Origin of the sequence: Rhodospirillum rubrum ATCC 11170 (assembly GCF_000013085.1) — a bacterium.
Lineage (GTDB): Bacteria > Pseudomonadota > Alphaproteobacteria > Rhodospirillales > Rhodospirillaceae > Rhodospirillum > Rhodospirillum rubrum.
This window is the reverse complement of record NC_007643.1, coordinates 252,672-310,136: the sequence shown is the minus strand read 5'-3', so window position 1 is coordinate 310,136 and position 57,465 is coordinate 252,672. Positions and strand designations below refer to the sequence as shown.

At 65.9% G+C, this 57,465-nt stretch carries 49 protein-coding genes, 1 tRNA gene and 1 riboswitch (2 of these 51 running past the window's edge); of the genes, 31 read left to right on the top strand and 19 right to left on the bottom strand.

The annotated features are described in order from the left end of the window. The 3 genes in view from RRU_RS01310 to RRU_RS01300 are tightly spaced (at most 59 nt apart) and all read left to right on the top strand, a layout consistent with a single transcriptional unit that may run on beyond the window. Positions 1 to 686: the 3' end of a sugar ABC transporter ATP-binding protein gene (locus RRU_RS01310; RefSeq protein ID WP_011388002.1), read on the top strand. The gene continues 796 nt to the left of window position 1, outside the view; the window shows 686 of its 1,482 coding nt (coding positions 797-1,482); its start codon lies beyond the left edge, outside the window; its stop codon occupies positions 684 to 686. A gap of 59 nt (positions 687 to 745) precedes the next feature. Beyond that, on the top strand, positions 746 to 1,777 hold the full coding sequence (locus RRU_RS01305) for an ABC transporter permease (RefSeq protein WP_237703817.1): 1,032 nt from the start codon (positions 746 to 748) through the stop codon (positions 1,775 to 1,777). A gap of 56 nt (positions 1,778 to 1,833) precedes the next feature. Further along, the gene (locus tag RRU_RS01300; protein WP_011388000.1) at positions 1,834 to 2,838 is read left to right on the top strand and encodes a substrate-binding domain-containing protein; all 1,005 of its coding nucleotides are present in this window, start codon (positions 1,834 to 1,836) and stop codon (positions 2,836 to 2,838) included. A gap of 319 nt (positions 2,839 to 3,157) precedes the next feature. Here RRU_RS01300 and RRU_RS01295 read toward each other — a convergent pair. Beyond that, positions 3,158 to 3,231: transfer RNA gene (locus tag RRU_RS01295), tRNA-Gln, on the bottom strand. Between the two features lie 257 nt (positions 3,232 to 3,488). On the opposite strand from RRU_RS01295, the gene RRU_RS01290 reads away from it, so the two are divergent. From RRU_RS01290 to RRU_RS01265, 6 genes are all read left to right on the top strand, one after another. Further along, the gene (locus RRU_RS01290) at positions 3,489 to 4,688 is read left to right on the top strand and encodes a Ppx/GppA phosphatase family protein (protein ID WP_011387999.1); all 1,200 of its coding nucleotides are present in this window, start codon (positions 3,489 to 3,491) and stop codon (positions 4,686 to 4,688) included. After that, entirely contained in the window at positions 4,685 to 5,476 is a 792-nt protein-coding gene (locus tag RRU_RS01285) for an RlmE family RNA methyltransferase (protein WP_011387998.1), read from the top strand. The genes RRU_RS01290 and RRU_RS01285 overlap by 4 nt, the downstream gene beginning before the upstream one ends. Before the next feature lie 166 nt (positions 5,477 to 5,642). Beyond that, positions 5,643 to 7,106, top strand: coding sequence for an IMP dehydrogenase (gene guaB / locus RRU_RS01280; protein ID WP_011387997.1), 1,464 nt, complete (start codon positions 5,643 to 5,645; stop codon positions 7,104 to 7,106). A 191-nt stretch (positions 7,107 to 7,297) separates the two neighbouring features. After that, positions 7,298 to 8,662, top strand: coding sequence for an RsmB/NOP family class I SAM-dependent RNA methyltransferase (locus tag RRU_RS01275; RefSeq protein ID WP_011387996.1), 1,365 nt, complete (start codon positions 7,298 to 7,300; stop codon positions 8,660 to 8,662). 375 nt (positions 8,663 to 9,037) lie between these two features. Further along, on the top strand, positions 9,038 to 12,082 hold the full coding sequence (locus tag RRU_RS01270) for a BPTD_3080 family restriction endonuclease (RefSeq protein WP_011387995.1): 3,045 nt from the start codon (positions 9,038 to 9,040) through the stop codon (positions 12,080 to 12,082). Between the two features lie 14 nt (positions 12,083 to 12,096). Continuing rightward, complete coding sequence (locus tag RRU_RS01265) at positions 12,097 to 14,916, top strand: site-specific DNA-methyltransferase (protein WP_011387994.1); 2,820 nt, start codon at positions 12,097 to 12,099, stop codon at positions 14,914 to 14,916. Between the two features lie 93 nt (positions 14,917 to 15,009). Here RRU_RS01265 and RRU_RS01260 read toward each other — a convergent pair whose 3' ends face one another. From RRU_RS01260 to secA, 6 genes are all read right to left on the bottom strand, one after another. Continuing rightward, entirely contained in the window at positions 15,010 to 15,561 is a 552-nt protein-coding gene (locus RRU_RS01260; RefSeq protein WP_011387993.1) for an NUDIX hydrolase, read from the bottom strand. Between the two features lie 12 nt (positions 15,562 to 15,573). Continuing rightward, positions 15,574 to 15,849: a hypothetical protein gene (locus RRU_RS01255; RefSeq protein ID WP_207187340.1), complete on the bottom strand. Its 276-nt coding sequence runs from the start codon at positions 15,847 to 15,849 to the stop codon at positions 15,574 to 15,576. A 10-nt stretch (positions 15,850 to 15,859) separates the two neighbouring features. Continuing rightward, positions 15,860 to 16,045 (bottom strand): hypothetical protein, encoded by a 186-nt coding sequence (locus RRU_RS01250; RefSeq protein WP_011387991.1) that lies wholly within the window; start codon positions 16,043 to 16,045, stop codon positions 15,860 to 15,862. A gap of 99 nt (positions 16,046 to 16,144) precedes the next feature. Continuing rightward, positions 16,145 to 16,501, bottom strand: coding sequence for a DUF190 domain-containing protein (locus RRU_RS01245; protein WP_011387990.1), 357 nt, complete (start codon positions 16,499 to 16,501; stop codon positions 16,145 to 16,147). A gap of 1 nt (position 16,502) precedes the next feature. Further along, on the bottom strand, positions 16,503 to 16,892 hold the full coding sequence (gene crcB, locus RRU_RS01240; RefSeq protein ID WP_011387989.1) for a fluoride efflux transporter CrcB: 390 nt from the start codon (positions 16,890 to 16,892) through the stop codon (positions 16,503 to 16,505). Positions 16,893 to 17,002: 110 nt separating this feature from the next. Further along, positions 17,003 to 17,062, bottom strand: a riboswitch (Fluoride riboswitch). A gap of 123 nt (positions 17,063 to 17,185) precedes the next feature. Continuing rightward, positions 17,186 to 19,876 carry a preprotein translocase subunit SecA gene (gene secA, locus RRU_RS01235; protein WP_011387988.1) on the bottom strand — a complete coding sequence of 897 codons (2,691 nt, stop codon included), beginning with the start codon at positions 19,874 to 19,876 and terminating at the stop codon, positions 17,186 to 17,188. Between the two features lie 254 nt (positions 19,877 to 20,130). On the opposite strand from secA, the gene RRU_RS01230 reads away from it, so the two are divergent. Further along, entirely contained in the window at positions 20,131 to 20,655 is a 525-nt protein-coding gene (locus RRU_RS01230; RefSeq protein ID WP_011387987.1) for a hypothetical protein, read from the top strand. Here RRU_RS01230 and RRU_RS19880 read toward each other — a convergent pair. Next, complete coding sequence (locus RRU_RS19880) at positions 20,646 to 20,915, bottom strand: hypothetical protein (protein ID WP_201215722.1); 270 nt, start codon at positions 20,913 to 20,915, stop codon at positions 20,646 to 20,648. The genes RRU_RS01230 and RRU_RS19880 overlap by 10 nt on opposite strands. 39 nt (positions 20,916 to 20,954) lie before the next feature. On the opposite strand from RRU_RS19880, the gene RRU_RS01225 reads away from it, so the two are divergent. The 3 genes from RRU_RS01225 (at position 20,955) to RRU_RS01215 (ending at position 25,565) form a co-directional block, all read left to right on the top strand. Further along, a complete protein-coding gene (locus tag RRU_RS01225; protein ID WP_014625898.1) occupies positions 20,955 to 21,971 on the top strand; it encodes a hypothetical protein in 1,017 nt (338 codons plus the stop codon). Positions 21,972 to 22,184: 213 nt separating this feature from the next. Continuing rightward, on the top strand, positions 22,185 to 24,830 hold the full coding sequence (locus tag RRU_RS01220) for a DUF4175 domain-containing protein (RefSeq protein WP_162470595.1): 2,646 nt from the start codon (positions 22,185 to 22,187) through the stop codon (positions 24,828 to 24,830). Between the two features lie 126 nt (positions 24,831 to 24,956). Continuing rightward, positions 24,957 to 25,565 carry a hypothetical protein gene (locus RRU_RS01215; RefSeq protein WP_011387984.1) on the top strand — a complete coding sequence of 203 codons (609 nt, stop codon included), beginning with the start codon at positions 24,957 to 24,959 and terminating at the stop codon, positions 25,563 to 25,565. A gap of 15 nt (positions 25,566 to 25,580) precedes the next feature. Here RRU_RS01215 and asnB read toward each other — a convergent pair whose 3' ends face one another. Continuing rightward, entirely contained in the window at positions 25,581 to 27,557 is a 1,977-nt protein-coding gene (gene asnB, locus RRU_RS01210; protein WP_011387983.1) for an asparagine synthase (glutamine-hydrolyzing), read from the bottom strand. A 363-nt stretch (positions 27,558 to 27,920) separates the two neighbouring features. Between asnB and RRU_RS01205 the strand changes: the two genes are divergently transcribed. From RRU_RS01205 to RRU_RS01180, 6 genes are all read left to right on the top strand, one after another. Next, a complete protein-coding gene (locus tag RRU_RS01205; protein WP_014625896.1) occupies positions 27,921 to 29,093 on the top strand; it encodes a glycosyltransferase family 4 protein in 1,173 nt (390 codons plus the stop codon). Positions 29,094 to 29,152: 59 nt separating this feature from the next. After that, positions 29,153 to 30,055, top strand: coding sequence for a class A beta-lactamase (bla, locus tag RRU_RS01200; RefSeq protein ID WP_011387981.1), 903 nt, complete (start codon positions 29,153 to 29,155; stop codon positions 30,053 to 30,055). Beyond that, positions 30,052 to 30,390 (top strand): DUF1491 family protein, encoded by a 339-nt coding sequence (locus RRU_RS01195; RefSeq protein ID WP_011387980.1) that lies wholly within the window; start codon positions 30,052 to 30,054, stop codon positions 30,388 to 30,390. The genes bla and RRU_RS01195 overlap by 4 nt, the downstream gene beginning before the upstream one ends. A gap of 116 nt (positions 30,391 to 30,506) precedes the next feature. Beyond that, positions 30,507 to 31,847: an MFS transporter gene (locus tag RRU_RS01190; RefSeq protein WP_011387979.1), complete on the top strand. Its 1,341-nt coding sequence runs from the start codon at positions 30,507 to 30,509 to the stop codon at positions 31,845 to 31,847. 23 nt (positions 31,848 to 31,870) lie between these two features. Beyond that, positions 31,871 to 32,545 (top strand): YfbR-like 5'-deoxynucleotidase, encoded by a 675-nt coding sequence (locus RRU_RS01185; RefSeq protein ID WP_011387978.1) that lies wholly within the window; start codon positions 31,871 to 31,873, stop codon positions 32,543 to 32,545. Continuing rightward, positions 32,542 to 33,516: a lysine-2,3-aminomutase-like protein gene (locus RRU_RS01180; RefSeq protein WP_011387977.1), complete on the top strand. Its 975-nt coding sequence runs from the start codon at positions 32,542 to 32,544 to the stop codon at positions 33,514 to 33,516. The genes RRU_RS01185 and RRU_RS01180 overlap by 4 nt, the downstream gene beginning before the upstream one ends. A 17-nt stretch (positions 33,517 to 33,533) precedes the next feature. On the opposite strand, the gene RRU_RS01175 is transcribed toward RRU_RS01180, so the two are convergent. Continuing rightward, positions 33,534 to 35,138, bottom strand: a complete 1,605-nt coding sequence (locus RRU_RS01175; RefSeq protein WP_011387976.1) for a polyphosphate--AMP phosphotransferase — start codon at positions 35,136 to 35,138, stop codon at positions 33,534 to 33,536. 446 nt (positions 35,139 to 35,584) lie between these two features. On the opposite strand from RRU_RS01175, the gene gap reads away from it, so the two are divergent. The 3 genes from gap (at position 35,585) to RRU_RS01160 (ending at position 38,554) form a co-directional block, all read left to right on the top strand. Next, entirely contained in the window at positions 35,585 to 36,592 is a 1,008-nt protein-coding gene (gene gap, locus RRU_RS01170) for a type I glyceraldehyde-3-phosphate dehydrogenase (protein WP_011387975.1), read from the top strand. Positions 36,593 to 36,686: 94 nt separating this feature from the next. Continuing rightward, the gene (locus RRU_RS01165) at positions 36,687 to 37,880 is read left to right on the top strand and encodes a phosphoglycerate kinase (protein ID WP_011387974.1); all 1,194 of its coding nucleotides are present in this window, start codon (positions 36,687 to 36,689) and stop codon (positions 37,878 to 37,880) included. Between the two features lie 197 nt (positions 37,881 to 38,077). After that, positions 38,078 to 38,554 carry a hypothetical protein gene (locus RRU_RS01160; RefSeq protein WP_011387973.1) on the top strand — a complete coding sequence of 159 codons (477 nt, stop codon included), beginning with the start codon at positions 38,078 to 38,080 and terminating at the stop codon, positions 38,552 to 38,554. Between the two features lie 65 nt (positions 38,555 to 38,619). Here RRU_RS01160 and RRU_RS01155 read toward each other — a convergent pair whose 3' ends face one another. From RRU_RS01155 to RRU_RS01140, 4 genes are all read right to left on the bottom strand, one after another. Then, on the bottom strand, positions 38,620 to 38,868 hold the full coding sequence (locus RRU_RS01155; RefSeq protein WP_011387972.1) for a YgaP family membrane protein: 249 nt from the start codon (positions 38,866 to 38,868) through the stop codon (positions 38,620 to 38,622). Between the two features lie 234 nt (positions 38,869 to 39,102). Next, positions 39,103 to 40,056 (bottom strand): acetyl-CoA carboxylase carboxyltransferase subunit alpha, encoded by a 954-nt coding sequence (locus RRU_RS01150; protein WP_014625895.1) that lies wholly within the window; start codon positions 40,054 to 40,056, stop codon positions 39,103 to 39,105. Positions 40,057 to 40,286: 230 nt separating this feature from the next. Next, positions 40,287 to 41,264, bottom strand: coding sequence for an HpcH/HpaI aldolase/citrate lyase family protein (locus tag RRU_RS01145; RefSeq protein ID WP_011387970.1), 978 nt, complete (start codon positions 41,262 to 41,264; stop codon positions 40,287 to 40,289). A gap of 189 nt (positions 41,265 to 41,453) precedes the next feature. Beyond that, positions 41,454 to 41,948, bottom strand: coding sequence for an Lrp/AsnC family transcriptional regulator (locus tag RRU_RS01140; protein WP_011387969.1), 495 nt, complete (start codon positions 41,946 to 41,948; stop codon positions 41,454 to 41,456). Positions 41,949 to 42,084: 136 nt separating this feature from the next. Here RRU_RS01140 and RRU_RS01135 point away from each other — a divergent pair, with 136 nt between their 5' ends. After that, positions 42,085 to 43,089 (top strand): DMT family transporter, encoded by a 1,005-nt coding sequence (locus RRU_RS01135; protein WP_011387968.1) that lies wholly within the window; start codon positions 42,085 to 42,087, stop codon positions 43,087 to 43,089. A 30-nt stretch (positions 43,090 to 43,119) separates the two neighbouring features. Here RRU_RS01135 and RRU_RS01130 read toward each other — a convergent pair whose 3' ends face one another. Continuing rightward, a complete protein-coding gene (locus RRU_RS01130; RefSeq protein ID WP_011387967.1) occupies positions 43,120 to 43,998 on the bottom strand; it encodes a DUF4743 domain-containing protein in 879 nt (292 codons plus the stop codon). A gap of 447 nt (positions 43,999 to 44,445) precedes the next feature. Here RRU_RS01130 and RRU_RS01125 point away from each other — a divergent pair, with 447 nt between their 5' ends. From RRU_RS01125 to RRU_RS01105, 5 genes are all read left to right on the top strand, one after another. Then, entirely contained in the window at positions 44,446 to 45,741 is a 1,296-nt protein-coding gene (locus RRU_RS01125; protein ID WP_014625894.1) for a hypothetical protein, read from the top strand. Positions 45,742 to 45,744: 3 nt separating this feature from the next. Beyond that, positions 45,745 to 46,131 carry a hypothetical protein gene (locus RRU_RS01120; RefSeq protein ID WP_011387965.1) on the top strand — a complete coding sequence of 129 codons (387 nt, stop codon included), beginning with the start codon at positions 45,745 to 45,747 and terminating at the stop codon, positions 46,129 to 46,131. Between the two features lie 93 nt (positions 46,132 to 46,224). Beyond that, entirely contained in the window at positions 46,225 to 46,986 is a 762-nt protein-coding gene (locus tag RRU_RS01115) for a protein phosphatase CheZ (protein WP_011387964.1), read from the top strand. Positions 46,987 to 47,133: 147 nt separating this feature from the next. Further along, positions 47,134 to 47,433, top strand: a complete 300-nt coding sequence (rpmB, locus tag RRU_RS01110; RefSeq protein ID WP_011387963.1) for a 50S ribosomal protein L28 — start codon at positions 47,134 to 47,136, stop codon at positions 47,431 to 47,433. Between the two features lie 217 nt (positions 47,434 to 47,650). Then, the gene (locus RRU_RS01105; protein ID WP_011387962.1) at positions 47,651 to 48,490 is read left to right on the top strand and encodes a DODA-type extradiol aromatic ring-opening family dioxygenase; all 840 of its coding nucleotides are present in this window, start codon (positions 47,651 to 47,653) and stop codon (positions 48,488 to 48,490) included. Here RRU_RS01105 and RRU_RS01100 read toward each other — a convergent pair. From RRU_RS01100 to RRU_RS01085, 4 genes are all read right to left on the bottom strand, one after another. Further along, positions 48,474 to 52,103: a DEAD/DEAH box helicase gene (locus RRU_RS01100; protein WP_011387961.1), complete on the bottom strand. Its 3,630-nt coding sequence runs from the start codon at positions 52,101 to 52,103 to the stop codon at positions 48,474 to 48,476. The two genes, RRU_RS01105 and RRU_RS01100, sit on opposite strands and share 17 nt — an antisense overlap. Before the next feature lie 25 nt (positions 52,104 to 52,128). Continuing rightward, a complete protein-coding gene (locus RRU_RS01095; RefSeq protein ID WP_011387960.1) occupies positions 52,129 to 54,030 on the bottom strand; it encodes a cobaltochelatase CobT-related protein in 1,902 nt (633 codons plus the stop codon). Positions 54,031 to 54,073: 43 nt separating this feature from the next. Continuing rightward, positions 54,074 to 55,063, bottom strand: a complete 990-nt coding sequence (cobS, locus tag RRU_RS01090) for a cobaltochelatase subunit CobS (RefSeq protein ID WP_011387959.1) — start codon at positions 55,061 to 55,063, stop codon at positions 54,074 to 54,076. A gap of 72 nt (positions 55,064 to 55,135) precedes the next feature. Beyond that, positions 55,136 to 55,747, bottom strand: coding sequence for a J domain-containing protein (locus tag RRU_RS01085; protein ID WP_011387958.1), 612 nt, complete (start codon positions 55,745 to 55,747; stop codon positions 55,136 to 55,138). Between the two features lie 188 nt (positions 55,748 to 55,935). On the opposite strand from RRU_RS01085, the gene RRU_RS01080 reads away from it, so the two are divergent. The 3 genes from RRU_RS01080 to RRU_RS01070 form a co-directional block, all read left to right on the top strand. After that, a complete protein-coding gene (locus tag RRU_RS01080) occupies positions 55,936 to 56,280 on the top strand; it encodes a BolA family protein (RefSeq protein WP_011387957.1) in 345 nt (114 codons plus the stop codon). Positions 56,281 to 56,529: 249 nt separating this feature from the next. After that, positions 56,530 to 56,838 carry a hypothetical protein gene (locus tag RRU_RS01075; protein WP_011387956.1) on the top strand — a complete coding sequence of 103 codons (309 nt, stop codon included), beginning with the start codon at positions 56,530 to 56,532 and terminating at the stop codon, positions 56,836 to 56,838. Between the two features lie 239 nt (positions 56,839 to 57,077). Further along, positions 57,078 to 57,465, top strand: partial view of a VTT domain-containing protein gene (locus RRU_RS01070; RefSeq protein WP_011387955.1) — the beginning only. It continues 2,024 nt past the right edge of the window; the window shows 388 of its 2,412 coding nt (coding positions 1-388); the start codon lies at positions 57,078 to 57,080; the stop codon falls past the right edge of the window.

Here is a 57,465-nt window from a genome sequence, read left to right as displayed (position 1 = left end):
GGGCGCCGTGGTTCGATCGGGTGAGTTTCACCCTGCATGCCGGCGAGATCCTCGGCATCTATGGTCTGGTCGGCTCGGGCCGCAGCCAGCTTCTTGATACCATCTACGGCCTTTATCCCGCCGATGCGGGAACGGTGTGGGTGGAGGGGCGCGAGATCCGCCCGGGACGGGTGCGCGCGGCCCTGGGCGCGGGGATCTCCTATGTCACCGAGGACCGCAAGCATAGCGGTCTGGTGCTCTGCGCTTCGGTCGGCGACAATCTTTCGCTGTCGCAACTGCCCCATATCCAGCGCTTCGGCTTCATCCGCACCGCCCTGGAACGGGCGGGCATCGACGATTCGATCGCCAAGATGCGGATCAAAACGCCGGGGCCCGAGCAGATCGTGCGCAACCTCAGCGGCGGCAATCAGCAAAAGGTCGTCTTCGGCCGCTGCACCTCGATCGGCCCCAAGGTTCTGCTGCTTGATGAACCGACGCGCGGCGTCGATGTCGGCGCCAAAAAGGAAATCTACCGCTTCGTCTCCGATTTCACCAAAGCCGGCGGCGCGGTTCTGATGGTGTCTTCGGAACTCGACGAGATCACCGGCATGAGCGATCGCATCATCGTCATCAAAAAGGGCGCCCATGTCGCCGAATTCCCCCGGGAAGAGACGACGCAGAAGGCCCTGATGATGGCCGCCGTCTAAAGAAGGCTCCGCCCCTCCCCGCCACCCTTCCAAACAATAATAAGAACACGAAAAACCAAATGGGACACCCCTTGATGCACATCACCCAGCCGGCCGCCAAGGCCCCGATCTCCTTGCGAAAGTACGGAATCGTCTTCGCATTTCTCGGGCTCTGCGTGTTGGTCAGCGCGCTCTGCCAGCTCAAGGTGGTCCAGGGCGCCTGGCCCGAGAACACCTTCCTGACCGTCAATAATCTGATGCTGATCTTGCATCAGATATCGGTGAACGGCGTCCTTGCCGTCGGCATGACCTTCGTCGTCATCTCGGCCGGCATCGATTTGTCGGTGGGCTCGGTCCTGGCCTTTTCCGGGATGATGGCCGCCTCGATGGCCACCCGCTCGGTCGGGGTGACGCCATGGAGCGACACCTATCCGGTGATCTTCCCGATCATCGCCGCCCTGGGCGTCGGCGCGCTGTGCGGCGGCTTAAGCGGCTGGATCATCGCCCGTTTCCGCATCCAGGCCTTCATCGCCACCCTGGGCATGCTGCTGGCGGCGCGCGGCTTCACCATGTCGGTCACCGGCGGCAATCCGATTTCGGGCCTAAGCCCGGATTTCCGCTGGTTCGGCACGGGCAAGCTGTTCGAGGTGATCCCGGTGCCGGTGGTCATCCTCGCCCTGGTCTTCCTTCTGGCCTGGGTGATCCTCAATAAAACGGTCTTTGGCCGCTACGTCTATGCCGTTGGCGGCAACGAGAAGAGCGCGCGCACCTCGGGCATCAACACCGGGGCGATCCTCATCTGGGTCTATGTGGTCGCCGGCTTCCTGGCCGGCGTGGCCGGGGTGATCCTGACCGCCAAGACCGGGTCGGCCCAGACCAGCGCCGGCAGTTCCTATGAACTTGACGCCATCGCCGCCGTGGTCATCGGCGGCGCCAGCCTGGCCGGCGGCGTCGGCCGGCTGACGGGTACGTTTTTCGGGGCCCTGATCATCGGCGTGATGAACAACGGCCTCGATATCCTGGGGGTCCAGAGCTTCTACCAGCTCATCATCAAAGGCGGACTGATCGTTGTCGCCGTGATCCTCGACCCCTCAAGAAAACAGGCTGGTTGAAACCGGCCGTCCTTCCCGTGACGCCTATCACCAAAACCGATAACGAGGATTGGTCCATGAAGAAGCTTCTTCTTACCGCCTGCGCCGCCGCCGCCCTGCTCTCGGCCTCGGCCGCGATGGCCGCCGACGCCCCCAAGGCGCGCATCGCCGTGCTGATGTATGGCAATAAGGCCGAATTCGTCCAGTTGATGGAGCGCTATGGCAAGGAGCATCCCGCCGTGAAGGCCGGGATCGCCGAGGTGACGTTCTATGACGGACGCTATGACGCCGCCGTCCAGAACGATCAGGCGCAGATGGCGATCAACACCAAGCAGGACGCCATCGTCGTCAACCCGATGGACTATGAAGCCAACATCGATATCGCCACCAACGCCAAGATGGCCGGGATCCCGGTGGTGGTGACCAACGCCCGCCTCAACACCGACGAGATGACCGCCGAAGTGGTCTCCGACGACGTGCTCGGCGGCTATCTGGAAGCCAAGGACGTGCTGACCAAGCTTGGCTGCAAGGGCAACGTCGTGATCATCGAGGGGCCGAAGGGCGGCTCGGGCGAGATCCAGCGTGGTCAGGGCAACGAAAAGGCCCTGGCCGAATGCCCGGCCGGCGCGGTGAAGGTGCTCGAGCGCAAGACCGCCAATTGGTCGCGCGCCGAGGCCCTTGATCTGATGCAGAACTGGCTGAGCAAGCACCCGGGCAAGATCAACGGCGTCATCGGCCAGAACGATGAAATGGCGCTCGGCGCCATCGAGGCGATCAAGGCCGCCGACCTCAACGTCAAGGATTTCGCCATCGCCGGCATCGACGGCGTGACCGATGCCCTGCACGCGGTCAAGGCCGGCGAGATGACCTCGATCCTTCAGGACGCCCGTGGCCAGATCCAGGGCAGCATCGACGTCGCCCTGCGCGCCGTGAAGGGCCCCGACTACAAGCCGATGTCGCCGATCTGGGAACAGTACAAGGCCGACCTCGCCTGGGCCGATGGCCAGTCCAAGCGCTATGACATCCCCTGGACCGTGGTGACCACGGCCAATGTCGACGAGCTGCTGAAAGACCGCAATTAAGGTCTTCCGCCAAGACTGACTAAAAAACGCCCCCGTTCGCCGATCCGCGAGCGGGGGCGTTTTCGTTGGAGCGATCCGGCCGCCCGTCGCCCGCGCCGCGGCATAGCGCACGGGGGGGCCTCTTCCAGGGCGCGGCGGATGGCGATGGCCTCGGCCAGGGCCGACAGCGGGATGCGGGTTGAAAACCCACGATAAGCCGCAGGGCGCCGGCGGGGTCAATTTACCCCCCGGGCCGGCACAGAAACGGAGTGAACGCTTGGGAAGGGCCGCATAATCAAAGGAGTTGTCAGAGCGATGCCTGACAACTCCTTTGAAAGGCTGGCTGGGGGACCTGGATTCGAACCAGGACTAACGGAGTCAGAGTCCGTGGGTCTACCGTTAACCTATCCCCCACCAGGGATGCGCGGCGCAATATGTCCGCGAGGGCGCTGTATCTACCACGGGTCTTTCGGACTGGCTACTGAAAAATGCGCTCTTTTTCCATTTCCTGAACACCAGTTAAGACAATTATCCAAAGGGGCTTTGCCGAGCGTGATCGGGTCGCCTAAACTGAGAGTCCAGCGAGCCGGGCGAGTTCCTTTCATGCGGCGGGGTTTTGTCCCCGCCCACCAGAAGCCTCCGCCCCTTTAGCCCCACCCCAAGGAGCCGGAGTGACCCAGATCATCGGGTTCCCTGAAGAGATGCGCGACAAGGCCTCGGATGGTGGCGGCGGTAACGCGCTGTCCGCCCCCTTTGGCCTGCCGACGCGGGAGGCCGAGGATGGCCGGACCTATGGGGCGCTCGACCTTGGCACCAACAACTGCCGGCTCTTGATCGCCCGCCGCCAGCGCGACGGGTTCAAGGTGATCGATTCCTTTTCAAGGATCACCCGCCTGGGCGAAGGATTGGGCGCGCGCGGGCGCTTCGCCCCGGCCGCCATCGACCGCACCCTGGCCGCCCTGACGGTTTGCGCGAGCCGCATGGAACGCCACGGCGTCAGCCTGTCGCGCTGCGTGGCCACGGCGGCGTGCCGCCTTGCCCGCGATACCACGCCTTTCCTTGAGCGGGTGCGCGCCGAAACCGGTCTGGCGGTCGAAGTGATCAGCGCCGACGAGGAGGCCCGCCTCGCCCTGGCCGGCTGCGCGCCGCTGCTTGAGTCGCGCGGGGTGCCGACCCTGTTGTTCGATATCGGCGGCGGCAGTACCGAACTGACCCTGGTCGAGGTCGAGAATACGCCGGCCGGGCCGATGCCCGGGGCGGTGCGGGCGATGGAAAGCCTGCCGCTCGGCGTCGTCACCATGGCCGAGGCGGTGGGCGGCGGCCATCTGTCGGCCCGCCTGCATGCCGATATCGTCACCCATGTCCGCGAACGCCTGCGCCCCTTCGATATCACCCATGGCATCTCCGACCGGGCGGCGCGCGGCGATCTGTCGTTGCTTGGCACCAGCGGCACCGTCACCACCGTCGGCGCCGTCGCCCTTGGGCTGACCCGCTATGACCGGGCCCGGGTCGACGGCTTGACCCTGCCGATCCACGCCGTCAAGGAAGTGGGCGCCCGCCTGCTGGATATGACCCCGCAGGCGCGGGCCGCCCACCCTTGTATCGGCCGCGACCGCGCCGATCTTGTTCTGGCGGGCTGCGCCATCCTGGAGGCCATCTTGTCCACTTGGCCGGTTCCGCGCGTGCGGGTCGCCGATCGCGGCATCCGCGAGGGGCTGCTGATGACCCTGATGGGCGCGCGGGGCCCCGGTGATTTCACCGAGGTCCGCGATAGCGACGATCCGCCGCTGGCCGATGATAAAATCCTGCCGCCGCTGGCCGACGACCTGCCGCAGCCGCCCCCTTCCCCCGAGTCTGGAGTCACCCCATGAGTTCCGCCGAAGGCCCCAAGTCGGGGGGCGGGTCCAAAGGATCCAAATCCGAAGCCAGTTCCCGCGTTCGCGGCTCGGCCCCCACCGGATCGCGTGACCTGTTCGTTCGCGTCCGCACCGCCAAGGGCCGCAAGGCCTCGTCGACCCGCTGGCTGCAGCGCCAGTTGAACGACCCCTATGTGCTTGAAGCCAAGCGCCAGGGATTGCGCTCGCGCGCCGCTTTCAAGCTGATCGAGCTTGACGAGCGCTTCACCCTACTCAAGCCCGGCATGCGCGTCGTCGATCTTGGCGCGGCGCCGGGCGGCTGGACGCAGATCGCCGTTGAACGCACCCGCTCGCTCCACCCCAATGGCGGAAAAGTCGTTGGCATGGATATCCTTGAATGGGAGGGCGTGGCCGGGGCCACCTGCCTGACCCATGATTTCATGGATGACGCCGCCCCCCTGATGCTCAAGGGCGCCATGGACGGCGCGGTCGATCTGGTGCTGTCGGACATGGCCGCCCCGACCACCGGCCACCGCCAAACCGACCACCTGCGGGTCATGGGCTTGGCCGAGGCGGCGTGGTATTTCGCCGAAGAGGTTCTCGCCCCGGGCGGCGCCTTCGTCTGCAAGGTGTTCCAGGGCGGAACCGAAGGCGCCCTACTCACCCGCATGAAGAAGATGTGCGAGGTGATTCGCCACGCCAAGCCGCCGGCCAGCCGCCAGGGCTCCCCCGAGGTCTATGTGATCGCCCAGGGCTTTCGCGGCCTTTCCGGCGGCGAGGACACCGGCCGCGACGAGTCGTAAGGCCCGGGGGCAAGGCGCGAGACCGGCGGGGGCCGGGTAAAACCGGGGGCTGCCGGAACCGGTGGCCCGCCGGGGCTTTCGCGCAATTGTCTTGGGACTCTTCTTGCCGGCCCTCATGTTGTGTGTATGATACCGCGCTCCCAACGCATATGAGGAGCGCTCTCCCATGGAATTCCCCGAGGCTTTGACTTTCGACGACGTGCTTCTCGTGCCCGCCGCATCCTCCGTGTTGCCCGCCCAGGCCGATACCCGCACCCGTCTGACCCGTACGATCACCCTGGGAATTCCGTTGATCAGCTCGGCCATGGACACGGTCACCGAAAGCCAGATGGCGATCCTCATGGCCCAGTCCGGCGGCATCGGCGTCATCCACAAGAACATGACCATCGCCGCCCAGGCCGAAGAGGTCCGCAAGGTCAAGCGCTTCGAGTCGGGCATGGTGGTCAATCCGGTGACCATCAATCCCGACGCCTCGCTGTCCACCGCCCTTGATCTGATGGCCCACCACAAGATCAGCGGCATTCCCGTCACCGAGAACGGCTCGGGCAAGCTGGTGGGCATCCTGACCAACCGCGATGTGCGCTTCGCCGAAAACACCGCCAAGCCGGTCAGCGACTTCATGACGCGCGACAATCTGATCACCGTTGGCGAGGGCGTCAGCCAGGGCGAGGCCCGCCGCCTGCTCCATACCAACCGCATCGAGAAGCTGATCGTCGTCGACGAAAGCTATCGCTGCATCGGCCTGATCACCGTCAAGGACATGGAAAAGGCCCAGACCTACCCCAACGCCTGCAAGGACGAAAAGGGCCGCCTGCGCGTCGCCGCCGCCACCGGGGTGGGCGCCGACGGTCTGGCCCGCGCCGAGGCCCTGCTTGATGCCGGGGTCGACGTGGTGGTGGTCGATACCGCCCACGGCCATTCGCGCGGCGTTCTCGATGCGGTGACCGCGGTCAAGAAGATCAGCAATTACACCCAGGTGATCGCCGGCAATGTCGCCACCCCCGACGGCGCCAAGGCGCTGATCGACGCCGGCGCCGACGCCGTGAAGATCGGCATCGGCCCGGGCTCGATCTGCACCACCCGCATCGTCGCCGGCGTCGGCGTGCCCCAGTTCAGCGCCATCACCGAGGTCGCCGAGGCCGTGCGCCACACCGGCGTTCCGATCATCGCCGATGGCGGCATCAAATATTCGGGCGATCTGGCCAAGGCGATCGCCGGCGGCGCCGAAACCGTCATGGTCGGCAGCCTGCTCGCCGGCACCAGCGAAGCCCCGGGCGAGGTGTTCTTGTATCAGGGCCGCAGCTACAAGGCCTATCGCGGCATGGGCTCGCTGGGCGCCATGGCGCGCGGCTCGGCCGACCGCTATTTCCAGGAAGAAGTGACCAACAGCCTGAAGCTGGTTCCCGAAGGCATCGAAGGTCAGGTGCCCTATAAGGGAGCGGCGGGCACGGTGATCCATCAGTTGATCGGCGGGCTGAAGGCGGCGATGGGCTATACGGGCAATCAGACCATCCCCGAGATGCAGAAGAACGCCCGCTTCCGCCGCATCACCGCCTCGGGCTGGCGCGAAAGCCACGTCCACGACGTGACCATCACCAAGGAAGCGCCGAATTATCGCGGCGGCATGTAGAATAGGCCTATGATTTGGGGGAGCACCGACCGCTCCCCCAAAAAACCGCCCCATTCTCCGGTCAGAAACGCCCTCGACAACGCTCCGGGGGCGGCGAACGGAAAAATGACCTTCGGTTTTTCCGTGATTTCGCCGCTCCTGACGATCGATTCGCGATCGCCCTTTCCCTCCGAGCAACGAGGCGTTCTTCCGTGACTCCCGCCGCCCGCGTTCAATGCGCCATTGACCTTCTGGTGGATATCGACGCCACCAACCGCCCCGCCGATGGCATCGCCAGCGCCTTCGTCCGCGCCCGCAGGTTCATGGGATCGAAGGATCGCCGCGCCGTCACCGCCCTGGCCTGGAGCACGCTGCGCCACCGCGCCCGGCTATCGTGGCTGATCGACCGCTTCGGCGGCACGCCCAAGGCCCGCGCCCTGGTCATCGCCCATCTGCTGGTCGTCGAACGCCAGTCGGCCGAAGACGTGCGCATGCTGTTCATCACCCGCGCCCAGCACGCCCCGCAGCCGCTGACCGACGCCGAGGAGCGTCTGGTCGACGGGCTGGCCGGCAAGCCCTTAGAATTCCGCGAGATGCCCGCCGATGTCCGGCTGGAGGTTCCCGACTGGCTGCCGCCGCTGCTCGAACCGCTGTTTGGCGAGCGCCTGGAAGACGAACTGCGCGCCCTGCAGGCCGAAGCGCCCCTTGATCTGCGGGTCAACGCCCTGAAATCCGACCGGGAGTCGGCCCGTTTGGCCCTGGCCCGCGAGCAGGTGGACACCCGCCCGGGCGCGCTGTCGCCTTGCGCCCTGCGCGCCGAGGGCCGCCCCAACGTGGCGATTACCGCGCCGTTCTGCGACGGATTGGTCGAGGTGCAAGACGAGGGCAGCCAGATGGTCGCCCTGCTCTGCGCCGTCGCTCCGGGCATGAGCGTGCTTGATCTCTGCGCGGGCGCCGGCGGCAAGACGCTGGCCCTGGCGGCGGGCATGGAAAACAAGGGCACGCTGGTCGCCACCGATATCAGCGAGGGCCGCCTCGCCCGCGCCCAGACCCGCCTGCAACGCGCCGGGGTGCATAACGTCACCCGCAAGGTGCTTGATCCCGAAACCCGTAAATGGCTGAAGCGGCGCAAGGCCAGCTTCGACGTGGTGCTGGTCGACGCCCCCTGTTCGGGAACCGGCACCTGGCGGCGCAATCCCGACGCCCGCTGGAAGCTGACCCCCGACACCATCAGCGCGCTGAACGCCGAGCAAAGCGCCCTGCTCGACCGCGCCGCCGCCCTGGTCAAGCCGGGCGGCCGGCTGGTCTATGCCACCTGCTCGCTGCTGCCCGCCGAGAACGAGGCCCAGATCGCCGCCTTCCTCGAGCGTCGTGATGATTACCGCGCCCTGCCGGTGGCCGAGACCTGGGCCAAGGTCAGCCCCGCCCCCTATCCGGGAGCGGCCGATGTCTCGTGGTTGCGCCTGACCCCGGCCAGCCACGGCACCGATGGCTTCTTCGTGTCCATCCTGGAGCGTCAGCCCCGCGAGACCGCGGACCAGCCCGACGAAACCGCCCCGATCCCCGAAGACGCGTAATCGGGGCAGGGGCGGTTAGAGTGGCGCGGGTGAAATCCGGTCCCCGCATCCGCTTCTAAAAGACTGATAGCAAGGAACCAGGGCGCCCCGGGTTTCCCTTTGAACTCCTGTAGATCATCCTCAAGAGGCCATCGATGGGGCTTTCCCCCATCCGCCAGGGCAGGCAAATTGCCCCCCCGCCGACTGGCGTTTAAGCTGGGTGAGGACGGCGGGGATGGTCCCGATGGCGAAATCTCCGCCTCTTTCCAATGCGTACTGCCCACCATACCCGGTCACGACGGTTAGCGATAATTTTAGGGTTGGCTTGTCGCCATCGCCTGCGGCTGTCATCATCCTACCGTTCAAAGTGTGTTCAGTAAGAGTCCAGGGGGCGGAATGAGCGAGGCTTTTTTTGATCGACCCATTCTTAATTCACCCTACGAATATCCAAGCCAGCACTGGGAACTCGACGCGGAAGGCCAACCAACCAACAAAATCATCGGGTCTCGCCGCCGCTCCGATCTGATCACCCCGGTTCCCAAGCCGAAGAAGCGAAAGAAACCCAAGACCCCCAAAGAACAGAGCGGTTTCGTCTTTGACAGTGGTGACGGGCTATCGACCGCCGAGCAGGAATACAACCCGACCCCGATCATCAACGAGATCAGGCAGCATGTCGGATCCTGGCGGAGCTTGCCCAATCCCAGCGATTGGTTGGTGACGCCGGAAACCGCCCGCCTGCTCCAGCACTGGCGGCATCACACGTTTCACGGCGTCCGCCCCTTTTTCTGCCAAGTAGAAGCCGTTGAAACCGCCATTTGGTTGACCGAGGTCGCCCCGAAACTGGGCAAGAAGGGGGAGCGGTTCTGGGATCACATCAAGGGTGCCAACGAGCAGGCTAATCCCGAGTTGCTTCGTCTGGCCCTGAAGCTGGCGACGGGGGCGGGCAAGACGACGGTCATGGCGATGCTGATCGCATGGCAGACCGTCAATGCTGTTCGCCATCCCAACAGCAAGACCTTTTCACGCGGATTCCTGCTGGTCGCCCCCGGCATCACCATCCGCGATCGCCTGCGGGTCCTGTTGCCCAACGATCCCGAATCCTATTATCGCAATCGCGAGCTCGTCCCCGCCGATATGTTGGCCGACACCGAACGGGCCAAGATCGTCATCACCAATTACCACGCTTTCAAGCTTCGGGAACGCTTGGAGATATCCAAGGTCGGACGGGCGCTGCTCAGGGGCCGGGGGCCGGAGCTGAACACGTTGGAAACCGAAGGCCAGATGATCCAGCGGGTGATGCCTGACCTGATGGGCTTGAAGAACATCGTGGTGCTGAACGACGAGGCACACCACTGCTATCGGGAAAAGCCGCAGAACGATGACCTCGACGACTTGAAGGGCGAAGACAAGGAAGAGGCCAAGAAGAACAACGAAGCGGCGCGGATGTGGATTTCCGGACTGGAAATGGTGAAGCGCACGCTCGGGCTTCGTGCGATCTTCGATCTGTCGGCCACGCCCTTCTTCCTTCGCGGTTCGGGCTATGCCGAAGGCACCTTGTTCCCGTGGACGGTCAGCGATTTCTCGCTGATGGACGCCATCGAGTGCGGCATCGTCAAATTGCCCAGGGTGCCGGTGGCCCAGAATGCCCCGGGCGATACCCTGGTGTTCCGTAATCTTTGGGATCATATCGGCAAGAAGATGCCCAAGGCCGGTCGCAGCGGCGGCAAGTTTCTTGATCCCTTAAGCCTGCCGGCCGAACTTCAAACCGCCCTTTACGCCCTCTATGGTCACTACGAAAAAACCTATGATCTGTGGCAGCAAGAAAGAGTCGAGGTTCCACCCGTTTTCATCGTGGTGTGCAATAACACATCCACATCGAAGCTGGTCTACGACTTCATCTCTGGCTTTTATCGACCGGGGGGACAGGAAGGGGCATCGTTCCTAGAAAATGGCCGGCTTGCTCTGTTCCGGAACTACGACGACCATGGCAACCACTTGCCCACCCCCCGTACCCTGCTGATCGACAGCGAGCAGTTGGAATCCGGCGATGCCCTGGATAAGGAGTTCCGCGCGTCCGCCGCCGACGAAATAGAGCGGTTCCGCCGCGACATCAGGCAACGAACCGGTGATATCAAACGGGCCGAGAACATCACCGATCAGGATTTGCTTCGCGAGGTGATGAACACGGTCGGCAAGAAGGGAAAACTGGGCGAGCAGGTCCGCTGCGTCGTCTCGGTATCCATGCTGACCGAGGGCTGGGACACCAACACCGTAACCCATGTCCTGGGCGTGCGGGCCTTCGGCACCCAACTTCTCTGCGAACAGGTCATCGGTCGCGCCCTGCGTCGTCAGAATTACGAACTGAACGAGGAAACCGGGCTGTTCAATGTCGAATATGCCGATGTCCTGGGGGTGCCCTTCGACTTCAACGCCAAGCCCGTGGTTGCTCCTCCGGTCAAGCCCCGCGAAACGGTTCGGGTTCAGGCGGTGCGGCCCGATCGGGATGCCCTGGAAATCACCTTCCCGCGTGTCGAAGGCTATCGGGTCGAACTGCCCGATGAACGGCTGGTTGCCACCTTTACGCAAGACTCGGTTTTGGACCTGACGCCGGATTTGGTTGGCCCATCGATCACCACGAACCAGGGGATCATTGGCCAGGATGTCGATTTAACCATCGGGCATCTCAATAACATGCGTCAGTCAACGATCTTGTTCCATCTGACCAAGCATTTGCTCTATTCGAAATTCCGCGATCCAGGCGACGAGCCGAAACTGCACCTGTTTGGGGAACTCAAGCGGATCACCCGGCAATGGCTTGACGACGGCTATCTTCGCTGCTCTGGCGGCACCTTTCCCGCCCAATTGGTTTATCAAGGCATTGCCGACATGGCCGCTGAACGAATCAAGGCGGCTATCACCCTGTCGCTGGTCGGGTACCATCCGGTCAAGGCGATTTTGGATGCCTACAACCCCACCGGCACCACCGCCACCGTGAATTTTACAACGTCCAAGCCCCTGCGGTGGAAGACCGATGCCGGTCGGTGCCCCATCAATTGGATCGTCTGCGACAGCGATTGGGAAGCGGAATTCTGCCGTGTCGCCGAAAGGCATCCCTTGGTTCGGGCCTATGTGAAGAACCACGGTCTTGGCTTCGAAGTGCCCTACCTGTTCGGGTCCATCCCCCGGAGATATCTGCCCGACTTCATCGTCCAGGTTAACGACGGGCGGACCGATCCGCTGAACCTGATCGTCGAGATCAAGGGTTTTCGCGGCGAAGATGCCAAGGACAAGGCCAACACCATGCATGCCTATTGGGTGCCGGGGGTCAACAACCTGGGCAAGTTCGGCCGTTGGGCCTTTGCCGAGTTCACGGCGGTCTATGAGATCGAAGCCAAGTTCAACGAATTGATCGCGTCGGTCGTCGCCGACCAAGCGGCGTAAGGGAGACTTCGGGTATGGCCAAGGAAATCGGTGTCGAGACGCTGACCCACAAGGATGCGAAGCGGGTCAACATCCCCACCGCCGAATTGCAGTCGGTGATGCAAGAAGAGGTGAAATCCCCCATTCGCGTCGCCTATGACCGCCGCAACCGCGATCTCGACCCGCAATTGGTCTGGCGGGGCAAGGACGAGCGGGATTGGTCGGAACTGATCGTTCAGGCCCCGCCGCTTTATATCCAGGAAAAGATCCACCCCAAGGTTCTGATCGACGATTTGAAGCGCGAGTCCAGGGCTCGGGCCAAGGAAATGGTCGGGGCGACCGTCGATCTGTTTGCCGATTTCAACGGCCTGCCCGACAAGGAGGCGGCGACCGAGTTCTATCAGCACCACGCCAATTGGACCAACCGGATGATCCTGGGCGATTCGCTTTCCGTCATGGCGAGTTTGGCCGAGCGCGAAGGGTTGCGCGGCAAGGTGCAGTGCATCTATTTCGATCCGCCCTATGGCATCAAATTCAACAGCAATTTTCAGTGGTCGACGACCAGCCGCGATGTGAAGGACGGCAACAAGGATCACATTACCCGCGAACCCGAACAGGTCCGGGCCTTCCGCGACACATGGCGCGATGGCATTCACACCTATCTGTCCTATCTGCGCGATCGCCTGACCGTCGCCCGCGACTTGCTGACCGATAGCGGCTCGATCTTCGTCCAAATCGGCGACGAGAACGTGCATCGCGTTCGGATGCTGATGGACGAGGTTTTTGGGGATGAAAATTTTATCTCTCAAATATCGACGAAGACATCTGGTGGATCAACTGGAGAGTACATTTCAAATGTTGTTGACTTTATATTGTGGTACTCTAAGAGTCGCTCATATATTAAATTCAGAAAATTGAATAAATCGAAAGAAATAGGCGAGGCTGGCTCTGAAAAATACACAAGAATTAGATTCGACAACCTACACTCACGGGCCTTAACACCAGAAGAACGTCTATCTACAAGTTCAGTACCATGCGACGGCCGAGTCTATAGGCAGGATAACATGACCAGCCAAAGTGTGGGTCGCGATAAGGGTGAGGGAGCGGCGTCTTGGTTTCCCGTAATAATTTCTGGCAGCGAAATAAAGCCAAGCCTAAGAGTTAGATGGAAAACAAACCAGACAGGAATGGATCGGCTTCTAAAAGCAGAACGTTTAGAGCTAACTGGAAATAGCATTTCATATGTGAGATTTATTGATGATTTCTCTGGCATACCATTAAGCAACTCGTGGGATGATATCGGCGGCATTCAAAGTAGACTTGATCCAAAAGTATACGTAGTTCAAACCCCAACAACAGTAATCCAGCGATGCATCTTAATGGCATCCGACCCAGGCGACCTAGTTCTTGATCCCACCTGTGGATCAGGATCAACGGCGTTTGTTGCAGAGCAATGGGGCCGCCGCTGGATCACCATCGATACCTCTCGTGTTTCCCTGGCGCTGGCCCGTGCCCGGATCATGGGGGCACGCTATCCCTATTACCTGCTCGCCGATTCCCGCGATGGGCAGGTCAAGGAGGGACAAGTCACCCGCACCCTGCCCAAGGACACCCCAACCCACGGCGATATCCGCCAGGGCTTCGTCTACGAGCGTGTTCCCCACGTCATGCTCAGCAATATCGCCAGCAATTCAGAAATCGATGTGATCTGGGACAAGGCCCAGGAGACGCTTGAACCCCTTCGCACCCAGTTGAATGCCGCCCTGGACAAGACGTGGCACGACTGGGAAATCCCCCGCGAGGCGGACAAGGGCTGGTCCGCTGCCGCCAAAGCGCTCCATGCCCAATGGTGGGACGCCCGGATCAGGCGGCAGAAGGAAATCGACGCCTCGATCGCCGCCAAGGCCGAGTTCGAGTACCTTTACGACAAGCCCTACGAGGATAAGGCCAAGGTTCGCGTCGCCGGTCCCTTTACCGTCGAAAGCCTGTCACCCCACCGCGTTCTCGCCGTCGATCAGAACGATGAACTGGTCGACCTTCTCCAGGCGGCCGAGGGCAAAGGCGCGTCAAAAAGCCTTGATGCCAGCGATTTCGCCCAGATGGTTCTCGACAACCTCAAATCCGCCGGTGTCCAGCAGGCCCACAAAGAAGACCGCATCGCCTTCACCGCCCTGACCGGCTGGCCGGGCAAGTTCATTTGTGCCAAGGGCGTTTTCAGGGAGGGCGACAAAGACCGGTCCGCCGGTATCGTCATCGGCCCCGAGTTCGGCACCGTCTCCCGCCTTGATCTGGTCACGGCGGCCCGCGAAGCCGGGGATGCCGGGTTCGATGTTCTGATCGCCTGCGCTTTCAACTTTGATGCCCATTCCGCCGAGTTCGACAAACTGGGCGCCATCCGCATCTTGAAGGCCCGCATGAACCCCGATTTGCATATGGGCGGCGATCTGAAAAGCACCGGCGCGGGCAACCTCTTCGTCGTATTCGGCGAACCCGATATCGACATCATCATCACCGCTGACGACAAGGTGCGGGTCAAGATCAAAGGGGTGGATATCTTCCACCCCTCCACCGGCGAAATCGAATCCGGCGGCCCCGACACCATCGCCGTGTGGTTCATCGACACCGACTATAACGAAGAAAGCTTCTTCGTCCGCCACGCCTATTTCCTGGGGGCGGACGACCCTTACAAGGCTTTGAAAACCACCCTGAAGGCGGAGATCGATCGCGAGGCATGGGACAGCCTCAACCGCGATATCTCCCGCCCCTTCGACAAGCCAAAATCCGGCCGGATCGCGGTGAAGGTCATCAATCACCTGGGTGACGAGGTGATGAAGGTGTTCTCGGTGGATGTTTAAAGCGGTGAGCGGGGACTCCGGTCCCCGCTCTCAGAGCTTGATCGTCCAGAAAATCGTCGTCGCACTCTGGTTCACAGGACTCGGGAATTTGTTTTAAGGCAGGGCGTAGGTCTCGGCCCGATTGCCATAGGGGGCGCCGGCCAGTCCACCACGTTCGGCGTGCTGGCGCAGGGCCCATTCCACGGTGGGATAGGCGAGATCGCCCCAGGGGATCTCGCCCCACCCGACAAGGCAGGTTTCCAGGCTTTCGCTGCCCGGCGCATGGTCGGGGCTGAGCATGGTGGCGCTGTAGATCAGGTGAACCTGACTGATATGGGGCAGGTTATAAAGGGCGAGCAGCGGGCCTATACGCACCCGGGCGCGGGCTTCCTCCCACACCTCGCGCGCCGCCCCGGCCTCGGTGGTCTCGTTCAGCTCCATGAAACCGGCGGGCATGCACCAATAGCCGACGCGCGGTTCGATGGCCCGGCGCACCAGCAGCACCTTGGACTCCCAGGTGCAGACGGCGCCGACGATGATCTTGGGATTGTCGTAGCGGATGAAGCCGCAACTGGTGCAGATCAGACGCTCGTGATCGTCGCCTTCGGGGACGCCAAGCGCGAAGGAGGGGGGGCGGAGCGTTCCCGGGATGTCATCGCAGACCACACCACCCCTCCCTCAGATGACGACGTTCACATAGGTGCCGCGCGGCGCGTCCAGATTATAGCGGCGGCCATCGACAACGATATAGCGGCCCCCGGCCTCGTCGAAGCGATTGCCCCGCGACGGTCTGGGCCGCACATCGACGACGGGCCTGGGCTCCGTGGCGGGCGGAATTCGCCCCGGCGAGGCCGGGCGCCCGGGGGTGGGGCGAACGGTCGGCGTGGCGCCGCCGCCGGCCACCCGGCCGCTGCCCTGATTTCGTCCACCGATGCCCGAGGGTCCATTAGCCATGCGTGGGGGATCAGGCCGTCACGTCGACGGAAAGCCCCTTGCCCGCGCCGGCGGCGGCCTGGGTGGTGGCCACGCCTTCGGCCAACAGATCGACCATGCGCCCCTCCTGCTCGAAAGACCGCTTAAGCAGCCCCGCCTGAAGCTCGGTCTGTCGCAGACCGCTGGCAGCGGTCAGTCCTGCCGTCACGCCATCCATGGCAAAGCTCTCCAAACGGATAGGGAAGCTGCGAGTGTAGCGCTTTCCGCCAGCGGCAAACAAGCCCACCGTCAGGCGGACGGCGGCGCCCCGGTTTCCTTAGCCCGCGCGCGGTCCGTAATGGAGCACCTGGATCTTTTCCAAAGTGACCAGACCCTTGCCGATCATGCCGTCGAGAACGGGAAGAAAGGCGTCGATCCTGGCCTGGGACTCGGCGATTTCGATCACCACCGGCAGATCATTGGAAAGATCGAGGATCTTGGCGGTGTGGATCCGGCTGGAATGGCCGTAGCCCAGCGGCCCGCGCAGCACGGTCGCCCCGGCAAGGCCCATCTCCAGGGCCTTGGTCACGATCGCCTCGAACAGCGGCGCGTGACCGAACGTCTTCCGCTCGCTGGTATAAATGCGCAGCAGCACGGCGTCCTTGGGCAATCCCGGGATGTCTTGGCTGTCCATGTCATACCCCCTCGTTGATCAGGACGGCGCCGACATGTCCGAGCCAGACGCCGATCAGGCAAAACACCACCGATAAAACCACATTGGCCGCCGCCCACAGCCCCTGGCCCTCTTGGGCCAGGGTCAGGGTCTGCAGGCTGAACGACGAAAAGGTGGTATAGCCGCCGCAGACTCCGACCATGAAGAACTGGCGCCAGTCTCCGGGGATGAACACCCGGCCATCGGGTCCGGTCAGGGTGGCGAAGGCGCCGATGACGATCGATCCGCTGATATTGATGACCAGCGTTCCCCAGGGAAAGCTTTGGCCGATCGCGCCTGCGATCAACCCCGAAAGCCAATAGCGCAGGGTCGAGCCCAGGGCTCCCCCGGCGGCGACGAATAAATAGGTCATGGCGCTGCGCACTTACCTCCGATGGATGGGGACCGGGCGGGCATAAAAAAACCCGCCTCCTCCTGCTTGGCAGGCATGGCGGGTTGTCACAAGGTCCCACCACGCATTTCTACGCGGTAGGAGTCATCAGCCTTTCGGCGGTTTCGGGAGACCCCATTCCCAGTATCGTCGGATCAGTATGCGCCCTGGCCGAGGGTGGTCAACAGGCAAAGCCGGCTAAAAGGCCGCTCGGGGCAGTTCCCTTCGGCGAAGCCGCACCTGTTGTGCGGTCCGCCGAAGGAAAACCCGTGGCCTCAGCCCATCGCCCCGTGGCAATGCTTGTACTTCTTGCCCGATCCGCAGGGGCAAAGCTCGTTGCGCGCCACCTTGCCCCAGGTTTCGGGATGGCCGGCCTCGCGGTCCGTCGCCGCCGGGGCGACGCCCGGCACCCCACCGCCGCCGATCGCCGGCTCGGGTTCGACGTGCTCGGCAAAGCCCTGGGGTTCGGGCGGCGGCGGCGGCGGATCCATGCGCAACTGCACATTCGCCAAGGTCATCGTCACCCGCTCGCGCAGATCCGAGAGCATGGTCTGGAACATCTCGAAGGATTCGGATTTGTATTCGTTCAGCGGATCGCGCTGGCCGAAGGCGCGCAGCGAAATACCCTGGCGCAGATGTTCGAGATGAAGCAGGTGCTCCTTCCACATGCCGTCGAGAATCTGCAAAAGCAGGCTCTTTTCAACCATGCGCATCACGTCTGCGCCGTATTCGGCCTCCTTGGCCGCCATCTTGGCCTCGACGTCCTTGGTCAGCCGCTCAAGGATCTCCTCGTTGGCGATGCCATCCTCGGAGGCCCAGTCGATGATCGGCAGATCAAGGCCGAAGACCCGGCGCACATCCTCGGCCAGCCCGGCGCTGTCCCATTCCTCGGGCATCGCCTTGGGCGGGATATGGGCATGGACGATGTCTTCGATCACTTCCTGGCGCATATCGGCCACGGTCTCGGAGACATCGGTGGTCACCATCAGATCGCGGCGCTGCTCGTAGACCACCTTGCGCTGGTCGTTCATCACGTCGTCGAACTTCAGCAGGTTCTTGCGGGTGTCGAAGTTGCGGGCTTCGACCTTCTGCTGGGCCTTTTCCAGGGCCTTGTTGACCCAGGGGTGGACGATCGCCTCGCCCTCTTCCAGCCCCAGCTTGCGCAGCATGCTATCCATGCGCTCGGAGCCGAAGATCCGCATCAGGTCGTCGTCGAGCGACAGATAGAAGCTCGAGCCGCCGGGATCGCCCTGTCGCCCGGTGCGGCCGCGCAGCTGGTTGTCGATGCGCCGGCTTTCGTGGCGCTCGGTGCCGATCACGTAAAGGCCGCCGGCCGCCAGGGCCTGGGCCTTCTTCTTCTCGATGTCGGCGCGCAGTTCGGCTTCCTTGGCGGCGCGCTGCTCGGGCGTGGCGTCGGCAGGCAGTTCGCGGGCCATGCGCATATCAAGATTGCCGCCCAGCTGAATATCGGTGCCGCGGCCGGCCATATTGGTGGCGATGGTCACCGCCCCGGGAACGCCGGCCTGGGCGATGATGAAGGCTTCCTGCTCGTGGTAACGGGCGTTGAGCACCTGCGGCTTGACCTTGGTGGTCGTGCGCATCAGCTCGGCCAGATATTCCGATTTTTCGATCGAGGTCGTGCCGACCAACACCGGCTGGCCGCGCTTCTGACATTCGGCGATCTGCTTGGCGATCGCCTCGTATTTCTCGCGCGAGGTGCGATAGACCTCGTCGTCCTTGTCCTTGCGGATCATCGGCCGGTTGGTCGGGATCTCGACCACCGCCAGCCCATAGATCTCCATGAACTCGTTGGCTTCGGTCAAGGCCGTGCCGGTCATGCCCGACAGCTTGGGATACATGCGGAAATAGTTCTGGAAGGTGATCGAGGCCAGGGTCTGGTTCTCGGGCTGGATCGATACGCCTTCCTTGGCTTCAAGGGCCTGATGCAGACCATCGGAGAAGCGCCGCCCCTCCATGGCGCGGCCGGTGAACTCGTCGATGATCACCACCTTGTCGTCGCGCACCATGTAATGGACATCGCGTTCGAACAGGGTATGGGCGCGCAGGCCCTGGGTGGCGTGGTGAAGCGCCGTCACATTGCGGGTTTCATAAAGATTGCCCTCGGCCAGCAGACCGGCCTCGCGCAGCAGTTCCTCGATGTGATCGGAGCCTTCCTCGGTATAGGTGACCGAGCGCGCCTTTTCGTCCTTTTCGTAATCGGCGGGTACCAAGCGCGGCATCAGCTTGTCGACCGCCTGATAGAGGGCCGAGCTGTCCTCGGCCTGACCCGAGATGATCAAGGGCGTGCGCGCCTCGTCGATCAGGATCGAGTCGACCTCGTCGACGATGGCATAGGCGAAGGGCCGCTGGACCATGTCCTCCAGGCGATACTTCATATTATCGCGCAGGAAATCGAAGCCCAGTTCGTTGTTGGTGCCATAGGTCACGTCGCAGGCGTAAGCGGCGCGGCGGCCGCCGTCATCAAGCTCATGGATGATGACGCCGACGGTCAGGCCGAGGAAGCGGTAAACCTTCGCCATCCACTCGGCATCGCGCTTGGCCAGATAATCGTTGACCGTGACGACGTGAACGCCCTTGCCGGTCAGGGCGTTCAGATAGACCGGCAGGGTGGCGACCAGGGTTTTTCCCTCGCCCGTGCGCATCTCGGCGATCTTGCCGCCATGCAGAACCAGCCCGCCCATCAGCTGCACGTCGTAATGACGCTGGCCCAGGGTGCGTTTGGCGGCCTCGCGCACGGTGGCGAAGGCATCGACCAGAATATCGTCGAGGGTTTCCCCCTCGGCCAGCCGGCTTTTGAGCCAGGGGGTGCGGGCCGCGAGGTCGGCATCGGACAGACCTTGCACCTCGCTTTCCTTGGCGTTGATGGCCGCGACCGTTTTGACAAGGCTTTTGACGATACGGTCGTTGGCAGATCCGAAAAGCCGCCGGGCAATGGCGCCGAACATGCGTACCTCGAAGGTCAGGGTGACGGGCAGGCAAAGGCCCCCGGAACGGAAACGAAAGCCCGGGATCCGAGGCGAAGAGATAGAGCGAGGGACCTTCCCTGTCAAACGAAAGCCCCTGCTTTTCCCCCGGCTTCAAGAAGCGCGGCGGCGATGGGAACGCGAGTCTCCCCAACGGATTTCGATGCGACCTTTAAGGGGTTGCGCCCCAAGAGCGGCCCGTAGAGGATGATAAAGACGAAAAGGACCGCTCTATCATGGCAAGGCGAAAACCAGAACCCCGGCGGGTCATCGCGCGCAGTTCAAGCGATGACAAGCGCCGGCTTCGTGATCCCGTTCCCCCAGAAAGCTGGCTTCTTGACCTAGCAAGCCGGGCGTCCTTTGCCGGCCACCCAAAACATAAATGGGATCCCCTGGCCTTCGGACTGCCGCTGTTTTCCGGGGAACGCCCTGACGCGACCTATTGCGATCACCATGCCCGGTTCACCCCCGCCGATCAGGCGCGCATCCCCGACCTTTTGCGCCGGGGAATCCTGGCCGGACTGATCGGCTCTATCGACACCCATGGCGATCCCACCCTTCTGTGGACGGTGGATGATACCGGCTGGATTTACGAAGGACGGATCACCATCCCGGGCCGCGCCCTGTATCACGCTTATCCGGTGCTTCCCCGCGAGGCGATCGCCCGGGCTGTCATCGCCCGCTATCTGCCCTATGCTTACGAGCCGCAGGCCAAAAACCTCGTGCCCTCCGCCCAATTCCTTCAGGATCGTTATTCATGAAACAGGATCTCTCTTTCAGAATAAGTCCTCGATGGCGGCAAAGCCCACAGGATGAGGAAAGGGATCTTGCGGAAATAAGCATCTCCGTCGGTGATCGCGTCGTAACGCGGATCGACGACATAACAACCGGCCATACCCGCGATTTCTTTCGGGCGTCGGCGGTTTCTTTGGCCCTTTGGCTTGCTGATAACTGGTGGCGTCTGCGATGGGAGCCGATCGTCGATTATCGATCGGTCAGGGCCGAGTGGCGCCTGCGTCATGACCTCACCTCGGCGTCCGGGGGAACCCTGTGGCCGCCCATGATGATCTATGGCGTGGGGGATCGCGTCGTCATCGCCCCGATAGCGATGGGGTCCAAGGCCGGCGATCGGGTCGACTATCATCCGATCCCGGTCTCGCTGGTGCCGGCGACGGCCTTTGAAGACGGGGTCGACGCGTTCTTTGATGCGGTAACCACGACCTGCGCCCGGGCCCAAGACGGCGCGTCGCTCAAGCTGGTCCTTGCCCAGTTACAAGAAGAACGCCAGACCCCGGATGTGGCGTCATGGCGGCGACTCGAAGCACGGCTGGGCTACGATCCAGATCAGGTTCCCGATGCTCTTATCGAAGCGCTCTCACGTCAGGAGGAGCTGATCGGCGCCGAGGGCGTGGAAGAGGCCGCCCTGGGCAACCCCGGGGCGCGGGCCCCCGAGATCCTTGAGAAGGTTCTTTCCGCCAGCCGGGAGTCGTCTGTTGAAATTGATCTGGCCGAGGCGCTGGCGGCGGCGGCCCCGGTAAACCGCGCCGATCTGCGGCGGCCGATCTGGATGGTGGCCGAAGACGCCGCCGATCGCCTTCGGCGAGCCGTGGGGTGGTCGGAGGGACCCTTTAGCAACGTGGCTTTGAGCGATATCCTCAAGGTTTCCTGGAAAGCCATCCGCGCCGCCACCGCCACGGCCCGCGATCTGCCCTATGGCGCGCGCTTGCGCGGCGGCGGAACAACCGAAAAGATCGCCTTACAGACCCAGGCATCCCATGACCGGCGTTTCGAACTGGCCCGCGTGCTCGGCGATGCCCTGTGGACGGCCGATAGCCGCTTTGGTGTCATCAGCCGGGGCAAGACCGACCGCCAGAAGTTCCAGCGGGCTTTCGCCCAAAGCCTTTTGTGCCCCTTCGCCGATCTGAGCCGGCATGTCGATCTGAGCGGGCCAAGCGAAGAGCAAATCGCCAAGGCGGCTCGGCGCTACCTCGTCAATAGAAACGTCGTCACAACGCTGCTAGTCAACAAAGGTCATCTTTCCCGCGAAACCCTGGGCGACGTTCTAGACGCGGCATAGGCCTTGGAGCGGCGTGCGTGAAACTTGGTTCATGCAGACCGCTGTGGAATTCTGATATTGAAGCAAATCGTCGCGCTTTTTTCTTGTCGTCGGGGGGCGGCGATCCCCATCTTCAGGCAAGATTTCCCCAACCGCGAGCGCCCGATGGCCCCCAAATCGGCAAAAACGGCCCCCAGACGCCCCCTTCCCCCCCTGCGCCGCCCGGCGCGGGCGATGCGCGGGCCTTGGCTTCGGGTCAGCTTGGGGCTGGCCTGGCTGGTGCTGGTCTGGGAGCGTCTGCTGCGCGGTTTCTGGCCGGCTTTGGCCGGAACAGGCATCGGCCTAGCGCTGGCGCTGTCGGGGGTGACCAGCCTGCTGCCCGGCTGGCTGCATCTCGCCCTGTTAATTGCCTTGATCCTTGCCCTTGGCGTGGCCTTCGGCCTCGGGGCGTGGCGTTTTTCCTGGCCGACCCGGGGTCAGGCATGGCGCGCCCTGGAAAAGAACGCCCGCCAGGGTCACCGGCCGCTGACCGCCAGCGCCGACGTCCTGGCCTTGGGCGGCGAGGATCCCCTAAGCCGCGCCCTGTGGCGGCGCCATCGCAACCGCATGGCCGCCGAGGCCCGCGCCCTGCGCCCCTCCGCCCCCACCCCGATCATGGCCGGGCTCGACCCCCATGGGCTGCGGGTGGTGCCGATTTTGCTGCTCGCCGTCGCCCTGGTCGCCGGCCACCGCGATCCCGGCGCCCGCCTGCTAGCCTTCCTCAGCCCCTCGGTTCTGCCCGCCCACGCGCCGCCTACCGCCACCGTCTGGCTGACCCCGCCCGATTACACCGGCCAGCCGCCGCTGCGTCTGGATACCGCCATCGAGGGCGCGGCGACCAGCGGTCAAGCTGCCGAAGACGGTGCGGCGAGCCCCCTGAGCCTGCCCGCCGGCACCGCCTTGCTAGCCCTGGTCCATGGCCGGGCCGAGGCCGGCTTGGTGATCGCCGGCGAGCGCCAGACCGCCCTGACCCGCCTGGATGATCAAACGCTACGCGCCGAAACCACGGTGGATTCGCAAGGCCGGCTGGTCGTGCGCGCCGAAGGGCGTATCCTGGTCGACCGGCCCTTGGCGGTGATCGCCGACGCCGCCCCGGTCATCGCCTTCACCCAGCCCCCCGACACCGGCCCACGCTGGCGGCTGCGCACGCGCCTTGCGGCAAGCGACGACTATGCCCTAACCGCCGCCGGCCTGACCCTGCGCCCGATCCGCCAACAACCGGGCGATCCCGAAGCCACCATGGATCTGGCCTTGCCTTTGGCCGGTTCCGATCGCCGGAGCGCCGAGATCGTCGCCTTCCACGACCTGACCGCCCACCGTTGGGCCGGGCGGGCGGTGGAGATCACCCCCTGGGCCACGGATGGTGCCGGCCAGCGCGGCGAGGGACCGGCGCTGCGCGTCGTTTTGCCCCGCCGGGTGTTCAGCCATGCCGTCGCCCAGGCCATCATCGCCGAGCGCGACCGCGTCAGCGACTCCTTGGCCACCTATGGCGAAGCGGTGACCGGGCTTGACGGGATCGCCCGCCATCCCGACGCCTTCGGCGGCGACCCGGCGGTGTTCCTGGCCCTGCGCGCCGCCCGCGCCCATTTGGCCGGGCGCGGTGAGGCCAGCGACATCGACCGGGTTCGCGCCCTGCTGTGGGCGGCCGCCTTGCGGGTTGAGGAGGGCGACGCCAGCCGCGCCAACGCCCGGCTCGACGCCTTGCGCGAGCGCATCGATCAGGCGCTGTCGGGCCCCATCGACCAGCGCGAGATGGACCAGCTTCTGCGCGAGACGCGGGCGGCGCTCCAGGATTTGATGCGGGCCCTGGCCCAGACCATGCCCTCGGCCGCCACCCTGCCCCCGGACATGATGGCCGAGATGGAAAGCACCGATCTCGACGATTTATTGGCCCGGATGCAGGAGATGAACCGTCTGGGCGCCCAGGACGCCCTGCGCGACATGCTGGCCAATCTCGACCAGATGCTTCAGTCGCTCCAGGCCGGGGCGCCGTCGGCCGAAGACATGGCGGCGATGGAGCGCATGGGCAAGGCCGCCGACGCCCTGGGCCGGATGCGCCGCGATCAGAACAGCTTGCTTGATGAGACCTTCCGCGAGAACCAGACGCGCTCGGCCGATCTGGCGCCCCCTCCCCGTCCGGGCGATCAGGGCAACGGACTGGTCCCGCCCTTCGACGGGCCGACGATCGAGGGCGGCTTGTTGTCGCTGCCCTGGCTGCGCCAGCCGTCGATCCAAGCGCCGTCCGATCCCTCCCTGCCCCACCAGATCCCGCCTAGCGAACCCGGCGGACCGGGGCCAAAGGTCGGCACGCGCGGCGGCGGCGCGGCCAGCCCGGCGCCACCACCGCCGCAAGCCGGCGAGGCCGTCGCCGATGATCTCGCCCGGCGCCAGAAAGCCCTGACCGGGCGCATGGAGGAGCTTCTGGCCGAGATCGCCGAGATGACCGGCACCCTGCCCGCCGATCTTGGCGAGGCGGCGCTGACCATGGATGACGCCGCCGCCGCCCTCGACAAGGGCGCTTTGCAAGACGCCATGACCAGCCAACGCCGCGCCCTCGAATTGCTGTCAAGCGGCCGTCAACAGGCCATGGCGCAGATGAGGCAGGCGATCGGCTCGGGCATGCCGATGATGATGCCGATGCCCGGCGGTGGCCCGGGACGCATGGGCGCCGATCCGCTGGGGCGCGGCGGCAGCGGGTCGCCCGAGCGCGTCGGCCTGCCCTCGCGTCCCGATGCCCAGCGGGCGCGCGACATCCTTGACGAGTTGCGCCGGCGGGCCAATGATCCCGAGCGTTCCCGGCCGGAAAAAGACTATCTCGAGCGCCTGATCCCCGAGTACTGAGCCCGACCCGAACACAGCGGCGCGTGGAAAAAGGGGCGCCGGTTTTCCACGCCATCGCCGCTCTGAAAGAGTGACTCCAGACGTCCCCCGCCCCGGTTCCGGGGCCTTGCCCTCGCGGATGGTCCGATGCGTTTGTTTCGCCTGTTAGTGCCGATCGCGCTGCTGATGAGCGCCTGCGCTGCGCCGCCGCCGCCCGATCCCATCGCGCCGCTGCCCGAAGAACCGTGGCTGACCGGCCCGCCCGAACCGACCCAAGTGATCGGCTCGGATTTGAGCCGCCTGCTGCTGGCCGTGCCACCGGCCGCCGACCGTGGCCTGCGCTACAAGGGCCTGAACGCCCGCTATCTGTTCGCCCAGCAACTGGATGGCGGGGCGATCTATTACGCCCGCTACGCCAAGGCCTATCACATCCCCGAAGGCACCGACGCCGGCGCGCTCAGCGACCGGCTTTACCGCACCGTTCTGGCCGAGCGGGTGGGCATCGCCCCCAACGCGGTGCGGCGATCAACCCGCGAGTTGCCCTTTGGCCCGGCCGAGGTGGTGGAAGCCCACGGCCCGGCCCTGGCCTGCGCCGCCTTTTTCGCCCCCTTGCGCGTTGGCAAGGAGGCGCGGCCCGGCACCGATGACGCCTATCTCCACGGCGCCTATTGCGCCCCGCCCGAAGGCGGGGCTTTAGGCGGCGATCCCTGGGCCGGGCTGGAAAAGGTCCTGCGCTCGGCAGTCTTGCGCGAATAGAGGGACCCGGCGATATCAGGCGGCGGTGAAGGCGCCGGCGCTTTTCCAGTGGTGATGCCAGGAAAGCGCCGAAAGCACCGGCCACAGCCGGTCGTGGGTGTCGCGCCGCCCGGCCAGATGATCAAGCCACCAGCGGCGCACCGGCGCCGGATCGATCAACCCTTGAACGGCCATCGTCTGCGGATCAAGCAAATCCTCGGCCCACCCACGCAAGGGGCCGCGCAACCAGGCGGCCAGCGGCACGCCAAAGCCCATCTTCGGCCGTTCGATCAGGGCGCGCGGCACATGGCGATGGAGCACCCGGCGCAGCAGCCATTTGCCCTGGCCCTCGCGGATCAGCATCTCGGGCGGCAGACTCCAGGCGAATTCCACCACCCGGTGATCAAGCAGCGGCACCCGCGCCTCCAGCCCATAGGCCATCGACGCCCGGTCGACCTTGGTCAGGATGTCGTCGGGTAGATAGCCCTTGGCGTCGAGCAGGCGCATGCGGTCAACGAAGCTATCGACCCCCTCGGCGGAGGCGGCGTACCAACGCTCCTCGGCGGCCAGCGACACCCCGGCCAAGGGCACCTCGGCGGACGGCATGGCGCCGACCAGGGTGCGATAGAGCGCCTCGGGGCTGCGGGCGCGCAGCAGGCGGGCGATCTTGGCCGGCTTGTCGGCGGCCTGGGGCGGCCGGCGGCCGGCGGGCAGCAGACCCACCGCCCGCTGCCAAAAACCCGGCGACGGCGCCTCGATCAGCGCGGCGCCGAGATCGCGGCCGACGGTCGGGATCCGTTGCGCCAAGTCCCATAGCCGCTGGCCCTGAACATGGCGGTTATAGCCGGCGAACAGCTCGTCGCCGCCATCGCCCGACAGGCTGACCGTGACCTCGGATCGCGCCAGTTTCGAGACCAGCAGGGTGGGGATCTGCGAGGCGTCGGCGAAGGGTTCGTCATACCAGCGCGGCAAATCGCCCACAATCGCCGGCACCTCGTCGGGCGAGACCACCAGTTCGCGGTGATCGGTTCCCAGATGGCGGGCGACGGCGGCGGCATGGACGGATTCGTCCCACCCCTCCTCGGCGAAGCCGATCGAGAAGGTCTTAACCGGGCCGCTGGCCACCTTGCGCATCAGGGCGACGACGGTGGAGCTGTCCACCCCCCCCGACAGGAAGGCGCCGACGGGCACATCGGCGATCAACCGCCGGCGCACGGCATCAAGCAGCAGGCTTTCCAGGTGCTCGACCGCCAGGGAAGCGCTTTCGGGGCGGGCCGGCTGGGATCGGGCCTGGGCGACGCCACGGGCGGCGACCTCCTCAAGCGACCAGAACACCTCTTCCGAGCGCCGGCCATCGGCTTCGAAGCGCACCACCGTTCCCGGCGCCAGTTGGCTCACCCCCTTGAAGATCGAGCGCGGCGCCGGCAGGCACGACAGCCGCAGCATCGCCGCCAGCCCTTCGCGGTCGACCTCGCCCCGCCAGGAGGGATGGGGCATCATCCCCTTGGGCTGCGAGGCAAACAGCAGCGTGCCGCCATGGTCGGCGACGTAAAGCGGCTTGATGCCCAAACGGTCGCGCCCTAGGGTCAGCCGGCGCTCCTTGCGGTCCCACAGGGCGAAGGCGAACATGCCGATGGCGCGCCGCAAGGTGGGCACCACCCCCCAGCGGGCGAAGCCTTCCAGCAGAACCTCGGTGTCGGAATGGCCGCGAAAGACGATACCGGCGGCTTCAAGCTCGGGGCGCAGCTCGGCCGCGTTATAGATCTCGCCGTTATAGGCCAGGGCGAGGCGGCCATCGGCCGAGACCATCGGCTGCTGGCCGGCGGGCGACAGATCGACGATCGACAGCCGCCGATGGCCCAAGGCCAAGCCGGCGTCCTCATCGACCCAGGCGCCATCGCCATCGGGTCCGCGATGGGCCAGGGCCCCGGCCATGCGCAGCACCAGCGCGGTCATTTCGCCCCGGCCGCGCCCGTCACCGCCCCGCGTCCAATAGCCCGTCAGCCCGCACATCCGGCCTCTCCCTTTGCCAAGACCCCGGGCGCGGGCGATTTTTCGCCAAACGTGCCGCGTGATCCACAGTTACCCCCCAGCGGCGGCGCGGGGCCATGATGGGCCTTGGTTTTCCCGCCCGCCGCGTCAGGGCCGCGACTATGGGGCAGCCCCGTTTCCCCCGCAAGATCGGCCGCTCATCGCCCTCGGGCGAAAACCGCCTTCCCCCTGCCCCCTTCGCTGCGTTTTATCGTAGGATGGGGAAGCGCTGGAAAAGCGCCGGCCCGGCCCCATATCCGCCTCTCGTGCCGCCCCTACAGTGTTCTATCGGATGACCGTTCCAGGAGTTTCCATGGTTGCCTTCCCGTCGCGTCGCGGCCGCCGATGACCGTCGCCTTTTACGCCCCCCAGAAAGCGCCCGACGATCCGGTCCCCTCGGGCGATCGCCAGCTGTCGCGATTGATGATGGCGGCGATCAACCGCATCGGCCGGCCGACCCTGCTCGCCTCGCATTTCCGCAGTTTCGATAAAACCGGCGACGCCGACCGTCAGGCCCGCCTCGCCGCCCTTGGCCCCCGGGTCGCCGAGCGGCTGATCGGCCATCTGCGGAGCCTGCCGCCGACGCGCCGCCCCGATCTGTGGTTCACCTGCGCCCCCTCGGCCCGGGCGCCCGACTGGCTGGGTCCGCCGGTGGCCGAGGCCCTGGGCATCCCCTATGTCATCGCCGAGGCCGGCTTCGAACCGGCCAGCGTCGAGGGACCGTGGAGCCTGGGCGGGCGCCAGATGAGCCGGGCCCTGGCCCAGGCCGGGCGGGTGATCCGCCTCAATGGCGGCGATCCGGCCCAGCTTGCGCCGATCGTGCCCGATAGCCGCCGTTTGGCCTCGCTTCAGCCCTTCATCGACACCGCCCGCTTCAACGATGTCGATGCCGACGCGGTGCGCGAGGCGATGGCCAGATCCCATGGCCTGGATCCCGGCCGGCCCTGGCTGCTGGCCGTGGCGATGATGCGCTCGGGCCGCAAGGTCGCGTCTTATCGCCTGCTCGGGCGCGGCCTGCGCCATGTGCCGGGGCGCTCGTTCCATCTGCTGGTGGCCGGCGACGGTCCGGCGCGGCCCGAGGTCGAACAGGCGCTGAGCCCTCTCAAGCCCTTGTATCTGGGGGAACTGGGGCCGCAGCGGCTGGTGCCGCTTTATGCGGCCTGCGACCTGTTGGTCTGGCCGGCGCTTGGCGAGTCGTTCGGCATGGCGCTGCTCGAAGCCCAGGCCGCCGGGGTGCCGGTGGTCGCTGGCCAGTCGGGCGCCGCCTCGGTAGTCCATGACGAGAAGACCGGCTTGATCGTGCCCGAGGGCGATGCCGACGCCCTGGCCGAGGCGGTGGCCTTCCTGCTGCTCAATCCCGGCCTGCGCCATACCATGGGCCGACAGGCGGCGTGGTGGGTGCAGCGTGAACACAGCCTGGAAGCCGCCGCGTGGCGCTTGCAGTCGCTGCTTCAGGATCTCGCCCCCGCCGGAGACGGCGGGTCCTCTCCCGCCGAAGCCGCCGGACCCGCGCGATAAGCGGGCTGACCGTCGCGTCCCCTTATCGCGCCTCCCTTGTCTCGTGATTTGGATCCCCTATGCGAAAGACCGTCACCCGCCGCGACTTCTCGGTCCTCATCGGTTCCCTGGTGGCTTCGGGGCTGATCGCCCCTGCGGCCATCGGGCAGGAGGCGGGGCCCGCCGAAGACGCCCTGACCGCCCGGCTGATCGAGACCGAACAACGCCTGGGCGCCCGCCTCGGCGCGACCATCCTTGATACGCACACCGGCCGGAACTGGCGCTATCGGGCGGGTGAACGCTTTCCCCTTTGCAGCACCTTCAAGGTCATCGCCTGCGGCGCGCTGCTGGCCCGGGTCGATGCCGGCACCGAAGACCTGAGCCAACGCGTCACCTTCCCCGAAAGCGCCGTCGTGGCTTATTCCCCGGTGACGAAAGGCCGAGGCGAGGCGGGGATGACTCTGGCCGAAATCTGCGAGGCGGCCATCACCCGCAGCGACAACACCGCCGGCAACATCCTTCTCGATCGCCTGGGCGGCCCGGCGGGCGTGACGACCTTCGCCCGCGCCCTGGGCGATACGACGACCCGACTCGATCGCCGGGAGACCGACCTCAACGAAGCCACGCCGGGCGATCCCCGCGACACCACCACCCCCGAAGCGATGGCCAAGCTCATGGCGACCCTGGTCTTGGGCAAGGGCTTGTCGGTGACCTCGCGCGATCGGCTGACGAATTGGCTGCTCGCCAATAAGACCGGGGAGGCGAAACTGCGCGCCGGCCTTCCCAAGGACTGGCGCATCGGCGACAAGACCGGCGGCGGCGATCATGGAACGATGAACGATGTCGCGGTGGTTTGGCCCCCCGGCCGCCAACCGCTGATCATCGCCCTTTATATGACGCAGACCACGGCGTCGTTTGAAGATCGCAATCGGGCGATCGCCGATATCGGCCGGACCCTCGCCGCCGTGGTGACCCAGCCATGAGTGATCCGCGCCTGAAAACCCATGTGCTGGCCCAGGCGATCATCCGCCGCTGCGCCGTTCGCGGCACCCCGGCCTTTCTGATCCGCCGGGGCGATGCCGACGCCGGGGCGCTGTTTCTCAAGCTCAACAGCCTTCAGGGCCGCTGCGTCGTGCTGTCCCAGGCGCGCACCGGCGCCGGGGCGGCGGCCTGGATGCGCGCCACCGGCCCCGAGCCGGTCGACGAGGCGACGGCGGACGCCTATCTCGCCCGCCAGCAACGCTATGACGGCGATCTGTGGGTGGTCGAGATCGAAGACCCCGCCCTGGTGCCGCCGGTCGACGAACCGATTCTTTAAAAATCGCGCCGTCGGAGTGCACGAATCCCATTGACGCGCCGACGGCGCCAGCCGACTTTCTCGGCCTCCCGGGTTCCTGGTTTTCATCCCCCCGCGCTCCGCGAAAGGTGGCAGCGATGTTCGGCGTTCTGGCTTCCGTATCCCCGCTGGTTGGCGGGGTTGGCGTTCTGCTGCTCGGCGGGGCATTGCTCAACACCTTGCTGGGCGTGCGTCTGGCCGACATGGGGGTGGGGGCGACGGTTTCCGCTCTGGTCATGGCCGCCTATTACGCCGGATTGATCGGCGGGGCTTTGGGCTCGGCCAAGCTGCTTGGCCGTATCGGCCATATCCGCAGCTTCGCCGCCCTGGCGGCGCTGTTCTCGGCGGCGACCCTGGCCCACGCCTTTCTGGTCGATCCCTGGAGCTGGGCGGTCCTGCGCCTGATCGAGGGCTTCTCGATGGCCGGGCTGATCACCTGCACGGAAAGCTGGCTGAATATGCGGGCCACCGAACGGACCCGGGGCACGATTTTTTCGGTCTATATGATCGCCACTTATTTTTCCCAGGGCATCGCCCAGTTCCTGCTGACCTTTGGCGATAGCGCCGCCGGGGAAACCGGCGGTTTTCGGCTTTATGCCCTGGTGGCCATCCTGACCACGCTGTCGCTGGTGCCGATCGCCGTCACCCGCATGCCCGCGCCCGAGCAGATCGACACCACCAGCCTGAGCCTGCGCAAGCTTTACAAGATCTCGCCGACCGGGGTCTTCGGCTGCCTGACCAGCGGCATGACGCTGGGCTCGTTCTATTCTTTGGGGCCGTTGTTCGCCCGCGAGATCGGCTTCGATCTGGCCCAGGTCGCCACCTTCATGAGCGCGGTGATCATCGGCGGACTGATCTTGCAATGGCCGCTCGGCCGGCTGTCGGACCGTTTCGATCGGCGGTTGATCATCATCGGCGCCTGTCTGGCGGTCGCCGTGACCTGTCTGGCCCTGGGCTTTGGCCAGTTGTCGGGCCTGCCTTTGGCCAGCGGATCGATCCATCAGGCGTTTTTGGGGGTCTCGGTGCTGTTTGGCGCCCTGGTAGCCACCCTTTATCCGGTGAGCGTCGCCATCGCCAACGACCGTCTGGCCCCGGCCGAAATGGTCGCCGCCAGCGGCGGATTGCTGTTTTCCTATAGCCTGGGGGCGATGATCGGTCCGCTGATCGCCTCGTCGGTGATGGAGGGCGTCGGCCCCGGAGGATTGTTCCTGTGCAGCGCCGCCATCGCCACGCTGATGGCCCTTTATACGCTGCGCCGCATCCGCTTGCGCGATCCCGCCCCCGAAGACGAACGGGTTCCCTTTCAGATCGTCACCAACCCCCTGCCGATGGCCAGCGCCGGCGTCGATGTGCGCAGCGATATCGACGATCGCCAGATGAGCTTCGCGTTTTCCGACTCCGCGACCACCGCCGCCCCGCCGCATTCCGAGGCGGCCTGAGCCGCCCAAGGAAAGGTCCGCCGATGGCCCCCCGCCCCCCCCCCGATGGCGCCCCGAAGCCGACCGACCCGGCCCTTCACGCCCGGCTGCGCGCCCAGGCGCCGCGCACCTGGCAACGCATGCTCTCGGGCCGGCGCCTTAATCTGATCGATCCCTCGCCCATCGATATCGAGATCATCGATATCGCGCTGGGCCTGTCGCGCAACACCCGCTGGAACGGCCAGACGATCGGCGCCCACGGCTGGTCGGTCGCCCAGCATTCCCTGCTGGTCAGCGCCATCGTCGCCGACCGCCTGGGCGCCCAGGCCGATCCCCGGTTGGTGATGACGGCGCTGCTGCACGATGCCAGCGAATATGTCACCCATGATCTGATCACCCCGCTCAAGGCGGCGGTCGGCGATGTCTTCAAGGAACTGGAAGATCGCCTGATGTGCGCGGTTCACCTGCGCTTCGGCCTGCCCGCCCGCCCCGCGCCCGAGGTCAAGGCGCTGATCAAGACCGCCGATTGGATCGCCGGGGCGACCGAGGCCGTTCAACTGGCCGGCTTCACCGCCCGCGAGGTGAAATCGGTTCTGGGCATCGCCGAAAAGCCCCTGCGCGACGTCACGTTGGTTCCGCTGCCCGTCGCCGAGGCCCAGGCCCGGTTCCTCGAGGCCTTCCACCGCCTGGAAGCCGCCATGGAGTCTTCGTCGCGATGACCGCCCCCCCCTCCTTGCGATCGCTTACCGATCTGGCCGAAGCCGGGCTGATCGCCCCCGAGCGGCTGGCCGAACTCGCCCCGGTGGTCGCGCGCTATGCCCTGGCGATCCCCGCCGGCCTTGCCCAGGCCATCGCCGAAGCCGGCCCCGACAGCGCGCTTGCCCGCCAGTTCGTGCCCAGCGCCGCCGAACTCACCACTTTGCCCGAGGAGATCACCGATCCGATCGGCGATCACGCCCATAGCCCGGTCAAAGGGCTGGTGCACCGCTATCCCGACCGCGTCCTGCTCAAGCCCGTTCACGCCTGCCCGGTCTATTGCCGCTTCTGCTTTCGCCGCGAGCATGTCGGCCCCGGGGGCGAAAGCCTGTCGGAGGCCGAGATGGCCCGCGTCCTCGCCTATATCGGCGATCACCGCGAAATCTGGGAGGTGGTGCTGTCGGGCGGCGATCCGATGATCCTGTCGGCGCGCCGCCTGGACGCGCTGCTCGGCGCCTTGGAGGCCATTCCCCACATCGGATCGCTGCGCATCCACAGCCGGGTGCCCGTTCTGGATCCGGCGCGGATCACCCCGGCGGTGATCGCCGCCCTGCGCCGAAGCAAGCCGGTATGGCTGGTCATCCACGCCAATCACCCCGATGAATTCACCGCCGCGGCCCGGGCCTGCGTCGCCAGTTTGGCCGATGCCGGGGTGCCTTTGCTCAGCCAAAGCGTGCTGCTCAAGGGCGTCAACGACGATCTCGCCACCCTCACCCGCCTGATGCGGACCTTCGTCGCCAACCGCATCAAGCCCTATTACCTGCATCAGACCGACATGGCCCCGGGCACGGCGCATTTCCGCACAAGCCTTGACGAAGGCCGCGCCCTGGTCGCCGCCCTGCGCGCCACCGCCTCGGGCCTCTGCCAGCCGACCTATGTGCTCGACGCCCCCGACGGCCCGGGCAAGCGGCCGATCGATGTCGCCTGGGGATAGAGGGCCGCCTCTTTCTCCTAATGATGGCCCGACTTGTCTTTGTCTTTTTCCTTGCCCAGGCGCTTTTCCAGGGCCTCGCAGACGGTGCGCAGGATTTTGACGCGGGCGTGGCGTTTGTGGTTGGCCTCGACCAGGGTCCAGGGCAGTAGCGAGGTGCTGGTCTGTTCGACCATCTCGTTCACCGCCTCCTCGTAAAGGGCCCATTTTTCGCGGTTGCGCCAATCCTCGGCGGTTAGTTTCCAGCGCTTGAAGGCGATGGCCTCGCGGGCCTGGAAGCGGGCGAATTGTTCCTCGGGGGTGATGTGCAGCCAGAATTTGCACACCACCATGCCGTGATCGATCAACTGTTCCTCGAAATCGCGGATTTCCGTATAGGCGCGGTGCCATTCGCTGTGGGTGGCATAGCCTTCCACCCGTTCGACCAGCACCCGGCCGTACCACGAGCGATCGAAGATGGTGAAGCGACCGGAGCGGCTGATATGGCGCCAGAAGCGCCACAGGTAATGCTGGGCGCCTTCCTCGTCGGTGGGGGCGGCCACCGGGACCACCTGGAAATTCCGCGCATCAAGCGCCCCGGTCAGCCGGCGGATGGCGCCGCCCTTGCCGGCGGCGTCCCAGCCCTCGAAGACCAGAACCGTCGAGACTCCGGCCAAACGGGCGCGCCGGGCCAGCAGGGCAAGCCGGCCCTGCTCGACCGCCAGATCGCGCTCATAATCCTTCTTTGACAGATCCAGGCTCATATCCAGGGTCTGCAAGACCGAGGGCAAGCCCGCTTCCAGCTCGAGCAGGGCCGCGTCCACCTGCTCGGAAACGTTCTGGTCGGCCGGATTTCCGCTGGTCAAGGCCGCCGCCGGCTCTGCGGCTTCGTCGACATCGACGGCGGGCATGGTGGCCACCGCCTTGACCGCGGCGCGCTGGCTCAGATGGCGGCGGATGGAATCACGCAGCGCCTTGAGCACGGTGACCGAGCGATAGCGCTCGTCCAGCCCCTCGACGATATGCCATTGCGCCGGCAAGATGCTGGTGCGTTGGATCAGCCGTTCGGCGGCATGAATGAATGAGTCATAGCGGTGCCAATGCTCCCAATCGGTGGGGGTGACCCGCCAGCTTTGCAAAGGATCCTTTTCCAGTGCCTTAAGGCGCTTGCGCTGGGCGTCCTTGCCCAGATGCATCCAGAATTTAAGGATCAGGGCCCCATCGTCGGCCAGGGTCCGCTCGAAGGCCGTCACCCGTTCCAGGGCCTCGTCGAAGGCCGGCAGATCCAAGGTGCCGATCGCCCGCTCCATGAAGGGCCGCGAATACCACGACGACAGGAACAATCCGACCTGTCCCTTGGCCGGCAGGTCGCGCCAGTAGCGCCAGAACTCGGGGCGCTCGCGTTCCTCGTCGGAGGGCGGACCATAGGCGCGGGTGACGATCCAGCGCGGATCAAGCCACTCGGTGATCAGATTGATGCTTTCGCCCTTGCCGGCCTTATCAACCCCGGCGAACAGCACGATCACCGGAAAATCGGCGCTCAGCAGTTTCTGCTGAAGATCAAGCAGTTCGATACGGAGCGGATCGGCTAGGCGCTCGAATTCTTCCTTGGAAACCGTGCGTCCCAATTCGGCAGTGCGAAACATGGCCTTAAGCCCCCCTCGCCCGGGAAAGCGCTCGCGGGCTCGACAAACTAGATCAATCCCGCCCCCGGGGAAACGGCCTTGCCCGGCCAATGATCCCGCGACCTTCCATTCGACCCTTTGAACAGCCTTGCCGGCGGCATCGGCTCCAACGCTCAAGACGATCGTTTCCTGCGCGCGGGGGTGGGAATTCGCCGCATGCTCTGCTAGGGTCGCATCGGCTGCGGGACAGGTCTCCATCACAGGCGACATCGTCGCGCGCCACCCCTTCGGCTTGCGTCGCCCAGCGCCAAAGGGGCCGCTCCCGGCAGGCTCGGACAAGACGGGATCTCCCGGCTCCGACTCCCTCCGGCGCAGCCGCCCCCCGCCCGGGCGAACCGCTTTTCCGTAGAGACCGGCGGGCGCGTTCCCGTGCCCCCGGGAAAGCCAGACCTTATGGAGGATACGACATGGCTGTTCGTGTAGCGATCAACGGTTTCGGCCGCATCGGCCGCCTCGTGCTGCGCGCCCTGGTTGAATCGGGTCGCAAGGATGTGGAGGTGGTGGCGATCAATGACCTGGGATCGCCGGAAGCCAATGCCCATCTGATCAAGTTCGATTCCGTCCACGGCGTGCTGCCCGGCGACGTGTCGGTCAGCGGCGACGTGATGACCATCGCCGGCACCCCGGTGAAGGTTCTGGCCGAGCGCGATCCGACCAAGTTGCCCTGGGGCGACCTGAACATCGACATCGTCATGGAATGCACCGGCATTTTCTCCGACCGCGAGAAGGCCAAGGTGCATCTCGAAGCCGGCGCCAAGCGCGTTCTGGTTTCGGCGCCGTCGAACGGCGCCGATCTGACCGTGGTTTACGGTGTCAATCACGACAAGCTGACCAAGGACCATCTGGTCGTTTCCAACGCGTCGTGCACCACCAACTGTCTGGCCCCGGTGGCCCAGGTGCTTCATTCCGTGTTCGGCATCGAGCACGGCTTCATGACCACCATCCACTCCTACACCGGCGACCAGCGCACCGTTGACACCCTGCACAAGGACCTGCACCGGGCCCGCGCCGCCGCCGTGTCGATGATCCCGACGACGACCGGCGCCGCCAAGGCCGTTGGTCTGGTTCTGCCCGAACTGGCCGGCAAGCTTGACGGCACCTCGATCCGCGTGCCGACCCCCAACGTCTCGGTCGTCGATCTCAAGGTCGTGCTGTCCAAGACCGCCACCGCCGAAGCCATCGGCGCGGCGATGAAGGAAGCCGCCGCCGGCAAGCTCAAGGGCGTTCTCGGTATCAACGAGCTGCCGCTTGTCAGCATCGACTTCAATCACAACAAGAACAGCTCGACCTTCGATCTGCCGCAGACCAAGGTCGTTCAGGGCACCTTCGCCCGCGTCCTGTCGTGGTACGATAACGAATGGGGCTTCTCCAACCGCATGCTCGACACCGCCGTCGAGATGGGCAAGCTGATCTAACGACGGCCCACCCGACCATGCTATCCGGCCGCCCTTGCGCAAAAAGGGCGGCCGGGTTTTCGAGCGCACCACGAAAAGACGGGGAAAACGACCGATGGCCAGCTTCAAGACGATTGACGACCTGGATGTGAACGGCAAGCGCGTGCTGGTGCGCGCCGACCTCAACGTGCCGATCCGCGATGGTGTGGTCACTGATACCACCCGCATCGACCGCTCGGCCGAAACCATCCTGGCCCTGGCCAGCAGGGGCGCCTGCGTGGTCGTCTGCTCGCACTTCGGCCGCCCCAAGGGCAAGCGCGTTCCCGAGATGAGCCTGAGGCCGATCGTCGAGCCGCTGTCGCGGGCCCTGGGCGGCGTTCCGGTGGCCTTCGCCGAGGATTGCGTCGGTCCGGCCGCCGAATTGGTGGTCAATGGTCTGGCGCCGGGCGAAGTCGCCCTGCTTGAAAACCTGCGCTTCCACGACGAAGAAGAAAAGAACGATCCGGCCTTCGCCCAGAAGCTGGCCGATCTGTGCGATCTCTACGTCAACGACGCTTTTTCGTCGGCCCACCGCGCCCACGCCTCGACCGAATATATCGCCCGTCTGGTGCCCGCTGCCGCCGGCCGGCTGATGCAGGCCGAGTTGGAGGCCCTGGGCAAGGCGCTGGATAATCCCGAACGCCCGGTCGCGGCCATCGTCGGCGGCGCCAAGGTCTCGACCAAGCTAGAGCTGCTCGGCAATCTGGTGTCCAAGGTCGATATGATCATCATCGGCGGCGGCATGGCCAATACCTTCCTCTTCGCCCAGGGCATCGAGATCGGCGCCAGCTTGTGCGAGAAGGATATGGCCGATACCGCCCGCGCCATCCTTGAAAAGGCCGCCGCGGCGAAGTGCGAGATCGTGCTGCCGATCGACGCCGTGGTCGCCTCGGCCTTCAAGGAAGGGGCCGAAAACCATGTGGTGGCGATCGATGCCGTGCCGGCCGACAAGATGATCCTTGATGTCGGCCCGCAAACCGCCCAGGCGGTGATCGCCAAACTCGGCGAGTGCAAGACCCTGGTGTGGAACGGTCCCTTCGGCGCCTTCGAGATCAAACCCTTCGACGCCGCCACCAATACGGTGGCCCAGGCCGCCGCCCAGGCGACCGCCGAGGGCCGGCTGCTGACCGTGGCCGGCGGGGGCGATACGGTCTCGGCCCTGGCCAATGCCGGGGTGGAAGACAAGTTCTCCTATGTCTCGACGGCCGGCGGCGCCTTCCTGGAATGGCTGGAGGGCAAAACGCTGCCGGGTGTCGCCGCCTTGCTGTAGGGCTCGCCCCGCGATCGCTACCGAGCCGGCGTCGCCAACGCCGGCTCTTTTTTCTTGGATCGCCCCTCCTTCGCTTCGGGGGGGAACCCATATGTCCGTTTGTCTAGATTAAGAAGGCCAAATTTCCGCCCAAGCCTGCCGGACCGATCTATCGTAAACCGGTCGCACGAAGCGACCGGCTAAGAAAAGGCGTTTCTATGACGACCTATGAATGCTTCAAAGAAAAAGTCGAAGGTCGGAACATTCATCCCGAGACCCTTCTCGCTACGGACTATCTCAACCACTTCAACGAAGTCATCATGTTGCTTGAGATGGTACCCGACATGCCCGATATCCTTGAGGATTGCAAGGAATGGCAGCCGAAATCCTATGCCGATCATTTCCGCGACAGCGGCTTTTCCGATCGGGAGCTGGCGATCGCCGCCTATGATCACGTCCCCGAACGCTTCAAGAAGCCCTTCGAGGAGACGGTGGAGCAGATGAACACCCTGGCCCTGCTCTCGATCACCCGCACCGACGAGGCCTTCGCCGAAGGCCGGCCCGAGGTCGCCGCCGAGCGGGCCCGCGCCGGCAGCCGGGCCTTGCAAAAGATGATCGATGTCGCCAGCGCCATCATCCACGGCGGCCATGGGACCTTCGATCAGGCGCAGATCGACGACATGATGGCGCCTTAGGCAAATCCTTTGGCGATCCGGACGCAGCGGTCCGTGGACCGCTGCGCGCGGGACGCCGGTTGGGCTTAGATCGTGGGGGTGGGTTCGCCGGGCTCGTCGGGCTCACCGTGCTCGGTCGTCTTGCAGGTCGAGAAACCGAAGGGGTAATAGGCCGGGCACCACCCCCAGATCGAGGTGAACAGAGGCAGCACGCCGATGTAGCCCCACGATCCGATGGTCTCCGACACCGCCAGAGCCAGCAACAAGATGCCGAGGGTCGCCCGCAGACCCCGATCGATCGTACCCATATTCTTGGTCAGCTTTTTCTTGGCCATTTTCTCACCTTTCGTCAGACAAGGGGCTCGTTACATCCAGAAACGGCGGCGCCGGTGTCCCCAAAGGGATTAAGGCGGACATCCGCCGGAAGCGGCGATGAACACCGGGGGGATCGGACCGTTCTATCCGATATAACGGCCGATTTCCCTGACGTGTTCACGGCCATCCCCGGCTTTTTTTCACGGGGGGATCGATTCTGTCGCCAAAAGGGAGCGGGACGCGCAAAAAGGCCCTTAGGCGAGTTCGAGACGGCCCATCTGCAGGAATTTATCGCGGCGCCGAGCGCGCAGCACCCCGCCATCCTGGGGCATCAACTGCTCGAGATGGCGGTTGAAGGCCTCGCCCACCCGCTCGAAGGTCATGGCGCGATCGCGATGGGCGCCGCCCAAAGGCTCGGGGATGGCCTCGTCGATGACCTTGAACTCAAGCAGATCCTGGGCGGTCAGCCGCAGGGCCTCGGCGGCCTGCTGGGTCATCTCGCCGCTGCGCCACAGAATCGAGGCGCAGCCCTCCGGCGAAATCACCGAATAGATGGCGTGTTCAAGCATCAAGACGACGTTGCCGGTGGCGATGGCGATGGCCCCGCCCGAGCCGCCCTCGCCGATCACGCAGGAAATCAAGGGCACGCGCAGATCAAGGCCGCGTTCGATGGTGCGGGCGATGGCCTCGGCCTGACCGCGCTCCTCGGCGCCGACGCCCGGATAGGCCCCGGCGGTATCGATCAGGGTCAGCACCGGCAAATGGAAGCGCTCGGCCAGAGTCATCAGGCGCTGGGCCTTGCGATAGCCCTCGGGCCGGGCCATGCCGAAGTTATGGCGCAGGCGGGTTTCCGTATCGCTGCCCTTTTCCTGGCCGATGACGACCACCGGGTGACCGCGAAAGCGCGCCAGCCCGCCGATCACCGCGTGATCCTCGCCATACAGGCGATCGCCGGCCAAGGGCGTGAAATCGGTGAACAGCGCCTTGACGTAATCCAGGCAATGGGGCCGATCGGGATGGCGGGCGACCAGCGCCTTTTGCCAGGGGGTAAGCTTGGCATAGACGGCGCGCAGCTGCTTATCCACCTTCTGCTGCAGGCGCCCCACCTCCTCGGCGATGTTTATGCCATCGGCATCGGAGAGGTGGCGAAGTTCCTCGATCTTGCCTTCCAATTCAGCGATCGGCTTCTCGAAGTCCAGAAAATGCATGGCTGTCCACATTCGGTCAGAGCTGGCGGTCAGAGCGGGCGGTCAAAGCTGGCGGTTAGAGCCGACGGTCAAAGCCGACGCTCGAAGCAAAGACCGCAAAGCTCGCCAAAACAAGCGCCTTCCCTAGCACAAGGCCGGGCCGGAGCCAAACAGGGATATCATTTCCGGATGGTTGGACACGCGCCAAGGGTGGATCGCCGCCTTTTTGGCGATCCACCCCGGGGGGCCTTTTAGCCGGCGCGGACCTGACGGGCCTTGTCGACCATCACCTGGGCCTGCTTGATCGAGGCGATATCGATCAGCCGGCCGTTGAGAGTAACCGCCCCCTTGCCCTCTTTGCCCGCCTGTTCCATGGCGTCAAGAATGGCCTGGGCATGGGCGACCTCCTTGTCCGAGGGGCTGAACACCTCGTTGGCCAACGTCACCTGACTGGGATGGATCGCCCATTTGCCCTCGCAGCCCAGCACGGCGGCGCGCAAGGCCTGGGCGCGATAGCCGTCGTGATCGCCGATATCGCCAAAGGGGCCGTCAACCGGGCGCAGGCCGTGGGCGCGGGCGGCGACCACCATGCGGGCGATGGCGTAATGCCACATGTCCCCCCAATGATAGGCCCGCTGGCCATCGTCAAGCGGATCGGTCAGCACGCCGTAATCGGCGTTGGGGCCGCCGATCGCCGTCGTCCGCGCCTTGGTCGAGGCGGCGTAATCGGCCACGCCGAAATGCAACGACTCGTTGCGCGGGCTGGCCCCGGCGATCTCGTGGATATTGCGCATGCCCAAGGCGGTTTCGATGATCAGCTCGAAGCCGATGCGCTTGTCGACCTTGGTCGCCGTTTCGATCTGGGTGACCAGCATATCAAGGGCATAGACGTCGGCCGCCGTGCCGGCCTTGGGGATCATGATCAGATCAAGCTTGCCCGGCGCCTGTTCCAGCACGTCGATGACATCGCGGTACATGTAATGGGTATCAAGGCCGTTGATGCGCAGCGACACGGTCTTGCCCGACCAGTCCAGGTCATTGAGCGCGGCGATGATGTTCTTGCGCGCCTGTTCCTTTTCCGAGGGCGCCACCGCGTCCTCCAGATCGAGGAACACCACGTCGGCATCGCCCTTGGCGGCCTTTTCCAGGAATTTGGTGTTGGAGCCCGGCACGGCCTGTTCCGAACGGTTGAGACGGGCCGGCGCCTGATCGACAAGAGTGAAGCTCATGGGGATTCCCTGTTCCTGGTGATTGGAGCGCCAACGGCGGCGTCGGCGCCAGACGGCCGGTTGGCGGGCGCGTCCGTTGGCAAGAATGGGTTGCGGACCGGTCGCGATCAAGCCACCGCGAACGGACCGGTCGGACTTGGCGCGGGCCGGCGCAATTTTCTTGCCGCGCCGCAACACAAAACCCGCCCCCTACGGGCTGCGCTTCAGATGGGCGGTGGGCAGGGCGGTGGTGTATTTCACCTGACTCAGCGCGAAACTCGAGCGGATGCTGGCGACGCCGGGGATGCGGGTGAGGAAATCGATCATCAGTGACTGGTATTCGATCAGATCCTCGACGACGACGCGCAGCAGGTAATCGGACTCGCCGCTCATCAGATAGCATTCCATGACCTCGGGGCGCTGGCGCACCGCGGCGTCGAAGACATCGAGCGACCGCCGGTCCTGGCGCTCGAGCGAGACGTGGACGAAGACATTCACCGCCAGCCCCAGGGCCAAAGGATCGACGATCGCCACGCAGCGGGTGATGACGCCACGGGCCTTGAGCTCGTTGATCCGCCGCCAGCAGGGCGAGGTCGAAAGCCCGGCCAGGTCGGCCAATTCGGCGACGCTGACCTCGCTGTTGGTCTGAAGCGCTTCAAGCAGGCGGATGCTGGCCCGATCAAGCGGCGCGGTACGGCTGGGCATGATTTTTCTCGGTAAGGGATCCAGGCGGCAAATTTCTCTGATAATCGGCGCAAAGATGCCAAGATCAAACGGATTTTCCAGGCTGTCCGGTTAATCCTTTCCGGGTACGCCCTTCTCGCCCTGGAAAGCCGCCGCCATGTCCCAGCCAAGCGCCCTCCCCGCCGCCGATTCGTTGGCCGCCCTTCATCCCGGGTTCAAATCCTCGGCCCTGGTCTGGCTGGGGGTGATGGTGGCGCTTTGGGGCTTTAGCTGGCCGGTGATGAAGATCTGCGTCGGCCTCGCCCCGCCGCTGTGGTTGGCGGCGATCCGCTTCACCAGCAGCGGACTGTGCCTCTTCGCCTTCCTGGCCTGCCGCGGGGAACTGCGCTTGCCGCCGCGCGCCGACTGGCCGATCGTCGCCAGCGTCGGCGGCTTGCAGATGATGGCCTTCACCGGCCTGGGGTTGGTGGCCATGCAGTATACCGACGCCGGGCGGGCCGCCCTTCTCGCCTATACCACGCCGTTATGGGCGGTGGTGACCGCCTGGATCGCCTTTGGTCAGCGCCCCACCGCCGCCCAGGGGGTGGCGCTGTGCGTCGGCTTGTCGGGGGTGGCGGTCATCTGCTCGCCCGCCGATATGGACTGGGGCGACAGCACGGTGCTGCTGGGCAACGCCTTGCTGCTGCTGTCGGCGATGTGCTGGTCGTTCGTGATCTTGCATGTGCGGCGCCATCGCTTCACCGCCCGGCCGATCGATCTCGCCCCCTGGCAGATGCTGCTGGCCGCTCTGCCGTTGATCGTCATCGCCGCCAGCGTCGACGGCTCGCCCCTGACCATCGCCTGGACACCCGAACTGATCGGCTTCCTGATCTACTTCGGCCCGATCGCCACCTCGGCCTGCTTCGTCATCTCCTCGGAATACGGCCGGCGGGTCAGCGCCTTCGCCATGTCCAACATCACCCTGGGCGTCCCGGTGATCGGCATGCTGTCGTCGATCTTTTTGCTGGGCGAGCGCGTCACCGTGCCGCTGATCATCGGCTTGACGCTGATCGTCTCGGGGGTGGCCCTGGCCGCCCTGGCGGTCAACCGCAAGGCGGCGGCCGGGCGCGCCGATACCGCCTTGCGCTCGCAGGCCGGCAAGGCCAATTGGCCGACGGCCTGAGGCGGGCCGCCATTTGGGGAGCAGGCTTCCTCAGGCCGGCGAGGCGGCGCGTTCGCGCGGACGACCGCGCAGACCGGCCAGGATTTCCTGATAATCGGGTTCGTTGTCGGGATCGATCAGGCCATGGCGAATGGCGAAATCGATCACCGTCAGATTGACGTTGAACTTGAAGGCCTCGGTGGTGCGCACCGCCTCCACCACCTTGGCCGCCGGCCACAGCATGAAGTCGGCCATCTCGCCATCGGTGTTATGGGGGCGGAAATCCTCGGGCAGGGCCAGATCATAGAGGAACAAGGTGTCGGGCTTGATGCCCGCCGGGCTTTCCATGCAATAGGTGATCGCCCCCACCGGAATCGCCTGACGGGCCAGGGCCTCGGGCAGATCGGCCTCTTCGGCGCATTCCTTGATCAGGTTCTGGCGCAAGCTGAGATCGGCGGGCTGACCGCCGGCCACCATATTGTCGAGCTTGCCGGGCGCCACCGATTTATCCGGGCTGCGCCGGCCGATCCAGAGATGCAGATCGGCGCCGGCGCCGACGTAGCCGTTGAGATGGACGCCATAGGCGCGCACGCCAAAGGTCGGCACCACCGCCCGGTCGAGCAGCATCAAGGTGGGTTCGCCCCAGCTTTGGTTCACCCGGTAAAGCTCGCCGCGCGGCGCCGGAACCACGCCCTCGTCGGCCAGCCGGTCGACAACATCGGCCACCGCCCGCGTCCGGCTTTGCGGCGTGCGCAACGAGGCCGAGAGCAAAACGGCGTCGCGGGTGACGTCGAAGACGCGCCCATGCGCCTTCAAACGCTGGGCCAGGGCCTTGCGCACCCAACCAACCCGTCGGCCTTCGATGACGAAGCGCACGAAATTGGACAGATCGTGGGTATTGCAATCCTGTACGTGCTTGAGAAAGCTCAAGGGGGCAGCTCCACAAAGGGTTCACCAGGCCACCAAGCCGCGGTCGGAGCATCGTCGGGCCTGTCGACGACTCCCCTGGAACGCCCCCGTCCACCGACCACCGTGCATTTTGCGGCGCGGGCCGCCCAAAAGCAACGCCCGGCACGCCCGATCGTTCTCCGTTCCCTCAGCCCTTGTCGTTTCCAGGACGGATGCCGCCCCGGCCCGCACCGTCCGCCGGTCCCATCGCCTTACCGCCGGGGGCGGCGTTTTGACCGGGGATCGCCGACTCGGCGCTATCCCGGGTTTTACAGGCGCCCTCCCATCGTGCCATACTCTTGGCTAGGCAATTAATCCCAGAATGCGGACATCCCGCTCCGCAGGCCTCGGGGATAGCGCTTCCAGGGGACATCCCTTGTCCCCATGGACTGCCGCGTCCCTTGCGCCCCAACCGCGAGAGAAGCCACCTTGACCGGTCCTTTTGTTCCCTTCGCCGTCGCCGCTTTGCTTTCTCTGAGCTGGATCGCCGCCTTTGTCGCCCTGGTTCTTCCCGGGGCCGAAGAAGCGGGTCTGGCGGCGATGGCCCCCGTCGACATCGCCTCGATGATGGCGGCGGCGATCGTGCCGGTGGGAATTTTGTGGCTGTGCGCGGCGGCGGGATCGGCCTTGGCCGTGATTCGCGCCGACCGCCGGGCCGCGCCCGCCGGCGCCCAGGCCCGACGGACCGAAGACATCGACACCATCGCCCGCACCTTGGTTCTGCTTGAGGAACAGGCGCGGCGCCGGGCCTTTCTCGAAGGCCTGGATCTGACGCTGAAGGACATGTCGAGCCATCTGGCCCTGCTGATGCGCCGCCTGGGCATGATCGAGCGCGAAGAGGTTGAAACGCTGTGGGCGCTTTATGCGGCGGGCAACCCCTGGGCCTTCCCCGAGATGCTGCTGATCCGCATGGGCAGTCCGGGACCGGCGGTGGTCCGCGCCCTGGCCGAGCGTTTGGCCAACGATAGCCCCTCGGCCGCCGCCCTGCAGCGCTTCTTGCGACGCCACGCCATGGTTTGCCGGCTCTCCCAGGATCAGGGCGAGGACAAACTGCTTGGCGAGATCCTGACCGACGGTCCGCTGGGTCAGGTCGCCGGCTTGCTCGACTCGGTCAACCAGCGCCTGCCCGGCCAGACGCCGGCCGCCGAGATCGCCCCTGGCAGGGCCGCCGATCCGGCCGAGGCGCCGTCGCGCCCGGCGGTTCCGCCGCCGTTCACCGGCCCCTCGACCCAGAGCGCGCCGGCGCCGTCCCCGGTCCCGACTCAGGCCGCGCCCCGGCCCGCCGCCCCAGCGGCGCCCCAACCCGCGCCGCCGCCCCCCGCCAGCCGGGCAACGGCCGAGACGCTGGCCGCCGCGCCCGCGCCCCTCGCGCCGGCACCGACCGAACCCCTTGAGGCGACGGCGGACGACCCGGCCGGTGAAACCGCCCCTGCCGACCCCGCCGCCAAGGACGCGGCGAAGGACGACGGCAAGCCGGCCGATGCTCCGACCGACCCGCCCCGCCCCCTCGCCCCCCATCCGCCCTATCCGCGAATCACCCGCGACGAGATGGAAAGCATCCAGGAACGGGTGGCGCGCTCGTTGTCGCGCACCGTTCTGACGGAACGCGGCGTCACCGAGGAGGCGGAACCCGCGCCCCGCCGCGTGGTCGGCGATCAGGTCGACCGTCCGCAACGCCCGGCCCGCCCGCGCGAGCGGGCCGCCGTGCCGCCAAACGAGGGCTAAACGATGGGCTGGATCGATGCGCTATGGAATCGCCTGCTTGGCGATCCCAAGGCCGCCGCGAAGCCGCCCCCCACCCGGGGGGGGGTGAAGAAAACCGGTCGGCCGCCCGCCGCGACCAAGGGAAAACCCGCGCCCGGAAAGGCCGGAACCAAAGCCGCCGCCGCACCGGTCGCCGAAGCGGGATCGGCGCGCGAAAAAGCCCTGGCCCAGGTACGGGCCGCCCAAGGCGATCTGATGACGCCCGAGCGGGCCGAACTGATCCGCAAGGCCATGCAGGTCCATGGCGCCAAACAGAAAATTCTTGCCAACCTGTCGGATGAACAGCGCCAACGTCTGGTGATGACGGCGATGCGCACGCTGCTCAACGAAGGCCGCGACAAGGACTCCTAAGCGGCTTCCCCGCGTCGCCGCCCCTTAATGGTACCGAAAGGAAACGGGTGGTAAACGAATGCTCCGTCTCGTTTACCCGCCCGTTGGACAAGAATGCCCGACCCCTCTGATCTGCTCATTCTCCGCCGCGAAGTCATGGGCCTTTTCGAGCACATCCAAAAGATGCGGCGCGAGATCGCGTCGATTCATCGCCCCGGCGCCACCAACGACCGTTTCAGCGCCATGTCCGATGAACTCGACGCCATCGTCGAGTCGACGGAAACGGCGACGAACACCATCATGGAAGCCGCCGAGACCCTGGATATGATCACCTCGGGTTTGGCCTCGACCGTGGCCGACGAGGAGGCCGCGCGCAAACTGGGGCAGGTTCCCGATCTTGTCGGCCAGATTTTCGAAGCCTGCTCGTTCCAAGACATCACCGGCCAGCGCATCACCAAGGTGGTGAATTCCCTGCAGTTCATCGAGTCGCAGGTTCACAAGCTGATCACCATGTGGGGCCCCGAGCAGATCGCCGAGGAAAACGTCGACGACACCCCCGCCATGCCCGCGACCGCGCCGACGACCAAGGACGATTACGACAGCTTCCTCCACGGACCGGCGCTCAACGGCCAGGGGGCGACCCAGGCCGAGATCGACGCCATGCTCGCCGGCACCCCGGCCCCCGCCACCGCGTCCCCACCGCCGTCACAACCGCCGTCAGCCCCTCCGCCCCCGCCCGCTTCAGAGCCCGCTCCGCCGCCACCGCCGGCCAAAGGCGTGGCCAAAAGCCGCCCCGCCCCGCCGCCGCCCGCGCCCAAACCGCTGACCCCCATCGTCCCCTTGGGTCAGGCCGATATCGACAAGCTGTTCGATTAGCCCGGCGATCCGCCACGACCCGGGCGCCCTGTTTGCCGCGCCTTGCGCCAAAAGGGGCGATTTTACTTGACGAAGACGGGGGGCTTGGGTAGAACCCGCCTCTCTTTCGAGCCACGAGAACCGCATTTTTTTAAAGAGGACCGACACATGTCCCGTCGTTGCGCCGTAACCGGCAAGGGCGTGCAGACTGGCAACAATGTCAGCCACTCCAATATCAAATCGCGTCGCCGCTTCCTGCCGAACCTGCAGGTCAACTCGCTGATGAGCGACCTGCTGCGTGAGCCGGTGCGGATGCGCCTGTCGGCCCATGGCCTGCGCACGGTCGAGCATCGGGGCGGCATCGACGCTTTCTTGCTGTCCACGCCGTCGGTCGAGCTGACCGTCGAGCTGCGCAAGGTCAAGCGTCGCATGGTCAAGATCCGCGACGCCGCCGCTGCCGCCGCCTAAGCTTCGGCACGGTATTCCGCTTTCCACGGCCCGCCGGTCTTGATCGGCGGGCCGTTGGCGTTCTGGGCTTTGCGCGCGATTGATCGGGCCGATTGATCGCGGGTCATGACCGGCTTGTTTCCATAAGCCGCGCTACCGGGCTCGGCGGCCGCGCGCCATCTTGAGATCACGGTCCCCGACAAAAGGGGGGCTTGGGTAGCATGATGGAGCTTTCACGATGTCGCGATCCGGCCTTCCCGCCAGCCTGTTCCTGTCCCACGGGTCCCCGGCCCTGCTGCTTGGCCCGGAGGCGCCGGCCTATGGCTTTCTTGATGGCCTGGGGCCGCTGCTTGCCGGGGCCAAGGCGCTGATCATCGCCAGCGCCCATTGGCAGACCGGCGTGCCGCGCGTCGGTTCCAGCGCCTTGCCGCAAACCATCCATGATTTCTCGGGCTTCCCCGCGCCGCTTTACGCGATCACCCATCCCGCGCCGGGCGCCCCCGAGGTCGCCCTACGGACTGTGGCCTTGCTGCAAGCCGCCGGCTTCGCCGCCGAAGCCGATGCCAAGCGCGGCCTGGACCACGGCGCCTGGGCGCCCTTGCGACTGATCGATCCCCAGGCGCGGCTGCCCGTCGTTCAGGTCTCGTTGGTGCGCGGCGGCGGGCCGGCGGTCCATCTGGCCCTCGGCCGGGCCCTGGCGCCCTTGATCGACGACGGCGCGGTGGTGATCGGCTCGGGCACCCTGACCCATAACCTCGGGCGCTACCAGGGACAGGCGGCCAACGCCCCGGCGGCGAACGATGTCGCGCCCTTCGCCCAGTGGATGGCCGGGAAAATCGCCGCCCAGGATCTGGACGCCCTTCTCGCCTATCGCCGGGCGGCGCCGGGCGCCGTGGACCATCACCCGACCGAAGAGCACCTGATGCCGCTGTATGTGGCCCTGGGCGCGGCTGGCGACGGCGCCATCGGCCAACGCCTGCACGACAGCGTCGCCCATGGCGTGCTGGCGATGGACGCCTACCGCTTCGACAGGGAGACCGCCCAAGCCAACAGGGCCAAGGTCAGCCCAGCGGCCTGAGGATTTCCTCGATCACCTCTTCGGAGAGCAGCGAGGAGGGCCCGGCCTCGCCGTCGAACAGCCCGTCGAGCAGGCCGCGCTTGCGGTCTTGCAGGGCGAGGATGCGTTCCTCGACGGTGCCGGCGGCCACCAGCTTGTGAACGAAGACCGGCTTATCCTGACCGATGCGGTGGGCGCGGTCGGTGGCCTGGGCCTCGACCGCCGGATTCCACCAGGGATCATAGTGAATGACCGTATCGGCGGCGGTCAGGGTCAGGCCGGTGCCGCCGGCCTTGAGGCTGATCAGGAAGACCGGCACCGCGCCCGACTGGAAGCGGGTGACCGGGGTATCGCGGTCGCGGGTTTCGCCGGTCAGCGACACCCAGGGGATCGAGGCGGCGGCCAGCCGCTCCTCGACCAGGGCCAACATCGACGGGAAAGCCGAGAACACCAGGGTACGGCGGCCCTCGTCGACAAGGTCGCGCAGCATTTCCTCGAGTCGGTCGAGCTTGGCCGAGGGCGGCGGTTTGCGCGGCCCGCCCTTGACCAGCCGCGGATCGCAGCACACCTGACGCAGCCGGGTCAGGGCGGCCAGAATGTGAATGCGCCCGCGCGCCAAGCCCTTTTCGGCCAGCACCTCGCGAATCGCCTTATGGGCGGCCAGACGGACGGCCTCGTAAAGGTCGCGCTGCCCGCCTTCCAGTTCGACCATATCGATCATCTCGGTCTTGGCCGGCAGATCGGTGGCCACCTCGTCCTTGGTCCGGCGCAGGATGAACGGCCGCACCCGCACCGCCAGGGCGCGGCGGCGCGGGCCGTCGCCGCGCTTTTCGATCGGGCCGCGGAAGACCCGGCGGAAGGTGGCGCCGTCGCCCAGCAGCCCGGGCATCAGCAGATCCATCAGCGCCCACAGGTCGCCCAGGTGGTTTTCCAGCGGCGTGCCGGTCAGGAACAGCCGGTGACGGGCCTTGAGCGCGGCCACCGCCTTGTATTGAACGGTCTGCGGATTGCGGATGGTCTGGGCCTCGTCCAGCACCAGCATGTGCCAGGGCTGGGCCTTCAGCACCTCGAGATCGTGGCGGACCAGGGCATAGGAGGTGACGACCACATCCTGGTCGGCCATCTGGGAAAAGCCCGCCGCCCGCTCGGGGCCATGCAGAACCACCAGCCGCAGGCCGGGGGCGAATTGCGCCGCCTCGCGCCGCCAGGCGCCAAGCACGCTGGTCGGGGCGACGATCAGCACCGGATCGTTCAGCCGCCCCGATTCCTTTTCGACCAGGATATGGGCCAGGGTCTGCAGCGTCTTGCCCAGCCCCATATCATCGGCCAGGATGCCGCCCAGGTTATTGGCCCGCAGGAATTGCAGCCAGTCCAGCCCCTCATTCTGATAGGCCCGCAGCGACCCGACCAGCCCCTTGGGCGGCGCCACCGCCTCGCGCAGGCCGACGACGGCCAGCCGGCGGGCGATATCGCGCGCCCCTTCGGCCCCCTCCCAGACGACGCCCAGCGGCTTGCCGGCCTCTTCGAGCAGGGCCAGCGGCCCAAGATCGCGCCCGCTCAGCCGCACCCCCGGACCGGCGCGCTCGTCGGGCACGGCCACAGCATGAAGGGCATGGAAGATCGGCCGCAGGCGGCGCACGGCGACGGGCAGCACCCGGCCATCGCCCAGCGGCAGGTACAAAAGCTCGTCCTCTTCGCGCTCGACCAGATCCTCGCCCTCGCCAAGCAGGGTCAGCAGCGCCGGCAGCAGATCGACCCGCTCGCCGTCGATGGTTACCCCCAGCCCGACCGACAGCCAGCCGCCGACCGTGCCTTCCAGCCCGCCAACGGCATTCAGACCACCCCACCAATCCTGGCTGTCGGCGACGACCGGGCGCACGGGAAAATCGGGATCGATCTCGATCCGCCAGCCGGCCTCTTCCAGGTCGGGCACGCCGTCGCGCAGGAAATCGACGGCGCGTTCGCGTTCCTCGCCACGCGGCAGAAAGGGCGGGGCGATCAGCCGATCGGCGCTGATGCCGCCTTCGACCCGCACCCGGCCCAAGGCCTCGGCGACGCGCAGCGGGCCGATGCGATCAAGCTGGCGTAGCGCCGTGCCTTCGGCGGCGAAATCCCGCTCGATGCGCATCAGGCTGGCGCCAACCATGCGCAAAGGCGCCGGTTCGCTGGAATCGGCGGGCAGGATCACGCTGTCATAGGCGAAACACGGCCGCGCCACCAAGGCCTGGGTGGTCTCGCCGGGCATCTCGGCGCCGCGCATCCGCGGCACGGCGCGCAGGGCGAGCAGGCGGAGGATCGGCTGGGGGGCGACGGACAGCGGCTGGGCATCGATCGGCGCGGGCAGCACCGGAACCGCCGCCGGCAACAGGGCGCCCAGGCGGCTGCGCACCGCGTCGACCGAGGTCGGCGGGATCGGCGGCGCGCTGAGCAAACGCGCGGCAAGGCGCGGATCCAGGCCGAGATCAAGCGGTCCGGTCTCGCCGGACCGGGGATCGACATAGGCCGGCGGCTCGATCGGCAGGGCGCGCAGATCCCAGGCCTCCGCCTCCGGGCTTTGCCCGCTTTCCCCATCCTCGGGGGCGGGGGAAGCGTCGTCCGGATCGGTCCGTGTCGGGGCCTCGACAGCCTCGCCGTCGAGAGCCCCGATCTCGGGGATAGCAGGCTGGGCGATATAGGGTTGGCCGATATCGGGCTGGGCAGTCTCGGGATCAGCGGCCTCGGGCGCCATCGCCTCGGGCTCGATCGCCGGTCTCTGCCAGCCCTCGCCATCCGAACGCCAGACCAGCTTGGCCCGGCGCGCCGCGCCCGGATAAAGCGTCGGACCATCGGGGCCGCCCCACCGGCAGCGGCCGCTGGCCACCATCGCCGCGAACAACTCGCTGCCGCTGATCTGGGGCAACAGCAGGGCGTTGCCGCCCCCGGGGGCGCGCAAGGCCGCCAGACGCGGCACCAGGGCCAAATCGCTGGGCCGCAGATAGGCCGGGCGGGCCGGCGAGCGCACCAGGGCGTCGGCCGACAGGATGCGGCGCTCAACGCTCGACATCTGGCCGTCCTTGAGCACGGCGATCGACCACAAGGTCACTTCGATCTCGGCGCTGACCCGCCCCCCGCCCCGGCTCTCGCTCCGGCCCTCGCCATTTTGCGGAACGCCGCCTTCCCCCTGGGGGCCGACCACATAGATCAAGCGGTGGCGGATCGCCGGCGGATAGGCCTCCGGATCGCCGACCTCCTCGAAGCCGGCGACGGCGGCGATCCATTCGGCGAGAGCGGGATCAAGGGTCGGTTCGCTGACCGCCGCCTGGGCCGGCCGCGCCCCGAAGGACCCATCCCAAGCCGGAACCACCGGTTCGGCCTCGCGGGCCAGGGTTAATAAAACGGCGGCGACATGCTTGCAGGCGAAGCCGACCGGGCAGGAGCAATAGCCAACGATCGACAGACCGCCCAGGCCGTTCTCAAGCGTAATCGTTTGCACATAGCGCCGCCCGGCCGAGCCGGCGACCTGACCGGAAATCTCGTCGTCGGCCACCCATTCGGCTTTAAGCACCCGCCCGTCTTTCAGGTACTCCTCGCCGCGCTGAAAATCCTTCGGCGCCAGCCGGGCCCGAATGAGATCGGCCGTCAGAAAACCCGGCATTGTCCGTCTCCGCGAAAAAAAAGGGTCAAAGGGCCAGCCGGTCGGCCTTGCGCCAACGGCGGTTCGGCGCGGAGGGCTCTTCGAACAATTCGAGAAGCTGGCGCATCATGGTGCCGCCCAGGTCCTCGGGATCATTGATGGTGACCGCCCGCTGATAATAGCGGGTGACATCGTGACCGATGCCGATGGCGACCAATTGGGCCGGCGAGCGATCCTGGATCAGGGCGATGACCTCGCGCAGATGCTTTTCCAGGTAATTGCCCGTATTGGCCGAAAGCGTGCTGTCGTCGACCGGGGCGCCATCGGAGATCACCATCAGGATACGCCGGGCTTCCGGCCGGCCGACCAACCGGCTATGGGCCCACAGCAAGGCCTCGCCATCGATATTTTCCTTGAGGATGCCTTCCTTGAGCATCAATCCCAAGGCCCGGCGGGCCCGCCGCCAGGGCACATCGGCTTCCTTATAGATGATATGGCGCAGATCGTTCAGCCGTCCGGGAAGCGGTGGCTTGCCCGCCGCCACCCAGTCCTCGCGGGCCTTGCCGCCCTTCCAGGCGCTGGTGGTGAAGCCCAGGATCTCGACCTTGACCCCGCAGCGCTCCAGGGTGCGCGCCAGGATATCGGCGCTGACGGCGGCCACCGAAATCGGCCTGCCGCGCATCGAGCCGGAGTTATCGATCAACAGGCTGACCACCGTATCGCGGAACTCCATCTCCTTTTCCTGCTTGTAGGACAAGGTATAGGTGGGGTTGGCGACCATGCGGGCCAGCCGGCTGACATCAAGCAAGCCTTCTTCCAGGTCGAATTCCCAGCTACGGGTCTGCTGGGCCATCAGTCGGCGCTGCAAGCGGTTGGCGATGCGCGTCACCACGCCTTGAAGCGGCGAAAGCTGCATATCAAGCTGGGCGCGCAGGCGGGTCAGTTCTTCGGGATCGCACAGATCCAGGGCGCCAACCACCTGATCATGGGTGCGGCTGAACACCTTGTAGCGGTCGACGTCGTCGTCCTCGTCGACCGAATTGCGCCGGCGCGACGGATCGCCCTCGCCAGCCGGATCCTCGCCGCCCTCGCCGGGCAGGGTCGCCTGCTGGGCGGAGCCCTCTTCCTCGCCCTCGCCGCTTTCCCCCTCGCCCGGCGCCATCTGCATGTCGCTTTCCGGACCGGGGCTTGAAATCCCCTCGGGCGGGCTGTCCTCGGCCCCTTCGCCAGCTTCGGGCTCGCTCTCGCCGCTGCGGGTTTCGTCATCGGAGCGGTCGGCCTGGGTCGGATCGAAATCCTCCAGGCCCATTTCATCGAGCAATTCGCGGGTCGAGCGGGCGAAGCGCTTCTGATCGCCCACTTCGGCGATCATCCGCTCCAGCGCCGCCTGGGCGGACTCGGGCAGCACCTGACGGGCCAGATCGAGCACATGACGGGTCACCGGCCCGGGCGCGACCTTGCCAAAGCGTTCCAGAGCCAACAGGCGCACCGCCTCGCCCAAGGGGATCTGACCGGGATCGGTGGCCTTGTCATAGCCTTCGCCGGCCAGCCGTTCTTCGACCGCCCCAGCGATATTGGCCGCCACCCCGGCCATCCGCCCCGCCCCCAGGGTTTCATAGCGCGCCTGTTCCAGGGCGGAAAACACCTCGCGGGCTTCGATCCCGGTCGGTTCCAGCCCGGCCTGGATGGTGATGTCGTGGTGGCGCAGTTTCAGGGCCAGACTGTCGGCGGTGCCGCGCAGCCGGGTGATCTGTCCGGGATCGAGCTTGCGCGGCGGCAGGGGCAGACGGGCCTGCCCGCCGATCAGCGCCGCCCCGCCCGGGGTATAAGACACCACCAGCCCCGGCCGCCCGGCCACGGCGCGCAGCGTCGCCGAGGTGACGTTTTTCAAGGCTTCCTGCGGCTCGTTCGCCCGGCCGCCGGCACCGGGCACCGGAATACGCGTCATCGCTTCGATCCGTCCCTGACCTGTCGCCGCCCCGCGCCGCGCCTCACAGGAAGGCGGTGCGGAAGGCCGCACTCTCGGGGAGCTCCTTACCAAAGCACCGCTGATAATACTCGGCGATGATCGGACGTTCGGTCTCGTCGCATTTGTTCAGGAAGGTCACGCGGAAGGCGAAGGCGTCATCGCCAAAGATGGTGGCGTTCTCGGCCCAGGTCAGCACGGTGCGCGGCGACATCACGGTCGAGATATCGCCGTTGATGAAGCCGCTGCGCGACAGATCGGCCACGCCGACCATGGCGTTGATCTTGGCCCGGCCTTCGGGGGTGTCGTATTCGGGACGCTTGGCCAGGGCGATCCCCACCTCCACGTCGTGCTCCAGGTAATTCAGCGTGGCGACGATGTTCCAGCGGTCCATCTGCCCCTGATTGATCTGCTGGGTGCCGTGATAAAGCCCGGTGGTATCGCCCAGGCCAACCGTATTGGCGGTGGCGAACAGACGGAAATAGGGGTGGGGGCGGATCACCTTGTTCTGATCGAGCAGGGTCAACCGGCCTTCGACCTCGAGCACCCGCTGGATGACGAACATCACATCGGCCCGCCCGGCGTCGTATTCGTCAAAGGTCAGGGCGATCGGCCGCTGCAGACACCAGGGGAGGATTCCCTCGCGGAATTCCGTAACCTGCAGCCCGTCGCGCAAAACGATGGCATCCTTGCCGACCAGATCGATGCGGCTGACGTGGCTGTCAAGATTGACGCGGATGCACGGCCAGTTGAGGCGCGAGGCGATCTGCTCGATATGGGTGGATTTGCCGGTGCCGTGATAGCCCTGGATCATCACCCGGCGATTGAAGGCGAACCCGGCGAGAACGGCCAAAGTGGTGTCGCGGTCGAAGCAATAGGCGTCGTCGCGATCGGGAACGTGCTCGGACACCTCGGTGAAGGCCGGCACGGTCAGATCGGACTCGATACCGAACACGTCCCGCACGGAAACCTGGGTGTCGGGTTTATCAACGGGATACTCAGCAGCGACGTCCATGGACTTCCTCGTTCTCAGGCAAACGGCTTGGTGATGAAAAAGCGGACCGCACAGGGGCGGCCGGGCAGAATGTCACGCGTTCAGGACGTTGACCAGCACGTGATAGGCTTCGTTGACTATCTTGAAACGCTCCTCGGAGTCCTTGTCCCCGCCGTTGGCGTCGGGGTGATAGCGTTTGACCAAGACCTTGTAGCGGCTTTTCAGTCCGTCCAGGGTCAGGGGTTCTTCAAGATCAAGCACCCGCATCGCCCGGGCGCGCGGCCCATCCTCGCGGTAGCGGGCGCCCTCGCGCGAGACCCGGGCGCGGGCGGCCTCGCCGTTTTGTTCCTCGAACAGGCCAAAGGGGTCGGCGAAAGGCGACTCCGTTCCGGGACGGGCGTTGACGGCGCGTTCGCCCAGCGGCCAAGTCGGGCGGTTCCACACCGTGGAATGGCGGATCTCCCGCTCGATCTCGGCCTCGCTCATGGCGCCATAATAATTCCATGTGCGATTATAGTCCTGCACGTGAACAAGACAGAACCAGTAATACTCGCGCAGGCCGCGATCCTTGGGGGCGCGGTAGAGCCCCTCGGCGCCACACCCCGCGTGATCACAACGGCGCGGCGCCAGCCCCGGGCCGTTCGCAAAGCCATCAAGGGGGGGGGACGGCGCGGTGCTTTTTGCGGCCGCCGCGTCCAATGCCATCGCTCTGTGTCATGACGGTGCCTACTATGGGGGCCCAACCGGCGCAAGGCAAGCCATCGACCGCCCTTGACAGGGAGCGCGCCCGCCCCCCAATCGACACCACACCCGGGTAACACCCCTCCCGGGTGACGGCCCGCCCCCCGGCCCCAACCGATCCCCGCCCCCGTCCGATCGCAAGGAAATCCGCCATGACCCTCGCCGCCCCGTCCTCCGCCACCCCGATCCGTGACCGCCTGGAAAGCAAGCTGCGGGCCGGTCTCGCCCCCGAAACCCTGATCATTCGCGATGACTCGCGCAAGCATGCCGGCCATGGCGATCGCCTCGCCGCCCTCGCCCCGGCCGATCAGGGCGGCCATGCGCCGATCGACGGCGCCGGCGAGACCCATTTCAGCCTCGACATCGTTTCGGCGCGCTTTTCCGGGATGTCGCGCTTGGAGCGCCAGCGTCTGGTCAACGCCTTGGTGGCCGAGGAACTGCGCGAGCGCGTGCATGCCCTGTCGCTGCGCTGCCGCAGTCCCGAAGAGCAGGCCTGACCGTCACCCGTTTTGCTGCGAGATGATCCAAGGGTTCCGCTTTGCTTCGCAATCCGCGAAACGTGCCGGCTCCGCAACGGCTGGTCTGCTTCAGGTGCTTTCTTGGCAAAATCCGGCAAGCCCTTGCCCTATGAGACCTTTCTGTCCGCCCGTAGTAATCGCGCCCCGACTGGTACGGTTCTTGCCATAAGGGAGTGAACCAAGGCCGTTCCCCGGCGAGCGGGGCGGAGAGCGCAAGGAACCCAATCGATGTCGGATAAATCCTCCCTGTCAGGTGCAGCCCGGGTTTTGGTGGTCAGCGAAGACGACAAGGTTCTTCGTCTGGCCGAAGCGGAATTATGCGATCGCTTTTCCGTTTTCACCGCCAATGAGGTTGCCGGCGCCCTGCGCCTGCTTGAAGAAGAAGGCCCCTTCGCCGCCGTTCTGACCGATCAGGCCAGCCGCGCCACCACCATCGACGGCATCTTGCCCGAACTGATCGGCCGTCATCCCGGCACGGCGCTGATGTTGCTCGACGCCACCTCGACCCGCGCCCCCCATGGCGTCACGGTTCACTAACGACCGCCTTGAAACGGAAGCCTTCACAAGGCAGACCGACTTCTGAAGGCCTCCGTTTTCGCCTCTGGCGTGGCGTGCGAAGAAGCCCCCCCGCGCTTTTCCGCCCGCCACGCCCGCCGTTCCCCTTGGCCGTGAGCCTTGGGCTTTCGGAACTCCGCCCCTCCCCGCACGTTTGGCCTTAAAGGGAGGGTGCGGCGTTCCGGCCGGCCTCCCGCCCGAAAGCCCAGGCGGAGACGGCCATGATCACCCCCCCCCTTGCTGCCAGCCCCCCCCGTACCGCCGAAGACCAAGAGCCCCCCCCCTTCCGCCTGCCCGGGGACGCGGTCTGGCGACGGGCCCATGCCGATCGCTGCGCCATTCTCATCGATGGCGAGGCGTATTTCTCGGCCCTGCGCCAAGCGGTGATCGCGGCGCGCCGCGAGGTGCTGATCATCGCCTGGGAACTGCATTCCAAGGTCGATTTGCTGCGCGATGTCGAAATCGACGACCAGGGTTTGGCCGCCGACGGCTGGCCCGTCGCCCTCCAGCCACTGCTGCTGGCCGCCCTGGAACGCAATCCCGATTTGCATATTCACATCGTGCTGTGGCGGGTGGCCGTGCTGTTCCTGCTTGAACGCGAGGTCCCCT

Coding starts and splice junctions, on each gene's coding strand:
- RRU_RS01305 (WP_237703817.1), top strand. CDS start 746: ATGGGACACCCCTTGATGCACATCACCCAGCCGGCCGCCAAGGCCCCG.
- RRU_RS01300 (WP_011388000.1), top strand. CDS start 1,834: ATGAAGAAGCTTCTTCTTACCGCCTGCGCCGCCGCCGCCCTGCTCTCG.
- RRU_RS01285 (WP_011387998.1), top strand. CDS start 4,685: ATGAGTTCCGCCGAAGGCCCCAAGTCGGGGGGCGGGTCCAAAGGATCC.
- guaB (WP_011387997.1), top strand. CDS start 5,643: ATGGAATTCCCCGAGGCTTTGACTTTCGACGACGTGCTTCTCGTGCCC.
- RRU_RS01270 (WP_011387995.1), top strand. CDS start 9,038: ATGAGCGAGGCTTTTTTTGATCGACCCATTCTTAATTCACCCTACGAA.
- RRU_RS01265 (WP_011387994.1), top strand. CDS start 12,097: ATGGCCAAGGAAATCGGTGTCGAGACGCTGACCCACAAGGATGCGAAG.
- RRU_RS01255 (WP_207187340.1), bottom strand. CDS start 15,849: ATGGCTAATGGACCCTCGGGCATCGGTGGACGAAATCAGGGCAGCGGC.
- RRU_RS01250 (WP_011387991.1), bottom strand. CDS start 16,045: ATGGATGGCGTGACGGCAGGACTGACCGCTGCCAGCGGTCTGCGACAG.
- RRU_RS01245 (WP_011387990.1), bottom strand. CDS start 16,501: ATGGACAGCCAAGACATCCCGGGATTGCCCAAGGACGCCGTGCTGCTG.
- crcB (WP_011387989.1), bottom strand. CDS start 16,892: ATGACCTATTTATTCGTCGCCGCCGGGGGAGCCCTGGGCTCGACCCTG.
- secA (WP_011387988.1), bottom strand. CDS start 19,876: ATGTTCGGCGCCATTGCCCGGCGGCTTTTCGGATCTGCCAACGACCGT.
- RRU_RS01230 (WP_011387987.1), top strand. CDS start 20,131: ATGGCAAGGCGAAAACCAGAACCCCGGCGGGTCATCGCGCGCAGTTCA.
- RRU_RS19880 (WP_201215722.1), bottom strand. CDS start 20,915: ATGACGCAGGCGCCACTCGGCCCTGACCGATCGATAATCGACGATCGG.
- RRU_RS01225 (WP_014625898.1), top strand. CDS start 20,955: ATGATGATCTATGGCGTGGGGGATCGCGTCGTCATCGCCCCGATAGCG.
- RRU_RS01220 (WP_162470595.1), top strand. CDS start 22,185: ATGCGCGGGCCTTGGCTTCGGGTCAGCTTGGGGCTGGCCTGGCTGGTG.
- RRU_RS01215 (WP_011387984.1), top strand. CDS start 24,957: ATGCGTTTGTTTCGCCTGTTAGTGCCGATCGCGCTGCTGATGAGCGCC.
- asnB (WP_011387983.1), bottom strand. CDS start 27,557: ATGTGCGGGCTGACGGGCTATTGGACGCGGGGCGGTGACGGGCGCGGC.
- RRU_RS01205 (WP_014625896.1), top strand. CDS start 27,921: ATGACCGTCGCCTTTTACGCCCCCCAGAAAGCGCCCGACGATCCGGTC.
- bla (WP_011387981.1), top strand. CDS start 29,153: ATGCGAAAGACCGTCACCCGCCGCGACTTCTCGGTCCTCATCGGTTCC.
- RRU_RS01195 (WP_011387980.1), top strand. CDS start 30,052: ATGAGTGATCCGCGCCTGAAAACCCATGTGCTGGCCCAGGCGATCATC.
- RRU_RS01190 (WP_011387979.1), top strand. CDS start 30,507: ATGTTCGGCGTTCTGGCTTCCGTATCCCCGCTGGTTGGCGGGGTTGGC.
- RRU_RS01185 (WP_011387978.1), top strand. CDS start 31,871: ATGGCCCCCCGCCCCCCCCCCGATGGCGCCCCGAAGCCGACCGACCCG.
- RRU_RS01180 (WP_011387977.1), top strand. CDS start 32,542: ATGACCGCCCCCCCCTCCTTGCGATCGCTTACCGATCTGGCCGAAGCC.
- RRU_RS01175 (WP_011387976.1), bottom strand. CDS start 35,138: ATGTTTCGCACTGCCGAATTGGGACGCACGGTTTCCAAGGAAGAATTC.
- gap (WP_011387975.1), top strand. CDS start 35,585: ATGGCTGTTCGTGTAGCGATCAACGGTTTCGGCCGCATCGGCCGCCTC.
- RRU_RS01165 (WP_011387974.1), top strand. CDS start 36,687: ATGGCCAGCTTCAAGACGATTGACGACCTGGATGTGAACGGCAAGCGC.
- RRU_RS01160 (WP_011387973.1), top strand. CDS start 38,078: ATGACGACCTATGAATGCTTCAAAGAAAAAGTCGAAGGTCGGAACATT.
- RRU_RS01155 (WP_011387972.1), bottom strand. CDS start 38,868: ATGGCCAAGAAAAAGCTGACCAAGAATATGGGTACGATCGATCGGGGT.
- RRU_RS01150 (WP_014625895.1), bottom strand. CDS start 40,056: ATGCATTTTCTGGACTTCGAGAAGCCGATCGCTGAATTGGAAGGCAAG.
- RRU_RS01145 (WP_011387970.1), bottom strand. CDS start 41,264: ATGAGCTTCACTCTTGTCGATCAGGCGCCGGCCCGTCTCAACCGTTCG.
- RRU_RS01140 (WP_011387969.1), bottom strand. CDS start 41,948: ATGCCCAGCCGTACCGCGCCGCTTGATCGGGCCAGCATCCGCCTGCTT.
- RRU_RS01135 (WP_011387968.1), top strand. CDS start 42,085: ATGTCCCAGCCAAGCGCCCTCCCCGCCGCCGATTCGTTGGCCGCCCTT.
- RRU_RS01120 (WP_011387965.1), top strand. CDS start 45,745: ATGGGCTGGATCGATGCGCTATGGAATCGCCTGCTTGGCGATCCCAAG.
- RRU_RS01115 (WP_011387964.1), top strand. CDS start 46,225: ATGCCCGACCCCTCTGATCTGCTCATTCTCCGCCGCGAAGTCATGGGC.
- rpmB (WP_011387963.1), top strand. CDS start 47,134: ATGTCCCGTCGTTGCGCCGTAACCGGCAAGGGCGTGCAGACTGGCAAC.
- RRU_RS01105 (WP_011387962.1), top strand. CDS start 47,651: ATGTCGCGATCCGGCCTTCCCGCCAGCCTGTTCCTGTCCCACGGGTCC.
- RRU_RS01100 (WP_011387961.1), bottom strand. CDS start 52,103: ATGCCGGGTTTTCTGACGGCCGATCTCATTCGGGCCCGGCTGGCGCCG.
- RRU_RS01095 (WP_011387960.1), bottom strand. CDS start 54,030: ATGACGCGTATTCCGGTGCCCGGTGCCGGCGGCCGGGCGAACGAGCCG.
- cobS (WP_011387959.1), bottom strand. CDS start 55,063: ATGGACGTCGCTGCTGAGTATCCCGTTGATAAACCCGACACCCAGGTT.
- RRU_RS01085 (WP_011387958.1), bottom strand. CDS start 55,747: ATGGCATTGGACGCGGCGGCCGCAAAAAGCACCGCGCCGTCCCCCCCC.
- RRU_RS01080 (WP_011387957.1), top strand. CDS start 55,936: ATGACCCTCGCCGCCCCGTCCTCCGCCACCCCGATCCGTGACCGCCTG.
- RRU_RS01075 (WP_011387956.1), top strand. CDS start 56,530: ATGTCGGATAAATCCTCCCTGTCAGGTGCAGCCCGGGTTTTGGTGGTC.